The following is a 57,671-nucleotide window of genomic DNA, read 5'->3' on the forward strand; positions in this document are numbered from 1 at the left end:
ACAATAACTCTCCAACCGTTTTCATTTCCAGTCCACGCTAATCTGCGATGAACCATAAAAAAGCCAGCTGTTGGCTGGCTTTTATGCTTATCCTCGGGTTACAGGGCCACTTAGCCTTTGTAACGCTCGGCGCTTGACAGGATTTCGGCGCGGGCGGCTTCGGCATTTTCCCAGCCATCAACTTTAACCCACTTGCCGGATTCCAGATCCTTGTAGTGTTCGAAGAACTGTTTGATCTGGGCTTTCAGCAGCTCAGGCAGATCGTTCACATCCTGGATATGACCGTATTCCTTGGAGATCTTCTCGTGTGGTACGGCAACAATCTTGGCATCTTCACCTGACTCGTCGGTCATTTTCAGTACGCCAACTGGACGACAACGGATAACGCTGCCTGGCTGCAGTGGATACTGAGTAGGAACCAGTACGTCTACCGGATCACCATCCAGGCTCAGAGTTTGGTTCACATAGCCGTAGTTGCAAGGATAGAACATAGGCGCAGTCATCATGCGATCCACAAACAAGGCACCTGTGTCCTTGTCCACTTCATACTTGATAGGGTCGTGGTTTTGTGGGATTTCGATGATCACGTAGATGTCATCTGGCAGGGATTTGCCCGCAGGCACTGCATTTAAGCTCATGGAAGTATCCTTAGACTGTGTATAAATCTATTTCAGGTCCGGCCTGAAGTTCAGTGTGGCGCGTATTATAGCGCGATTTGACGGCTTGCCAATGAAAGGCCGCAGTCTTAAGACTAATTGCCAACAGTTCATCCCAGGCTATCTGTCTCAGGCCTTGAATTGTACCGTCAATTCAGGGCTGCCGACCCCGGCAGCCCCAAGCGGCGTTTAGAGTTCAGGCTCGCCGCTGTAATCCTGCTGATGGTACTCGAGGCAGGCATCGACTTCATTGGCCGAGCCCAGGATGACAGCTACCCGCTGGTGAATTTGCTCCGGTTGGATGTCGAGAATGCGCTGATAACCTGTGCTGGCCTTGCCGCCGGCCTGTTCAACCAGCAGTGCCATAGGGTTGGCTTCGTACATCAGTCTCAGCTTGTAGGGCTTATCCGGATTCTTGTTGTCAGTTGGGTAGGTAAAGATGCCGCCGCGGCTCAATACTCTGTGCACATCGCCCACCATGGCGGCAATCCAGCGCATGTTGAACGACTTCTCTCTCGGGCCTATTTTGCCGAGCAGCAGATCGGCAATATAGGTCTGCATCGGCGCTTCCCAGAATCTCTGGTTGGACATATTGATGGCGAACTCGGCGGTGTCTTTGGGAATGTTCACTGCTTCATTGGTCAACAGATACTCGCCGCTGTCCGGGTTCAGGGTAAAGAGTTGTACCCCTTGGCCTGTGGTCAGGGCCAGCATGGTCGATGGGCCATAGAGCACATAGGCAGCCGCCAGTTGCTCGCTGCCTTTTTGCAGGAAACTCTGCTCGCTGATCTCCCCCTCGGGTGCCGGCAGTACAGAAAAAATGGTGCCCACCAGTGAGTTGATGTCTATGTTGGAAGAGCCGTCCAGTGGGTCGAAACACACCAGAAATTCACCGCTGTCACCGACTTCAACAATATGATCTTCCTCTTCCGATGCCAGGGCGCGCACTGTGCTTTCGGCCTTGAGGGCATCTTTGAGCATTTCGTTGGTGATCACATCCAGTTTCTTTTGGGTTTCACCCTGAACGTTTTCCTGGGTGGTGGCGCCCAGCACACCGGCCAGTGCACCGTGTCTTACCGCCTGACTGATGGCGACTGAGCTTTGGGCCAGAGTGAGGAGCAATTGGGACAAGGCTGGGCTGACAGCCTGCTGTTTGAGGGTTTGGGCCAGAGTCTGCATCTTGTTTCCTTAAAAGAGGTCTGAGCTTTTTCTGGGACAGGATCATAACCGAGAACCGGCGATATTTCAGCGGCCAATTGCACGGGTTTGCCGATCCCTTGTCAATTGGGGCAGAATGAGGGCTGTTTTTTGGGCTGTGGCCGGATGCCAAAGCCCCTGTATCCTACAATTCCGGAAATAATAATGAAAAAAACTTGGATGGCTTCGGCGCTTATGGCAATACCTTTGACACTGGCCTCCGGCCAGTCTTTCGCTCTGGAGGGTGGCAAAACCCCTTTGACGGTTGAGCGTCTCTATTCTTCACCGGCACTGGCCGGTGCCAGTCCCCGAGGGCTGAAACTGTCTCCCGACGGCAAGCGGGTTACTTACCTGGCGGGCCGTAAAGACAATCAGTATTTCTACGATCTTTGGCAGATGGATGTCGCCACCGGCCAGGTCAGTTTGCTGCTGGACGCCTCCAGGCTCGAAGCCGGTGAACTTTCCGATGAAGAGAAGGCCCGCCGCGAGCGGCAGCGAGTGTATGGCCAGGGGATCATGGAATACTTCTGGGCCGACGACAGTCAGGCACTGCTGATCCCGGCGGCCGGCAAGCTCTACTACTTCAGCCTGGCCGATGCCAAGGTGACTCTGCTGCCGACAGGGGATGCCTTTGCTACAGATGCCAAACTGTCGCCTAAGGGCAATTTTGTCTCCTTTGTAGCCGAACAAAACCTCTATGTTCTCAAGCTGAAAGACCATAAGCTCACTGCGCTGACCCAGGATGGTGGCGGGGCCATCAAGAACGCCATGGCCGAGTTTGTGGCTCAGGAAGAGATGGACCGTATGACAGGTTACTGGTGGGCACCGGATGAATCGGCCATCGCCTATACCCGCATCGATGAGTCGGGTGTAGAGCTGGTGACCCGCAATGAGATCTATGCCGATGGCATCAAGCTGACCGAGCAGCGTTATCCCTATGCCGGCAAGCCCAATGTCGAGATTGCCCTGGGGGTAGTATCGCTGGCGTCCGGGAAGACCCAATGGATGGATCTCGGCAGTGAGAAAGATATCTATCTGCCGCGGGTGAAATGGCTGCCGGACAGCAAGCACTTGTCGTTCCAGTGGCAGAATCGCAGTCAGCAGCAGCTGGATCTGCGTCAGGTAGACAGCCGCGAGGGCAAAGGCGCCGTGACTCTGGTGTCCGAGCGCAGCGATGCCTGGGTTAACCTCAACCACGACCTCTATTTTCTCAAGCAGCAGCCCGGCTTTATCTGGGCATCCGAGCGTGATGGCTTCAACCATATCTACCTGTTTGATGATAAGGGCAAGGTCAAACGGCAACTGACCAGGGGAAAATGGGCGGTCGATGAGATAGAACACCTAGATGAAAAGCAGGGCTGGGTTTATTTCAGTGGCCGTAAAGACAGTGTGGTCGAGCGCCATCTGTATCGGGTCAGCCTCAATGGCGGTGAGATAGAGCGGATCAGCCGGCGTGGCGGCATGCACAATGCCGTGTTTGCCGACAAGGAGTCTGTTTACCTCGACTACTTCAACAGTCTGTCGCAGCCTCCCCAGGTGAGTCTGCACAACCAAAGCGGTGAGCATCTGGCTTGGGTGGAAGAGAACGCCGTCAAGGCCGGACACCCTCTGTATGACTATGCCGGGCTGTGGCAGTTGCCCGAGTTTGGCACCCTCAAGGCCAAAGATGGCAAGGCGCTGCAATACCGCCTGTTCAAGCCGGTGAATTTCGATAGTAAGGCCAAATACCCCGTGGTGGTGCGGGTTTACGGTGGGCCTCACGCCCAGTTGGTGGTCAATAGCTGGAGTGAGCAGGATTACTACACCCAATATCTGTTGCAGCAGGGCTTTGCCGTGTTCCAGCTGGATAACCGGGGCTCGGCGCATAGAGGCACGGCCTTCGAGCAGGTAATCTACCGCCATCTTGGTGAAGCCGAAGTGGAAGATCAGAAGACAGGTGTCGATTTCCTGCGTACCCTTCCCTGGGTCAAGGCCGACAGCATTGCCATCTATGGCCACAGCTATGGCGGCTATATGGCGCTGATGAGCCTGTTCAAGGCGCCCGACTACTTCAAGGCGGCCATCAGTGGCGCCCCTGTAACCGACTGGGCCCTGTACGACACCCACTACACCGAACGCTACCTCGGCCATCCTGACGACAACGCCAAGGGCTACGAGGCCAGCAGTGTCTTCCCCTATGTGAGCAAGTATCGTTCAGGCTTGCTGATGTATCACGGCATGGCCGATGACAATGTATTGTTCGAGAATAGCACCCGGGTATACAAGGCGCTGCAGGATGAAGGCAAGTTGTTCCGCATGATAGATTACCCCGGCTCCAAGCACTCGATGCGGGGGGATAAGGTGCGCACCCATTTGTACCGCTCGCTGACCGACTTCCTGGAGACAGAGTTGAAAGGTAACTGAGTCAATAAGCTGAAGTTATCTGGAAGCATAAAATGCCGCGCCTCATATGGCGCGGCTTTTTATGCTTCGCCCTCCTTGGGCAACAGGCGTCTGAGCAGCAAGGGGCCGAGCAGGGTGGTGATGGCTATTACCAACACCAATTCGGTAAATACCTTGGCCGGAATGATATCCAACTGCCGCCCCACTTCTGCAAAGACCAAACCGACTTCACCTCTGGGCACCATGGCACTGCCGACTATCAGCTTTTGCCGCCAAGTGCCGCTGACCACCAAACCGGCGGCCAGCTTGCCGATAAATGCCAGCAGTATCATCGCCAGCAAGAGTAACAGGCTGTAGGGGCTGAGGTTCAACTGGCTCAAGTCGAGGCTTATCCCCACATAGACAAAGAACACAGGCGCGAACACATCGGTCAGCGGTTGCATCGATTTTTCCAGCTTGTGGGTAAAGGGAAAGGGGTTTTGCAGATACTTCTGCCAGGGCCAGATAAACTGCCTTGATAGCGCCAAACCGGCGGCAAAACCGCCGAGCAGTGCCGGAGCGCCGAAAAGGTGTGCCAGCCAGGCAAACAGGCAGATCAGTGTCAGCATAACCACGGCTTCATAGCCGGGTGTCTGGGACTGGTAGCTGAATACCCGCAGCAGATAGACCAGCATTCTGCCAAGAGGCGGCGCCAGCAGCAGAAACAGCAGCAGTAAGCCACAGAGTTTGATAATTGCCAGCGGTGCCAGTTGGCCTTCACTGGCAAAGTTGAACAGCAAACTGAGCAGTATTACCCCGGCAATATCGTCGAATACCGCCGCTCCCAGAATCAAATGACCGGCACTGGATTGTTGCTGGCCACTGTCGCTTAGCACCCTGAGGGAGATGCCTATGCTGGTAGCCGTCAGGGTACAGCCGTAGAAGATGGCGGCAAACAGCGACAGCTCCAGCCAGTAAAAGGCGGCCAGGCCGGTGAGCAGCAGCGGCATCACTATGCCGATAATGGCCACCGCCGCCACCTGGCGCCCGGCGCTGTAGAGGCGTTTTATCGAGGTTTCGGCGCCGATGGAAAACAGCAGCAGTATCACCCCGAGCTCGGCGATATTTGCCAGCACCTGGGTCGGTTCGAGCCAGCCGAGCACTGAAGGGCCCAGCAACAAGCCTGCACCTATTTCCCCCACCACCGGCGGCCAACCGATACGGTTACAGCACTCTCCCAGCACCCGGGAGAACAGCAAGATCAGGAACAAGGCGATCAACAGGCTATCTATCGACATTGAGTATCCCCCATAGGTGCAATTGTTGATCGGGATCAGTATGGTTTATTCTGCATCAGATTAGAGTCTAAAAAATAGCCGATTACCAGAAAAATCCGGAGAAAACAAATGGGTAAGCTTTTTATCATCGAACAACATGAAGAGGCTAACACTGATGCGATTGCCAAGGGACTGGAAGTAGCGGAACTACTAGGTAAGCAACCACAGGTATTTGCTTATTGCTACGAATATTTTTCCGGTGATGATTATTATAGCCCACGGCTTGCCGGGGCCGCCCAGCAGCGGCTGATGAAGGAGAAGCAAGCCGAGGTGTCGGCTCATCTCAAGGAGTTGGATGCCGAAGATGTACCGCTGCATATCATCTGGAGCAAGTATCTCTACGAGCATGTCAGTAACCATGCCGGCCGCTATGGTTTTGATATGGTGGTCAAAACAGTTCACCAGAGCGAGCACTTTCTGCCGACCGATTGGCATCTTATTCGCAGTACCAAGGTGCCCTTGATGCTGCTCAGCGACAATCCGATCAAGAAGGCGTCAAGTATTCTGATGGCGGTGGATCTCGATGCCAGAAGCCAGCAAAAACAGCGCCTCAACCAACTGGTGTTGCAACATGGCCGCCAGTTGGCCGAGGCCAGCGGTGCCAAGTTGCATCTGGCGCATATTATCCGGGTACCCAAGGTGATCCGCGATCTTGAGGTGCTCAACCTGCATGAAATGGTCAAGTCGGCCTGGCGTAAGCATCAGGCCATGCTGGACCAGACCGGGCTTCCCAAAGAGCAGATCCATATCATTGCCGGCGATCCGGATCTTTGTCTGTATCAGTTGTCCTGCAGGCTCAAGAGCGACTATCTGGTGATAGGTGCTCGTCAGCGCCAGGGCTTGATGGGACGGGTGATAGGCAATACCGCCGAGCAGATCTTGCGGCGCGTGCGCAGCAATGTGCTGGTGATCCCAACCGATGAGGAACAGGCAAGCTGATAGCTTGCCTGCTCACAAGCCCTTTTTGCTGAGGGCAACCAAGGCCTCGGCGGCCGGGGTCAAGGGCAGGTTGTTGCGCCAAATCAGCCCCAGCTGCCAGGTGATTTCACTCGCCATGGGCCGATAGCTGAGGGTTTGCTCGCCGAGCTTGTCGCAGATGGGCTCCGGTAGCAGCGCCAGCCCCATTCCAGCCTGTACCATGGCGCCGAGAAAGTCCCATTGACCACTGCGAAAAGCGATATTCAACGTGACCCCGGCCTCGCGGCTCAGGCGGGTCAATAATTTTGCCAGTGAAAAGTCCTCGTTGTAGAGAATGAAAGGATACTCGGCCAGATCCCGCCATTCTATCGCCTGCTTGCTGGTCAGTGGGTGACCTACCGGCAGGCAGACCTTCAGCGGATAACCCTGCAGCGGCGATGAAGATAGCTGCTCTCCATGGGTGGCCGGCAGCGCCGTGAAGGCGATGTCCAGAGTGTCGGCCAGCAGTGCCTGCTCGCAACCAAAACCACCGTATTCATGCATCTGCAACTCGACCGCCGGATAGGTGCGGCGAAACTCGGTCAACAGATCTATGGTCAGACTGCTCATCATGGGGCAGACCCCGAGGCGCAGGTGGCCGGATTTGAGGCCACTCAAGTTACTCAAGTCCTGCTCCATTCTGTGCCATTGACCTATTATCTGGCAGGCGCTGGCATGGAATATCTCTCCGGCCTGAGTGAGCTCTACCTTCTGATTGCTGCGGATCAAGAGCTGTTGATCCAGGGATTCCTCCAGACGTTGGATCATCTTGCTCAATGTCGGCTGAGTCAGGTACAGCTGCTCGGCGGCGCGGGTAAAGTTGCCGGTTTCCACCAGGGTCAGAAAGCAGTGTAAGGTCTTGATAGGTACGTTCATGCTTATTTGGAATTCTCGCTATGGAATTAATTCATTTTACTAATAGTCATGGCGGCGTTAATTTGATCAGCGTCCCAAGTAAAGAGGAAAAATCGATGAAAGCCTATCAAGGTTTGTGGGTCAGCTCTCTGTGGCAAACCGCCACTGAAACTCAGGAACATAAGGCCAAGCCTGCCAAAGCCAAGTCCCAGAGTTTTTGGAAGCTGATGTTCCACAAAAAAGCCAAAGCAGTCTAAAGTTACCCGGCCCGTGCCGGGTTTCTTTTATCCCGCCAATACCCCTTCCTTTGTTTTGCCCTGTTGGCCCTTTGGGTTAGTATTTGCCTGATTAATTCAAGGGGAAGCTTGTGGATCTCAGCCAGATATGGACGGACGAATCCGAGTACCGTCGGGTTGCGCTCAAAGTCAGCGCATGGACTATTTTTTGCCTCGGGGTGCTGTTCAGTGGCTTTAACTGGTATATGGGGTTGCCATTACTGTCTTTGATGGAACTGGCCATGGCCGGTTTCTGTCTGTTGTTGCTCTACCGTTTGCCCACAACCTCCAGGCTGAAAGAGTGGTCGTTATGCTTTCTGTCTTTGCTCTTTTTCATCGTGCTGCTGGGAATTTGGCAGGCGCGCTTGAGCTCAATTCTCTACAGCTGGTTATTTATCTTTCCGCTGCTTTCTTATCTGCTGCTGGGTAAACGTTGGGGCGTGGGTTTTAACGCGGTATTTATCTTTGGTGGTATGAGTTTATTGCTGCTGCGGCTGGTTATGCTGGAGTCGGAGCTGCATTTTTCCTTATTCATCAACGTGGGTCTGTGTCTGTCTACTTTGTGGATCATGAGTCATGTGTTTGAGAGCAAGCGGGCCGAAATGGTTGAACGTTTGCAACTGATGGCGGCGCTGGATCCACTGACCTCTGTCTACAACCGCTTGCATCTGGAACCGGTATTCAATCTACTGCAGCAACAGATAACAGGGCGTTTGGCACTCTTGCTGGTGGATGTCGATCATTTCAAGCAGATTAACGACAATTTGGGCCACGATGCCGGCGACAGGGTGTTGCAGCAGTTGGCGCGGCTACTGCAGGAGTTTGTGCCGTCCCCTGAGCATGTTTTTCGCGTCGGCGGTGAAGAGTTTTGTCTCTTGCTGCCGGTGGCGGACATGGCCGAGGCGCAGAGGCTGGCAGAGTCTGTCAGAGCGGCGGCTGAGTCTCTGCCCCTGGACTTGGCCACAGCACAGGGCCTAAGCGTCAGTATTGGCATAGCCTTGTCACCAGAGCCGAGCTCCAGGCTAAAACCCGAGCTGCGCCAGGTGTATCGTCAGGCCGATGAGCGCCTGTATCAGGCCAAGCTCAATGGCCGTAACCGAATCGAACCGCCGCAGTCCTGAGTATTGCGGCTACTGTAGCAGTGGATGCTCCTTGGGCAACTTGCCGCTGATCCACATTACCAGCCTATGTTTCATATTGGGGCCATCTTCCTTGTCCGATGGCAATGGCCCTATCAGTTTATCCTGCACCAAGAGGCGATAGACGCACTCGACTTTCTCTTTCTCCGGCACCTTGTCCCCAAGCGGGGCAAAGCCACGCTTGAGCGAGTATCCCAAACCTATCTCCAACGCCAGTTTCAACAGAGCCGCTTCATTCTTGTGTTTCTTCATCTGTATCGCTCCCAGCTTGTGCCTGCTCCTAAGCTAACGCAAAGTGACTGAGATTACACTTAAAAATCCTTCGACAGCCTCAGGTGCCCTTGTACCTTATTTGAGCATACTTTAAGCTGGTCGTTGGAACGACAAGGATTAATACCATTCCCGATAGAAGGTGGATTTTCCAACAAGCTTCCCTGAGGCGTGTTGAAAAGGTGCTTGTACGGCGCAGGCCAATGTCGATTTATCCCGATGAACTTTCCATTGTCCTACTTGCCTCCATACCTTTTCACTCTCGCTCGGTGAGCCAGCTTCTGCACGGAATGGCGTACCTCAACGTAGGGAGAGAAGTGATGTCCAAAGTCAAATATCAAGCCAAGGCGCAACGCACCTTGACCGTCAAAAACACCTCATTCCAATACTACAGCCTCAATGAAGGGCCCTTGGCGGAAATTGCCGAGGTTGCCGCATTACCCAAGAGTTGCAAGGTGCTGCTGGAAAACATTCTGCGGCATCTGGATACCGACCATTGTGATATCGACGATCTGCAGGCGCTTGCCAAGGGGCGCGGCCGCGGCAGCCAGCAGGAGATCGCCTATCATCCGGCGCGGGTATTAATGCAGGACTTTACCGGCGTCCCGGCGATAGTCGACCTGGCCGCCATGCGGGCGGCGCTGGTGGCCAAAGGGCGCGATCCGCAAAAGATCAATCCTCTGTCCAAGGTGGATCTGGTGATTGACCACTCGGTCAGCATCGACAAGTTCGCCAATCCGGATGCCTATCGGGACAATGTGGCGATTGAGATGCAGCGCAACTTCGAGCGTTATCAATTTCTCAAGTGGGGCCAGGGCGCCTTCGATAACTTCTCCGTGGTGCCACCGGGTACCGGCATTTGCCATCAGGTAAACCTCGAGTATCTGGCCAAAGGTGTCTGGCAGGGGCTTGGCGAAGAAGGAGCCACTTGGGTCTATCCAGATACACTGGTGGGCACTGACAGCCACACCACTATGATCAACGCCTTGGGGGTACTTGGCTGGGGTGTCGGGGGTATCGAAGCCGAAGCGGCCATGTTGGGGCAACCCATCTCAATGCAGATCCCGGATGTGGTGGGGTTCGAGCTCAAGGGGCAGCTCAGTGAAGGCATTACAGCCACCGACCTGGTGCTCAGAGTCGTGGAGATGCTGCGCCGCCAGGGAGTAGTGGGTAAATTTGTCGAATTCTATGGTGATGGCCTGGATCAGCTGCCGCTGGCCGATCGAGCCACCATCGCCAATATGGCACCGGAATATGGTGCAACCTGTGGCTTCTTCCCGGTGGATGCGCAGACACTGGAGTATCTGCGCCTCAGTGGCCGAGATGAACAGACGGTTGCCTTGGTGGAGGCTTACACCAAGGCGCAAGGGCTGTGGCGAGAGACTGGCGATAGCGCCCCCGAGTTTGCCGATACCCTTAGCCTGGATCTTGCCAGTGTTGAACCCAGCCTGGCCGGGCCCAAGCGGCCCCAGGACAGAGTCGCCGTCAGTCAGCTCAAGCAGGCGGCCGAAGATGCCATTCGTCTCTCGGGGCGTAGCGAGCTTGAGCAGGCGTTTGTACTCGAAGGCAGCGAGCTTGCCATGCACCATGGCGATTTGGTGATTGCCGCCATTACCAGTTGTACCAATACTTCCAACCCGGCGGTGATGCTGGCAGCCGGGTTGCTGGCACAAAAGGCGGTGGAGCTGGGGTTGGAGCGCAAGCCCTGGGTCAAGACTTCGTTGGCCCCAGGCTCCAAGGTGGTGACCCAGTATCTGCAACAGGCCGGACTGCAAACGGCACTCGATAGCCTGGGCTTTAACCTGGTAGGTTATGGTTGCACTACCTGTATAGGTAACTCGGGCCCCTTGCCGGAGGCGGTCACCAAGGCGGTCAGCGAACAGAAGATCCATGTGGGTTCAGTGCTTTCCGGTAACCGTAACTTCGAAGGGCGGATCCACCCCTTGGTGGAGTCCAACTGGCTTTGCTCGCCTCCTCTGGTGGTAGCCTATGCGTTGGCGGGAACCAGCCGTATCGATCTCAGTCGCGATCCCATAGGCCAAGGCCGCGATGGTAAAGCGGTTTTCCTTAAAGACATTTGGCCCAGCAATGCCGAGATAGCCGCCGTAATGGGCAAGGTGAGTCGCAGCCTGTTCCAGCAGCAGTATGCCGATGTGTTTCATGGCGATGATGCCTGGCGCGCCATCGACTCGGGCTCGGGCAAAACCTATGCCTTCGATCCCGCCTCCACCTATATTCAGTTACCGCCCTTCTTCGAAGCCGAATATGGCGGTAATGCGGATGACATTAAGGGGGCCGCGATTCTGGCGCTACTGGGAGACTCTGTCACCACAGATCATATCTCCCCGGCCGGGGTGATCCCCAAAAACAGTCCGGCAGCCGATTACCTGCGCGGTCATGGTGTAGCCGACAAGGACTTCAACTCCTACGGTTCACGCCGCGGGAATCACGAGGTGATGATGCGCGGTACCTTCGGTAATATCCGTATCCGCAATGAGATGGTGCCCGGGCATGAAGGTGGTGTTACCCGGATGCAGGGCGAATCTGAGGTGCGTTTTATCTATGACGTTGCCATGGCCTATCGCGCCAGAAAGCAGGCGAGTGTGGTTATTGCCGGTAAAGAATATGGTACAGGTTCCAGCCGTGACTGGGCCGCCAAGGGTACGCTGCTGCTCGGGGTCAAGGCGGTCATAGTGGAGAGCTTTGAGCGTATTCACCGCTCCAACTTGGTGGGTATGGGCGTGCTGCCATTGCAGTTTCTGCCCGGGGAAACCCGTCAGACTCTGGGCCTTACTGGAGATGAGACAGTGGATATTCTCGGCCTGGATGGCGAGCTTAAGCCAAACCAGAAGCTGCAGGCGCAGATCCATTATCCCAATGGAGAGTCCAAAACCATAGCGCTGCTCAGCCGCCTGGATACCGGCATGGAGGTTGCCTACTACCGTGCCGGTGGTGTGCTGACGTATGTGCTGGAGGGTTTGGCCGCCGAATAGCCCAGCTGCTTCAGGCAAAAACCGCGCCTTTGGGGTGCGGTTTTTTATTGGGAAAAGCCAAGTGGTGCCACAGCGCTCCATGTTTTAAAATGCCGCATAATCTCAAGTGGCAGGAGCGCCCATGTACCAAAACAAACAAGCCGTAGCCCTCGGCAGCCTGGCTCTGATGACAGCCGTTGCCATACTGCTGATCTTACTGGCCTTTTGGGCCTGGCCTAAATACAAGGTCTATAAGCTGGAGCTGGACGGCATCGCCGCTTTGAAGGAAGCAGAGTGGAGCAAGCAGATCCTGATTGAGGAAGCCAAGGCTCGGGAACAGGCGGCCCTGATGCAGGCCAAGGCCAAAGTCACCCTGGCTGAAGCGGAAGGACGGGCAATGATCGCCAGAGCCAAGGCCGAAGGGCAGGCCGATATCGAGCGCGCCAAGGCGGCTGCCGAGGCCAACAAGATTATCGGCGAGTCACTCAAGGGCAATGAAGCCTATCTGCGTTACGTGTGGATCAAGGGGCTGCAGGAAGGCAAGGGCGAGCGCATCTATATTCCAACCGAGGCCGGCTTGCCCTTGCTGGAAGCGGGAAAAGCCCCCGGGAAATAGCCTGTTGCCCGGCAAGCCGGTCGTTACTCGAGTCTGAGTGCGGTTTAGTTGAACTGAGGCAAGTCAGTTGTCCCAGGTTAGCGGTACCGAGTTGGCCTCATGTGGTAACTTGTCGCCGAAGCGTTGCACCAGCCAGTCGATAAACAGCTTCAGTCTGTGGCTGGGGTGGCGTTTGCGTGGATAGATAAGCGACAGTGGCATGGCTTGCGGCGGATACTGCTGTAACACTGGCACCAGAGCGCCACTTTGCAAATGCGGCGCTATACCATAAGTGGGTACCTGGATAAGACCAAAGCCTGCCAATCCGGCGGCAATATAGGCATCTGTACCATTGGTTCTTATGCTTTGGGGCAAGGTATACTGATGGTATTTCCCCTCTTGCCTGAACTCCAGTGGCTCGATACGACCACTTGCGGGCAACAGATAGCCCACCATCTTGTGGTTACTGAGTTGCGAAGGCGTTTGCGGAACTCCGAAGCGCGCCAGATAATCCGGGCTTGCCAGCGTGACTATCTCAAAGCTTCCCAAACTTCTGGCAATAAGGTTGCTGTCCTCCAGTGTGCCGGCCCGCAGTGCCAGATCGACCCCTTCACCTATGATATCGATGCGCGGATCCGAAACGCCAAGCTCCAACTCTATGTCCGGATAACATTGATGAAATTCCGGTAAGGCCGGCAAGATAAGCAATCGGGCGAGTCTGGCGGGCATGTTGATCCTAAGCAGCCCCGCCGGGCAGCTTTCTTTGGCAAATAGGCCCTGAAGATCGTCCCAGTCTGCCAGCAGCGCCGAGGCCTTATCCAACACCTGTTCGCCCTGCTCGGTCAACCTGACCTGTCGTGTGGTGCGTACCAGCAACTGTACCTTGAGTTGCTGCTCCAACCGCTGCACCGCCTGGGTTACGGTCGAGCGTGGTAGATTGAGTAAAATGGCGGCCTTGGTGAAACTTCGCGTCTCGGCGACCCGGCGAAAGATATTCAGGGTTTGCAGTCTATCCATGATTGTTCGTGATTTTGGAATACACTGGCTGTTATAGCGTTATTTATCTCAAAGGTAAAAACAAAGATGCTGTTGGCAGTTCAATGGAGGTAACAGATGAAAACACGAAAACTGGGTAGCAAGGGACCGGAAGTATCGGCGCTGGCGCTGGGATGCATGGGCATGAGCGAGTTTTACGGTCCGGCCAGTGATGCAGAGTCCTTGGCAACGCTGGATCTGGCGCTGGAGCGCGGCGTCAACTTTTGGGATACCGCCGATGTTTACGGACCTTTTCGCAATGAAGAACTGTTGGCACAAGCGCTCAAAGGCCGTAGGCAGCAGATCTTTCTTGCCAGTAAATTTGGCATAGTCAGGGATGAAGCAGATGTGCACAAGCGCGGCGTCAATGGCCGCCCCGAGTATGTCCGCCGCTCTGTGGAAGCCAGCCTCAAGCGTTTGGGGACAGATTATATCGATCTCTATTACCAGCACAGAATGGATCCCGAGGTACCGATAGAGGAAACTGTCGGTGCCATGGCCGAGTTGGTGCAGCAGGGCAAGGTGCGCTATCTGGGTTTGAGTGAAGTGGACAGCGACAGGCTGCGCCGCGCCCACAAGGTGCATCCCATTACAGCGGTGCAGAGCGAATATTCTCTCTGGAGCCGGGATCCTGAAAGCAAGGTATTGCCGCTTTGCCAAGAGCTGGGAATAGGTTTTGTTGCCTACAGCCCTCTGGGGAGAGGTTTTCTCAGCGGTGCTATTCGCAGCATAGACGACTTTGCTGCCGATGATTTCAGGCGCTCTCATCCCAGATTTCAGGGGGAGAACTTTGAACGTAATCTGGCGCTGGTGGATGCCATCAAGGCACTGGCTGAAAGCCGAGGTTGCAGTTCGTCACAGCTGGCGCTGGCATGGCTGCTCAGCCGCAATGAGCATCTGATCCCTCTGTTTGGCACCAAACGGCGGCGTTATCTTGAGGATAATATTCAGGCTTGCACTTTGACTCTTGGCCGAGAGGAGTTGGCGGCCATTGAAGAGGCGTTTCCCATCACAGCAGTAGCTGGGAGCCGTTATGGCGCACAGATGATGCCGTTGTTACCCAATGAGTAGTGGTACTGGGGTTGGCTAATCCCCATTACTTGGGGGTGAGCTTTACACAAGTTCAATTGTGCCTAACCCCTAACCCTAACAATAGGCCATTGCAAATACCAAGGAATATGCTTTGGAGTAGTCGCAGGACGTTGATGATAATAGTGTAGCGAGGCATGGATGCCGGGGTTAGAAGGTCGAGCAAGGCGAATGTTACTAAGCAACAAGTCTATGAGTGTGACCCAAAGTGGCCGTTGTGCATGGAGGCATTTACACCATAACTTTCTGCCGCAGGCACAGCGGCTATCATAGCTTTCAGCCCCAAATTGTATCTAACTGCCAACTAAGCGGCAGCCAATCACCTGCGGTGCGGATAGGCAGGAAGCCTGAATGCCGTGAAGGACAGGACGTCCGAGAACGGCCTCTCACACAGGCGATCCTGTGACACGCTGTAAACCCATTCCTGGGCGCTCGACGAAAACATCCCTGTTTTCGACGGTCACAGTTCCGCCTGTACCTGGATAAAGGTGTACATCTTAAACTGCGAAGTTGTATTGACGGTGATTTAGCCTACGACACCTGAATCCAGGTCCTGATGGATTTGAGGCCCACTCTGGCAGGGATGCCAGAGTGGCGCCATCAGGGATGATTTTATGGCATGCCGAAAAGTCGCCAGGACGAAAGCCCGCGGCAGCTGTGGGGTGAAACTCTACGACTTTTGCCTGAATCTTGGGAACAGTGGTTGTTGCGTCTTGCCGATTAAGCTCTAGGAGCCGGGGTTGGGGTTTGTTAGAGTAGGCGCAGTTTTTGGCGTCGGCTGATGCGGACAAGCGAGAAGGCTTCAGCATGATAGCCAACCGCCGAGTCAAAGTATTGAGCCAGGCCCCGAGTTAAAGCTCTGAGTTAAAGTCTTTAGGCCAAGGCTGTAAAACCAAAGCCGTTAAACCAAAGTCGTTAAACCAAAGCCGTTAAAGTGAACCGAGTCATAGATGAATCCATGCCCCTTGTGTGCCAACACCCAACCTAAACAGACAGTTCCCGCCAGGGTTGCCAGACGTTATTTTCTCTGCCCAGAGTGTCGGCTCATCTTTCTCGACCCTGCGCATTTTCTGCCCTTGAATGAGGAGCAGCAGTTTTACGATACCCACGAGAACAGCATTGACGACCCCGGCTATGTGGGCTTTTTGCAGCGCCTGTTGACGCCGGCGATGACCTTTCTGCGCCCGGGTATGCAGGGACTGGACTTTGGCTGTGGCCCTGGGCCGACACTATCAAAACTCCTTGCCCGGGAAGGGATAGCGTGTGACGATTTCGACCCGCTGTTTTTCCCCAATCCATTGCAGGCGCAGTATGACTTTATTCTCTCCAGCGAGTGTTTCGAGCACTTGCACAGGCCTGCCGCCGAGATAAGCGCGCTGCTGGCACGTCTGGTTCCCGGGGGCTATTTAGGCATAATGACTGACCGCTGGCAGAGTGAAGCCCAGTTTTATGACTGGCACTATACCCGGGATCCTACCCATTGCAGCTTCTTCCATCGTGCAACCTTGGACTGGCTCTGTGAGACGTTTGCTTTGAACTTATGTTTTGTCGATGAGCGGCGGATTGCCATCTTTCAGAAAAACTGAGGCATCAAAGTGAGGGGCTGGAAAGGGCAGGCAAGCCCCAATCCCTTTGGGGCTGTACCTTGAAACCGGGGCGCCTCCAGGAAGCAGCGACCCGGTTTTTCTCGCTATCAGTTGGCAGCGCCAGTGCTGAAGTTATTTTCCACCAGCGGCTGTTTGTTATCGGCCTGAGGCACATGGCACTGGGTACAGAAATAGTTCTGTCCATTGAGGGTGCCCTTGTCGTCGATAACATGGGACTTGGCCACAGGCGTTGCCTTCATACGCTTGGCCTTGCTCCAGTCATGGCAGTTCATGCAGCTGTTTTTCTTCAGGCTGATGGGGTAGTCGGCCTTGTGAGGAATGAGCGGCGGCTGCTCGGCGTAGTTGCGCTCTATGGCATTGCCACGCATTGGATAGGAAGGCATGGCATCGGCCGGGCGTACAGAGCTAATCTCTGCATCGCCACCGCCAAGAGAACTGACGTTAACCGGCTGAGCCGTTTCTGCCTGCTGTCCTGAGCAGGCGCTGAGTGCCAGCAGCATCGCGGCTGCGCTGAGTGTTTTTTTCATTGCTTGTTCTCCGCCTTGGTGGCAATTCGGTTGCAATCTATTTTGTTGGATTTGTCTTTGGCTTCACCCTTGGGTGAGAGCCGGGTTAATGGCGTATCAAACTCAAAGACCTTCTTGGCACAGACATCGATACAGCGGCCGCAGAGGGTGCAATCGGTACTGGTTATCGTAGGGTTGCTTCCCTTGAGGGCGGGTTTGAGCACCTGCCGTTCGGGACACACGGTAAAACAGTCCATACAGTTGTTGCAGTCGTTGGCTCTTACCGCCTCGATATTGACCAGTCGCAGCTTGCCCAGCAGGCTGTAGAGGGCGCCACTGGGGCACAGGTGGCTGCACCAGGCGCGTTCGCTGACGAACAGATCCAGCAGCAGTATCGCCAGCAGCAGCCACAGGCCACTGAAACCACCGAACAGCAAGGCTCGGTAGGCCACGGGAACCGGGTTGAGCCACTCCCAGGCCAACAGGCCGGTCAGTGGGGGCAAGAGCAACACCAATACCAGCAGGTAGTAGCGCAGTGACCTTGGTAGCTCGGGCAATCTGGGCAGGCCCAACTTGCGTCTGAGCCAGGCGGCCGTATCTGTCACCATATTGACCGGGCAGACCCAGCTGCAGAACACCCGTCCACCCAGTAGGCCATAACCCAGGGCGACAATGGCAGCGCCGAGCAGCAGGCTCAGTTCCGGCAGATGGCCACTGGCCAGGCTCTGCAGCGTCACCAGCGGATCGGCCAGCGGCACTGTGTCCAGTAACAGACTGGCCGACAGGTTACCCTTCAGCAGCCAGAGGCCAAACAGTGGCCCTATGGCAAACAGCAGCAAAACGCTCATTTGTGACAGGCGCCTGAGCAGCAGGAACCTGTGTGCCTTCCACCAACCCAGGGTGGCAATGGCATCGGCGGCAAAGGCGTCTGAGCTTTTTTTCCGACTCATATTGCCCCTCCGTTACCCAGTCCGGGCAACCCTTGATTGAGCATCTCCAGGGTGGTCTTTTCCGTGTCTATGTAAGTGTCGTGCTCGGCTGTCTTGCCGCTGGCGAGCTTCTGCGGCAGCACCTTGATCGCCGCCTCTTCCAAAACGCAGGCATGTTCACACTTGCCGCAGCCGGTGCAGATATCGGCATGCACGGTAGGAATAAACATGGCGTGGTGGCCACTGCGCTCATTGCGGGCACGCTCAAGGGTGATGGCCTCATCGATGAGCGGGCAGACGCGGTAGCAGACATCACATCTCAGGCCTTTGAAGTTAAGGCAGTTTTTCTCATCGATCAGTATGGCTGTGCCCATTCTGGCATCCTCGATTTTCTCGAGGCCGGTATCCAGTGCCCCACTGGGACAAGCGCGGGTACAGGGTATGTCCTCGCACATCTCGCAGGGGATACTGCGGGCGCTGAAGAAGGGCGTGCCTGTGGCTGCCCCTTCAAACCAACGCGCCAGTTTCAGGGTGTCATAGGGACAGGCCTCGACACAGAGGCCACAGCGGACGCAGGCCGAGAGAAAGGCGTCCTCAACGAGGGCGCCCGGGGGACGTATCGCCTGGGGCGCCAGCGACTGGGACTTGGCCAGCGCTGATATCCCCAGCCCGGCCAACCCCATCACACAGCCGGCTTTGGCCGTGGTCGCCAGAAACTGGCGACGATTGATGTTATTGACACTATTGCGTTTGTCACCCATTACTGCTGCCTCAGGCCTTCATCACTTTGACCGGACACTTCTTGAAGTCTGTCTCTTTGGACAGAGGGTCGGTGGCGTCCAGTACCAGCTTGTTGATCAATTGACGGGCATCGAAGAAGGGCATGAACACCACGCCTTTGGGTGGCTTGTTACGGCCCTTGGTTTCAACCCGGGTCTTCACTTCGCCGCGAGGCGAAGCGACGATGACTTCATCACCACGCTTGAGACCACGGCTCTTGGCATCATCAGGGTGCATGAAGATCTGCGCATCCGGATAGGCACGGTACAACTCGGGCACCCTGGCGGTCATAGAGCCTGTGTGCCAGTGCTCCAGCACCCGGCCTGTACTCATCCACAGATCGTATTCGCTGTTGGGTTCTTCGGCGGCCGGTTCGTAGGGCAGGGCGAAGATCACCGCCTTGCCATCCGGCTTGCCGTAGAACTGATAGCCTGAACCCGGTTTAACGTAAGGGTCAGAACCTTCAACGAAGCGGCGCAGAGTTTCCTTGCCATCCACTACCGGCCAGCGCAGACCACGGGTTTCGTGGTAGCGGTCGAACTGGGCCAGGTCGTGACCATGGCCGCGACCGAAGGCGGCGTATTCTTCGAAGATCCCCTTCTGCACATAGAAGCCGAAGTGTTCAGATTCATCGTTGAGCTCGGCCTGACAGTCGCTGGCGGGGAACTTGTTGATCACGCCATTGGCGAACAGCACTTCATAGAGGTTCTTGCCGGCGTATTCTGGTTTCTTGGCAATCAGTTCGGCGGGCCAGACTTCCTCTACCTTGAAGCGCTTGGCGAACTCCATCAGCTGCCACAGATCCGACTTGGCGCCTTCGGGGGCTTTCACCTGCTGGTGCCACATATGGGTGCGGCGCTCGGCGTTACCATAGGCACCTTCTTTCTCGACCCACATGGCGGTAGGCAGGATCAGGTCGGCCGCCATGGCGGTTACTGTTGGGTATGGATCTGACACCACGATAAAGTTTTCCGGGTTACGGAAACCGGGATAGATTTCATCGTTGATATTGGGGCCGGCCTGCATATTGTTGGTACACATGGTCCAGTAACAGTTGAGCTTGCCGTCTTTCAGCATCCGGCTCTGCAACACGGCATGGAAACCGGGCTTGGGTGGAATAGTGCCTTCAGGCAGCTGCCAGGCCTTTTCTGTGATGGCGCGGTGTTTGTCGTTGTTGACCACCATATCGGCGGGCAGACGGTGGGCAAAGGTGCCGACTTCACGGGCGGTACCACAGGCAGAGGGCTGGCCTGTGAGAGAGAAGGGACTGTTACCCGGAGTGGCAATCTTGCCGGTCAACAGGTGCAGGTTATAGAGCATGTTGTTGGCCCAAACCCCACGCACGTGTTGGTTGATACCCATGGTCCACAGGCTCATTACCTTGACCTTGGGATCGGCATAGGCCTTGGCCAGCTCCAGCAGGCGCTCTTTCTCCACGCCGCTCATCTCGCTGGCGTATTCCAGAGTGTAGCGGTTGACAAACTTGGCGTACTCATCGAAGCTGATATCGCTGAACTTACCGTTACCTGGGTTCTTGGCTTTTTTCTCCAGCGGATGATCCGGACGCAGGCCATAACCTATGTCATCCACACCCAGGGCAAACTTGGTGTGCTTGTTGACGAAGTCCTTGTTGACCGCGCCGTTTTGGATGATGTAGTTGGCGATATAGTTGAGGATAACCAGGTCGGACTGAGGCTTGAACACTATCGGGTTGTCGGCCAAATCGAACGAGCGGTTCTCGAAGGTAGACAGTACATGCACCTTACCGTCGGGGTGGCTCAGACGGCGATCCGACAGGCGGGCCCAGAGGATGGGGTGCATCTCGGCCATGTTGGCGCCCCAGAGCACAAAGTGATCGGCGGCTTCCAGGTCGTCATAACAACCCATGGGTTCATCGATACCAAAGGTACGCATAAAGCCGACCACGGCCGAGGCCATACAGTGGCGGGCATTGGGGTCGATATTATTGGTGCGGAAACCTGCCTTGTGCAGCTTGGAGGCGGCGTAGCCTTCCCAAATGGTCCACTGGCCTGAGCCGAACATGCCCACAGAAGTCGGGCCCTTGGTGTTGAGCGAGTGCTTCCACTTTTCTGCCATCACATCGAAGGCCTTGTCCCAGCTCACGGGGATGAACTCACCGTCTTTGGCATACTGGCCGTCTTTCATCCGCAGCAGTGGAGTGGTCAGACGGTCTTTTCCGTACATGATTTTCGACAGGAAGTAGCCCTTGATGCAGTTCAGGCCCTTGTTGACCGGGCTCTCAGGATCGCCCTTGGTGGCGACGACCTTGCCCTCTTTTGTGCCTACCAGCACAGAGCAGCCGACACCGCAGAATCGGCAGGGGGCCTTATCCCATTTGATATTGTCTTTCTGCTCAGCGGCTTCGACGACTTTCACTGGCAGAGTGACTCCAACGGCCGTGGCGGCGGCAACGGCGGCGTTGGCTTTAAGAAACTCGCGGCGGCTTATGCTCATGGTGTTTCCTCACTCTTTATTTCTTTTGTTTGACTGACAGGCTCAGAATCGACCTGATGATAGATAAGACTGCTGGACAGTATCCCGGGCAGACGGTTGATTGCTTCGACGTTATCCAGGATCTCGCCCTGGCTTTCGCCTTCGAGGGTGACTACCAATTTGCCTTCTGGGCTGCTGGCGTGGACTTCGGCGCCTTCAAGGGCCTGGATGGCAGTGGTCACCGCCTCCAGGGTTCCCGGAGCGGCATGCACCACCAGACTGGTGACATGGTATTCCATCTCTGTTTGTTGCTTCATTGAGGCTCACCTCGACAGGTAAGGGCGACTGGCACGGCATGGGCCGAGTCACCAGAACTGAATCAAAGTCTAGACCTCATTAAAAATGTGGGTATACCTCTTGAGAGGTAATGAAAGCGATTGGCGATCCGGATCAACATTTTCAATGTGATCTGAATCCAAGTTTGAAATTTAAACAGATTAGCCGCTTGACTCCTGCAATATTAATGCAACGCCATTTTGAGAATAGTTCTTGTTTACTACCTAAAGTGGGTTATTCAATAGCCGGTCAGCTCCATATAACCCACGCCGGTTTGTGTGCCCTTGATGGTGATTGGCCCTTCCCAGTAGGGGATAGACAGGTTCATGGCGGCATTGGGATTGAGGGCTTCCAGAGTCAGTGACAGAGACTCTCCCGGCAGCTCCAGCTGCCAGGCGACAGGGTAGCGACCGCTGGCCGTTTGTTGCCAGTCCTTGACGCTGAGGCTGATATCTTCGAGCGCCAGCGGGTGGCCACTGCCGTCGGGATACATGCGCTTGCCGCTGAAAAAGGCTTTGTTTTCCTGCTCTCTGAGCTGAAACAGCATCAGGGCCGAGCCGTCATCGAGCCGCAAGGCGAACCAGTCCCAGCCCTGTTGGCCGCGACTGAGAAATTCTGAGCTCCACTCCCTATCGAGCCAGGCATTGCCGGATACCTGCAGCCATTGCTCCTTGTGGCGCACTCTGCCTTCGACCCGAATAAAGGGCTGGCTGTAGTAGTAAGAGGCCACAGTGCCGGCGGCATTTTTACGGCTGAAACCCTTGTCTCCCTGAATCTGCAGCTCGGCCTGGCTATCGAGTTGCAACTCGAAGGCAAAGTCCTCTTCGCTGACCTGTAAACTGGCGGGAAACAGCCCGCTATTGGGACCGCTTGCCGCCTGGCTTTGCCAGCGCCAGTTATCGAGCCAGACCCTGAGCGGCAAGCCCATGGCTCCGGCTTGAGTTTTGTCCTGGGCTCCCTGGGGATGGGCTGCTTTGCCTTGGGGCGCGGCAAGCGCGCCCCTAGCCCAGCGCTCGGCGCTTTGGTGACTGTTTTGAAAACTGAGTGCGCTGTGAGCCATATAAAGCTGATTCGTCGCCCAGGGAGAGCTGGATTCAGGTTCATCCGGGGAGAGGGCGATACGAAACTGAGTCCATTGCAGCCCGAGGGGCTCACCGCTTTGCGTGGTCAGATTGGCGGTCAGATACCACCACTCCTGACGAAACCTGGGGTGGGGCAGGTGATCTTTTGGAAATTGCAGTGCCGCGCCTGGCTCGACTTTCGCATAGCCTTCGCTCGCTGTCCCCATCACCCGGCTCATGGCCCGTGAGTCTTGCTGCTGAGCCTGATCTTGATGAGCCTTATCGCAGCCACTCAGCACAGCGCAGCCCAGCAGTAGACCCGCTAACAAGGGCGCTACGGCACGCCACCGCATTGTAATCAATCGCATTAGAGCACCTCCTGTTGCAGGCTGGAGACCAGAGAGCGGCGGCTCTGCCAATAGAGGGGAACTATCACCGCCAGGATGCAGCACAGCAGCGACAAAAGCACCACCCGGCCATAGGCCAGCCAGTCCCACTGCATGGCTATGGTCCAGCCGAAGGCCTGCAGCGTCACCTTATGGATAAGCAGGTAACCGAGAATCGCCCCCATGGGCAGGGCCAACAGACAGGTGAGCAGCACCACCAGCAGCATCTGCAATAGCAACATAGACAAAAGCCGGCCACGGGTAAGCCCGAGCGAGCGTAACATGGCGAGGCTCGCCTGGCGGGACTGGGTCAGCATCAGCACGGCACTGAAAAGCCCCACGGCGGCCACCAGTAAGGTCAGGGTGTTGAGTACCAGGGTAATGCTGAAGGTCTTGTTGAAGACCCGAATCGCCTCATCGCGAATTTTTTGCTGGCTGTAGACCTGTACCGGACTGAGTCCAAGCTCTTGAATGAGGGCGCGCTCTAGGGCGGCAATGCTTGTGAGTCCTGCCCTCTTGGCCCTTTCTGCACTTGTTGCTATGCCACTCACAGCCAGGCTAACGGCTTCAGTTGGCAGCTTAAGCTCTTGCCAGAGGGATTGTGCCAGCAGGACCTCCCCCTTGGGATTGCCATAGTCGTAATAGATGGCGCTGATGGGCAGGGTCAGTGGTGTCTTACAGTCCTTATCCGGGCAGAGGCTGAGCTTGTCGCCCGGCGCCAGCCCCAGCGTCAGGGCCAAGGGCTCGCTGATAGCCAGAGCCTGGCCCTGGATCACCGTCAGCAGCGCTTGCTGTTGCTTGTTTTGGGCTCCTTGCACTTGTTCCCTGGAAGCAACTTGTTCCTGGAAAGTAACTTGGGCCGGGGTCTTCAGCGCCGTGGTGCGCGCGATAGAGTCGGCGTCCCGGCTGATAAGGTTTATCTCCAGCGTATTGCCGCTCCCCTTGGCATAGAAGGGCGCCTGCCATTGGTAGAAGTGAGCCAGTCCGGGGGCTTGCTGCTCAAGAAAATGCTCCAGGTTCGCCATATTGCCGGCGCCCGGGCGGATATAAAGCTCGGCATGCAGGCGGGTGTCGAGCCAACTTCTGAGGGTCTTGTCAAAGCTGCCTACCAGGGTATTCATGGCGATATTGGCACACAGGGCCAGTAGCAGCGCCATCATGGCCAGCGCCAGCGGTGCCACCAGCTCTCGAGTATCGGCGATGGCGTACTTGCTGAGCCCGGACGGAAACAGCCGCGCCAATAGCCCGAGTAAAGACTGCAACAGTTGCGGCAACAGCAGCGGGATAGCCAGGGTCAAGAGCCCCATCAAGCCCAGGCTGTGTTGGTGGGTTTGGCTCAAGGGGTAAAGCAGCGCCGTCAGGGCAAGCAGCGCAACCCCGATGAGAAACAGGCGTTTATGCATGCTTCTGTGCCTGTGGGCATGCCATTGGCTCTGGGTATTTTGCGCCAGGCTCTGATGACACAGCTCAAGATACAGGGGCACGCAGGCCAGCAGTGCGGCGATAAGTGTCAGACCGGCGCCTTCGGCCAGCCATTGCCAGCGCCAATTCCCCGGCAGCAGAGTCGCGCCATAGAGCTGCTCCAAGGTCAGCGCCACCATGGGCTGCAGCCACTGGCTGAGCTGCAGCGCCAGAATAAAGCCGCTGGCCGAGCCAATGAACACCAGCAGCAACAACTCCAGCAGCAGCGCCAGCATCAGGGCGCGCCGTCCCAGGCCCTGCTTGAGTAACAAGAGCAACAAACGGCGGCGTTTCATCAGGCTGTAGCGTACGCCGTTGTAGGCGATAAACAGCCCCACCACGAAGGCCAACATCCCCATGGCGTTGAGGTTCAAATGAAAACTGCGGGTGAGCGCGGTCAGGGCGGCGCCCTTGTCCTGCTCGCTGATATTCAGCTTACCCAGCGGCACTCCGCTTTGCTTGAGTCGCTCTTTGAGTCTTTGCGGCTCGCCAAAGAGGGCGATATAGCTGAGCGAGCCCTCGCGCTTTAATAGCTGCTGGGCCAGCGAGATATCCAGATAGAGGCGGTTACCGAGCTGCTGTGAGTCGGCGAGCGCCAGCACTTCGAGCGTACGCCCACCGAGGGACAGGGTTGGCAGCGCCTTGAGTCCTTGATGCAGGCTGTCACTCATGACAATGATGGGCTCACCGGCGAGCAGTCTATTCAAGGGCAGATGGTTGCGGCCATTGCCCCTTTGCTCGAAGGTGCCGAGGGCGGCAATGATATCGCTGCCTTCCACTTGCCACTGGCGACCCTGAGCGTCGTCAAGGACGCCGCTGATCACCGGCAGCGCCTGGATGCCGCTTTGGCGCAGCTGAAAATAGAGCGCTTCATCGAGGCTGACCCCGCGGGCCTTGGGGGTGATAAACAGGCTGGCCTGTTGTCCCAGGGCTTCGCCCGCCTCACGGTAGCTATTGATGGCGTTGTCGTTGGTAGCCTTGACGCCAATCAGCAGAGTCACCGCCAACACTATCCCCAGCAGTATGGCGCCGGCCTGCAGCGGCGCCTTGCGATAGTGGGACAGGGTGACTTTCAGGGCCTGCCAGGCCAACTTGATTGTGGTCAGCGCCCCTGTGTCATTCATGAATGCGCCCTTGCTGCAGGTGCCAGCGGCGCTGCATATAGGCGGCGGCCGTTTCGCTGTGGGTGACCATAAGAATGGCGCTGCCGGCATCGGCGGCGAGAGAGCACAAAAGCTGCATCACCTCATCACCGGCGGCGGCATCCAGGTTGCCTGTCGGTTCATCGGCCAGCAGCAATTCAGGCCTATGGGCCAGGGCGCGGGCAATGGCTACTCTCTGCTGTTGACCACCGCTGAGGCTTTCGACTTCCCGGTTCAACAGTGGCGTCAGCCCCAGCGCCTGCACCAGGTGATCGCACCAGGTTTGCCAGCCTTCACCGAGCAGCGACAGGGGAAAAAGAATATTGTCGCGAACATTGAGCGGCGTCAGTAGGTTGAATTGCTGGAACACCACCCCCAGATGGCGGCGGCGAAAGGCGCTCCACTGTTTGTCCTGCCAGCGACTGCTGTCTTGACCTGCCAGCAGAATGCGGCCCTGATCCGGGTGCTCAAAACCGGCTATCAGATTCAGCAGTGTGCTCTTGCCGCTGCCACTGGGGCCGGTCAATGCCACCGTCTCGCCGGGGTTGATCTCCAGGCTGAGATTTTCCAGCACCCTGTGGGGGCGATCGCCGTCCAAAAATCCTTTGCTTACCCCTTCCAGCAACACCTGGCTCTGCATTTGAACTCCTGTGAACCGCAGTAATCTGCTACAGCATAACAAGTTTTTTCAATCGGTGAACTCGACTTTCAGCTGTTGTTACCGCGTAAACCGAACCGGGTTCGGTCTCTCTGGGTGTAGGCCAAGGTCAAATTTTTTGCAGCAAACAGGGCGCGAGTCGGCTTTGCCCCTTGAGCCGGGGGCCATTTAGGCGCAAACTGTGCCACCTGCCACAAATAACGTGGCAATCCGTTCGGATGAAGGTAGCAGGAGAGTGGGGAATCGCCCCCACACCGACGAGGCAATTTCCACCGGTTAACCCGGTTGGAGGTACTCTTTCAGGTGCCGGTCAGCATTGACGGCGTGGACTGTTACTGGACGAGCCTCTGGAGAGACCGGGCATGCCCCGGCGCCGAAGGCGAAAGTGCCGGCTTAGGCCAGCGCGAAACGCTCAGGCAAAAGGACAGAGGAGAGGATGATTGCACCGCCTTGCCTCTGGTGATCTTTCGCTTTTGGCCTCTGCTGCCGCGGTTTCGCAGCCATTTCTTTTCCTCCTCCGTTTATTAATTTTGATGTTTAATAACTGAGGAATCTATGGATTTTCATGCACTTCTTACCCAGATAAACGCTATTGTCTGGGGACCTGCCACCTTACTCTTGTTGGTGGGAACCGGTATTTATCTGAGCTTCAGGCTGGGATTCATTCAACTGTTGCGTCTGCCGCTGGCGCTGCAGTTACTGTTCAAACCCGCCAATGGCAAGGGGGAGCTCTCCTCTTTTGCCGCTCTTTGTACCGCGTTGTCGGCCACCATAGGCACGGGCAATATTGTCGGGGTGGCTACTGCCATCAAACTCGGTGGCCCCGGCGCCCTGTTCTGGATGTGGATTGCCGCCTTGTTTGGCATGGCCACCAAGTATGCCGAGTGTCTATTGGCGCTTAAGTTTCGCACCACAGATCGCCACGGTAACATCGCCGGTGGCCCCATGTACTACATAGAAAAAGGCCTGGGGCTCGGCTGGCTGGCCAAGCTGTTTGCGGTTTTCGGTGTCGGTGTCGCTTTTTTCGGTATCGGGACTTTTGCCCAGGTCAATGCGATTTCCGAAGCCCTGACCATCGCCTTTGATGTGCCAGCCTGGAGCACTGCCGTGGTGCTGACCTCGCTGGTGGCTGCCGTGACCTTAGGGGGTGTTAAACGGATTGCGGCTGTGGCGCAAAAGTTGGTGCCCACTATGGCCATAGGCTATGTGGTTGCCTGTCTTTGGGTGCTGCTGAGCGCCAGTGAGGCGATTCCGGATGCGATAGCGCTGGTGTTGCATTCCGCCTTCAATCCAGTGGCGGCCACCGGTGGCTTTTTGGGGGCCGGTATTGCCCTGGCGATTCAAACCGGGATTGCTCGCGGAGTGTTCTCCAACGAGTCGGGTTTGGGCAGTGCCCCGATAGCGGCGGCCGCCGCCAAAACCAAGGAGCCGGTTGAGCAGGGACTGGTGAGTATGACGGGCACCTTCTTCGATACCATCATCATCTGCACCATGACCGGCTTGGTGCTTATTCTTACCGGTGTCTGGAATGGCGATACCGCCGGGGCAGGCATGACCAGTGCTGCTTTTTCCAGTGCCACCACGCCGCTGATTGGCCAGTATTTGGTAACCGTAGCGCTGGTGTGTTTCGCCTTTACCACCATTCTTGGCTGGAACTATTATGGCGATCGCTGCTGGAGCTATCTCACCAAGGGCCGCTGGATCCCGCTCTATCGCTGGGTTTTTCTTGGGCTTATTGCCTCGGGCGCCTTTATCACGCTGGATCTCATCTGGCTGCTCGCCGACATAGTCAATGGCTTGATGGCGATACCCAATCTGATTGCCATTATAGGTCTGCGCCACCTGGTGCTGGCAGAAACCCGTAGTTATTTTCAGCGTCTGCGCGGCTGCGGTGATGAGGCCCTGCCTCAGGCCGATGCCTGAGCCTTGAGCGAAGCAATCAAGGCCAGCAACCAGTCTTCAAACCGCCTTATCCTGGCCAGTTTGGGTGAGGCAGCGTGATACAAGAGGTGATAGCGGATCCCACCCGGTAGCACCTGCGGCAGAGGCGCCGTGAGCGTACCGGCGCGGATATATTGCTGGGCCATCAGGCGGGAGCCTAAAAACACCCCGTGGCCTGACAGCGCCGTGCTCAGTGCCATATCCAGATTGGCGACCCGCACCCAATTGAGTGCCTGGGTATCCGGCGTGATACCTGCCGCCGCAAACCAGGCCAGCCAATCCTGTCCCGGCTTGTCGTCGGCATCAATAAGCCAGCATTGGCTCAGTTGCGAGGCTTGGGTGAGTGCTTGCTCCTGTGCCAGTTGGCTGGAACACAGGGGCACAGTGTCATCGTCGAACAGGTGACGACAGTAAAGCTCACCCGCGTCAATGTCACCAAAACGTATCCCGATATCCATCTCTCCGTGTTGGAGATCTTCCAGCTGACTCGAGGCCCAGACCCTGACCTTGATTTCCGGATGCAGCCGATTGAACTGCCCAAGATTCGGCAGCAGGATCAAGGAGGCAAAGGACTGAGTTGTCGTGATGTTGAGCTCTCCTGGAACCCCCTGACATTGTATCTCTTGCCAGCAGGAGCCGATGGAGCCGAATGCCGCCGTCAGGGTATCGGCCAGCTGCTGAGCACGGCTGGTGGGCTGCATGCTGCGACCGCGGCGAATAAAGAGTTTGATCCCCAGGTGAGCCTCCAGCAAGCGTAGCTGTTGGCTGACCGCCGCTTGGGTGATATGCAACTCTTCTGCAGCTTGGGTGTAGCTCTTGTGCCGCGCCGCCGCTTCCAGGCAGCGCAGTCCCTTGAAGTGATCTAAGTGTTCCATAAGCTGTACTTATTTTAATGGTAAGAAATCATCGTTGGTTTTACGGTGGGCGCCGCGGCAGAATGCATTTGGTCACCACAGGAGCTCGCCATGAATTCAGCCACTCAAAAACCTTGTTTAAACCCAGATAGTAGAGATTCTACTGCCAATAGCAAGCCGCATGGAAAGGGGCGCTTTCAGCGTTGGCTTGCAGCTATTGGCCGTTCTCTTTCCCTGCAACACAAGAGTTTATTTAAATAATTCCAGCTTATCTTTTTCTGTGTGTTTTATGTCAGTTGGCTGCAGCTGACTTTTTTGTGAAATTTGCTCCGCTTCACTTGTTTAACCGCATGGCTAATGCTTAAATAACAAGGTTAATTTTTGACCTTTAATCAGTTAGTTGACTTCAGTCGCCTGATGTACTTCGGCATTGATTGCCCAAGAGAGTGTGTCTGACAATAGGACTTTGCAGTTGCAGAGTCGCAAGGAAATCGTCAGAGAGGCAGAGCTATGCCGGATACCGCGACACTCAGAACTTTTCGCAGCCGTATTCTGTTGCAGATAGCCATTCCCTTAATCAGCATCATGACTGTGATTTCGGGGATTACCGGCTGGTATAACTATCAGGAAGAAGAGAAAGCCTTCTTTGCCGACTTGGCTGAAAAGGCTGACTTCGCCGCTAAAAGGCTCGAGTTTGAGCTGTCTTTGGCACAAAGGGATAGCCAGACACTGGCATACAGCCTGGGGAATCTGGAGTCTTTCGAACGTCTGCAACAAGCGGACAATCTCTATCAACTGCTCAGGGACAGGTTGCAGCGCAATCCCAACTTTTACGGCAGCGCCATCGCCTTTCAGCCCGGGTTTCTGCCCGGGCAAAAACGCTTTGCTCCCTATGCTTTTCGTCAGGACCTGTCGATTGTCACCATGGACATAGGCCAGGAAGCCTATGACTACACCAGTGGCGAGTGGGACTGGTGGACCGAAGCACTCCAACATGCCGAAGGCTACTGGACGGCCCCCTATTTTGATGAAGGTGCCGGCAACGCACTGATGATCACCTTCTCGCAACCCTTTGGCAGCGAAGGGGCGCCGCTGGGCGTGGTTACCACAGATCTGGCACTTTCCAGCCTGCCGATACGTTTGGGGATAGATCCCAAAAAGCTGTTGGTATTGGACAACCAGGGCCGGCTCATCTATCACCCGGACAATAATCTTACCCGCAACGCCAAATTGGAAGACTGGCTGGCCAATACCGCCGCCGGCAAGGAAGCGGCGCAGCATATCTATGCCGCCGACACCCCCGAGGTCGCCCTGAGCGATCTCAACGGCGTGCAGTACCTTGCCAGTGTCGCCAGGGTTGCACCACTGGAATGGCGGGTGTTGGTGATCACGCCGCAAAAGCAGTTGCTGCGTTCTTTCCTGCAGGATTTCAGCTCCTTGACGCTCAACCTGTTGCTGCTGGCTATGATACTGCTGGTCACCAGTTACTGGAGCGCCAAGCGTCTCACCCAGCCTCTGGAGCAGTTGGAAGCCGGGATAGTGGACTTCAGCAAGGGGTTGATCAAACGCTTGCAAAAACCCGAAGGCGTGGTGCGGGAGATTGCGACTCTCAGCAATAAATTCAATGAGATGGCTGAAATTCTCGAAGAGAGGGAACAGGCGCTGCTCGACTCCCGCGGCAACAGGTTTGCCAAGCTTATCGACGGCATGAGTGATAAGTCCTTTTACTGCTCCATGGATCCCAACGGCGCTATAGTACAGGCGAGCGAAGGGGTGAAGAAGGTCTTGGGTATCACTCCTGAAGTGCTCAGGCGTAAGTATCAGCGGCTGTTTTCCAGCAACAGTATCAATGAAGCCAACTGGCAGTATATGGAACAGGCGCTGGCCGGCGAGTCGGTGCCGCCGCATCAGGTGGAGTTGGCCGATGCCGAAGGTGGCTTGAGGCGTTTGGATCTGTTTATGCAGCCTCTGCTCGATGATGAAGGCAAGCTGATTTCGGTGGAGATGCTGTTTAATGATGTCACCGAGCAGTTTTCCGCCGCGGCCTGGTCCAACGCCGTGCTGGAGGCGGCGCCGGAGGCGATGCTTATCGTCGATGAAGGCGGCATGCTGGTGTTCTCCAACAGCCGCTGTCAGGAGCTGTTCGGTTATGCCGCCGAGGAGATGCTCAAACTCAATATCGACCAACTGTTGCCGGAAGTGGACCGGCTGGAACACGCAGCCAAGCGCCATGCCTTCGTGACCGACGGCAAGGATCGCATGATGGCCAAGGGCAAGGCGCTGCAGGCACTCAAGTGCGATGGTTCCCAGTTCCCGGTGCAGATAGGTTTGAGCCTGTTGCCGGCCGATCACAAGGGCAAACGTCAGGTGGCGGCATCGATTCGGGATCTGACCGAGCAACTGGCGGTAGAGCGTAAAATTCGCGAGAGCGAGAGCCGTTTTCGTGGGCTGGTATCCAACATCCCCGGCGCCGTTTATCGTACCCGGGTCGATGAACAGTGGACCATGGAATATGTCAGCGACAATATCACTGAGATAAGCGGCTATCCGGCCTGGCATTTCATCGACAGCAAGAAGCGCAGTTATGGTTCCCTGGTCATAGATGAAGACAAACAGCTGTGTATCGACACCATCAACTCGGCCCTGGCCGAGCAGCAAGCCTTCGATGTCGAGTACCGTATTCGCCATCGGGATGGCAGTGTGCGTTGGATCCATGAAAAGGGTAAGGCCAGCTATGATGAAGACGGTAACCCGCTGTGGTTCGATGGCAGCCTCAATGACATCACCGACAGCAAGCTGGCTCAAGAGAAGATGGAGCAGTCACGGGAGCAACTGGAAACCATCACAGAGTCTGTGCCCAGCACTGTGTATCAACTGTTTTGGCAAAGCCCGCAGCAACGCAGATTCACCTTCCTTTCCAGTGCAGCCATCGCCACTCTTGGCCACCACAAGAATGAGGTGATAGCCGATTTTGATCTGGTGGCCGAGCGGATCGTTGCCGAAGACAGGGGCAGCATTATTCGCCTGCTTTCCGGCGAGAGTGGACTGCAATGGATCAAAGAGTTCCGCTACCGGCATCCTTCCGGTGAGGTGCGTTGGCTAGAGGCTGGCGCCAAGGGCAGTAAACAGCAGGATGGCATGCTCTGGAACGGTTATCTTACCGACATCAGCGGCCGTAAGGAGATGGAAACCGAGCTGGCCCAGAGCGAAGCCCACTTCCGGGCCCTGTTTGATAACGCCGGTATAGGCATAGTCAACCTGGACGATCGCGGCACCATAATGGATTGCAATGGCCAGTTCTGCAGTGACATGGGCATGAGTGCCGAGCAGCTCAAACGTCGCTCGTTTGCCGATTTGATGGCGCCGGAAGACAGAAGCAATGCCAGCGAGCTGTACAAGCGCCTGAAGCGAAGTGACGATCACAGTGTCAGCGGCGAGTGGCGCCTGCTCAGTGCCTCCGGCGAGCCCATGTGGATGGCAATCAACGCCTCCGAGCTTGAAGAGGAAGAGGGCCGTGAACGTTCTGTGGTTATGAGTATCGCCAACATTACCCGCCTCAAGCTATTGTCCAACGAACTGATGGCTGCCAAGGAAGATGCCGATGCCGCCAACAAGGCCAAGAGTGACTTCCTTGCCAATATGTCCCATGAGATCCGCACCCCGATGAACGCCATTATCGGCATGTCTCAGCTGTGCCTGCAGACACAGTTGGATCGCAAACAGCGTAACTATGTGGAAAAAATTGAACGGGCTTCGCAATCCCTGCTGGGGATCATCAATGACATTCTCGACTTCTCCAAGATTGAGGCCGGCAAACTGGATATCGAAGTGGTGCCGTTCCAGCTCGACAGTATTTTGGAAGATCTCGGGGATATGTTCTCTGAGCGAGCCGCCGACAAACAATTGGAGCTGCTGTTTGCCGTGGCCCCCAGCGTACCCAGCCACCTGGAAGGGGACCCACTGCGTCTCGGTCAGGTGCTTATTAACCTGATGAACAACGCCATCAAATTCACCGAACGGGGTGAAGTGATGCTGTCGATAAGTGAGCTCAGCCGCGAGCAGGATGAAGTGATCCTGAGATTTGCAGTGCGCGACAGTGGCATAGGTCTGACGGCCGAGCAGCAAGCGAGATTATTCAAGTCTTTCAGCCAGGCAGATACCTCGACCACACGTAAATACGGCGGTACCGGGCTTGGGCTGGCGATTTCCAAACAACTGGTAGAACTGATGGGCGGTGAAATCGGCGTCGAGAGCCAGTTTGGCAACGGCAGTTGTTTCTTCTTCACTGTGCGGCTCAAGGTTGCGGAAAACGACAAGCTGAATGTAGAGCAGGAACTGGAGGGCATGCCCATTCTGGTGGTCGATGACAACGGTACCGCCAGAGATATATTGCGCACCACGCTCGAGAGCATGGGCTTTGCCGTCGACTGTGCCCGCAGCGGCATGGAGGCGCTGGATAAGGTGAAGCGTAAGTCCTACAAGATGGCCTTGATCGATTGGAAGATGCCTGAGATGGACGGCATGGAAACCGCGCGGCAGATACTACAGGTAAAAGAGCCGCCGCTGATCCTCATGGTGTCGGCCCACGCCAACAGTGACTTTATCGAACAGTTGGAGCAACTCGGGATCAACGGCTATATCACCAAGCCGGTCAGTGCCTCCAGGCTGCTCGATGGCATTATGCTGGCTCTTGGGCGTCAGGGCCATATTCCTGTCAGGCGCAAGGCGTTGGATCTCGAATCCCTGCAACTGGCGGCTCTTGCCGGCAAACGTGTGTTGCTGGTGGAAGACAACGAGATGAATCAGGAAGTGGCGACCGAGTTTCTTGAGCAGGTGGGCATAGACTTGTCCATTGCCGAGAATGGCCAGATAGCGCTGGAGAAGTTGGCGCAGCAGCAGTTTGATCTTGTGCTGATGGACTGCCAGATGCCTGTGATGGATGGATATCAGGCCACAGAGGCACTGCGCAAGATGCCTGGGCTTGAGCAGTTACCTGTGGTTGCCATGACGGCCAACGCTATGGCCGGTGACAAGGAGATGTGTCTGCGAGCGGGCATGAATGACCACATCGCCAAGCCGATAGAAGTCAGCCTCTTGTATCAGGTGTTGTTGCAGTATCTGGGAGGTTGGCAAGTCCCGGCCGCTGCAGGGAATAATGATGCTGGTATGGCCGATGGCGATGCTCCTGAGAATCTGGTGAGCTGGCCGGAACACGAGAGCCTGGATATCGATCGCGGACTGCAGCTGGTACAGCATTCAGAGCGCCTCTATCGGCGCATCTTCGAGCGTTTCCTCGGTAGTCAGGGCAATGTCGGCAAACGGATTCGCAAGGCGCTCAAGGAACAACAGCAGGAAGAAGCGGTCAGGGCGGCGCATACCCTTAAGGGGCTGGCAGGTAACCTCTGCTCCGAGCCTTTGGTGGAAGAGGCCAGGCAATTGGAAGCCAAGTTGGCGGCCGGTGAAGAATGTGAGCAAGAGTTACTGGCGGTGGAAACCCGGGTTGCAGCCATTGTTGAAGCCATTGCGGACTGGATAGGGGATAAGCCACAAAGCGATCCTCAGACGGAAGGTGATGCCGCCGAGGAGATTGATCCCGAGGCGCTTAAAACCGCCCTGGAGCAACTGCTGCAGAGTCTGGAAGACGCCGATGCCGAAGCCGTTGTTCAACTGGAAGCATTGAGCCGCAGGGTGAGCAAGCCTCTGTGGCAGCGCCTGAAACCTGTCAGCAGCATGGTCGGCAGCTATCAGTTTGATGATGCCGCCGATCTTATCCGCGAGCTGCAGCAGGAGCTGAACGAGACCGAGCAGGCCTGACTATACTCATTAGGGGATATTCGCGCCGCCATTAAAGCGCTGTGGCGCTGAAATAGGATGTGGAGCCCGTAACAAGAGGGAGATTGAGATGGAAAAAGCCACTGTACTGGTGGTGGACGATACACCGGAGAACATAGATATTCTGGTGGGGATCCTCGGCGACGATTATAAGCTCAAGGTGGCGATAGATGGCCCAAGAGCGCTGGCGTTGGCGCAGAAGAGCCCTCCGGATCTGATCCTCCTGGATGTGATGATGCCGGGCATGAATGGCTATGAAGTTTGTAAGCGTCTCAAGCAGGAACCCATGACCAGCCATATCCCGGTGATCTTTGTCACCGCTCTCTCTGAGGTGGCCGATGAGACCCAGGGCTTTGATTTGGGGGCTGTCGACTACATCACCAAGCCTGTCAGTGCCCCGATAGTCAGAGCCAGGGTACGTAACCACTTGGCCCTCTACGATCAGAAGCGTTTGCTGGAACAACAGGTGCGCGAACGTACCCGCGAGCTGGAACAGACCCGCTTCGAGATCATCCGTCGCCTGGGCCGTGCCGCTGAATACAAGGATAACGAGACCGGCTTACACGTTATTCGCATGAGCCACTATGCCAGGCTCCTGGCACAACAGGCCAAGCTGCCGGACAACTTCTGTGAGCTGCTTTACAATGCGGCGCCCATGCATGATATCGGTAAGATAGGTACTCCTGACGCTGTGCTGAAAAAGCCGGGGAAACTGGACGCCGAAGAGTGGCGAATCATGCAGCAACACGCCGAAATCGGTGCCGAGATTATCGGTGAGCACCCGGATCCTCTGTTGCAGATGTCCCGACGCATTGCGCTGACTCACCACGAGAAGTGGGATGGCTCAGGTTATCCCAATGGCTTGAAAGGCAATGATATTCCCATTGAGGGGCGAATCGTCGCCATTGCCGATGTCTTCGATGCCCTGACCTCAATTCGACCTTACAAGAAGGCCTGGAGCATAGAAGATACTATGGCGTTACTGGAGTCTGAGGCGGGGAAACACTTTGACCCTGAATTGGTGGAACTGTTCAAACAGATACTGCCCCAGGTGATAGAGGTGCGTGATACTCATATGGAAACTGAGTCCGGCACTGAATAGCGACAAACTGCGGATAAAAATAAAGGCGCCGACGGCGCCTTTATTGGGTCATTCATTGTTACTCCTGCTCTTCCAGAGAGTAGGGCAGAGGCAGTACCGTCAGTTCGCTGTTTTCATCATCGGCGATGCGGAATTTGGCGCCGACTTCTGTGTCATTGGCCAGCACTGCGGTCAGCAGCAACTCGCCATTTCGTTGTACGGCTTCAATAATGCTGCCGCCCTTACGAAAACCTTCATCCAGCGCCATCTCCAGTGTGGTTTCCGGTGTGACATCGACAGTGGCTTTACCCTTGAGAATATAGAGGGCTCGCTTGTTGCCGCCGCGATACTTCATTCTGGCCACGGTTTCCTGGCCCATGTAGCAACCCTTGGTGAAGCTGATGCCGTTGATGGCCTGCAGGTTGCACATTTGCGGTACAAATTGGCCCATGTGTGATGCCGGCAGGTTAGGGTAGGCGGCAAGGATTTCCAGCTCTTGCCAGGCACTGGCATCGACTGGAGACTGCTGCTGGCACAAGGCCTCGGCCCGGGCCTTGGGCAGAACCAGAATAAAGCGCTCGCCATCCTGCAGTACCACGCCGTCATCGACAGCACTCACTTGCTGCTCTGGACTGAAGCCCGGGAACTGCTCTGCCAGCCAAGTGGCAGCCTTGGCGCCGGCTACACCCAAGAGACTGTAATCGTCGCTGACATCGACCAGTTCGGCCTTACTGAACACAGCGTACTTCTTCAGTTGCGGCAAGTCGGCAGCCAGGGTATCCCTTGGCATCATCAATATCAGGGCATCACCCAGGGCAAAGGTTCTGAAACTTGAAAGCATTTTGCCTTTGGGATCGCAGTGAGCGCCCCAACGCCACTGCTCGGCCGTGAGAGAGCTGATATCCGTGGTGACCTGACCATGGATAAAGCTGCGGCCCTGTTCGCCGGTAACGGCAAGCAGACCCAAGTGAGAGAGGCGGGAAATAAGCAGATCCGGAATGCCGGCATCCAGTGGCCAATCGGGCTGAGAAACGCAAATGCTCATAACAAGATCCTGAGATTGAAGGCATTAAGAGATCTGCGATTGTAGCGGATTTGACAGAAATAAACAGGGCACCGATAGCAATATGGCGCCCTGTGAAAGCCTCAAAAAATCAGAACAGCAGTCTGGTACGGATAGTACCTTCGATAGACTTGAGCTCTGTCAGTGCTTCTTCAGCCTGGGTGGTATCTACCTCCATCACCACATAACCTATAGTAGCCGTGGTTTGCAGATACTGGGCTGAAATGTTGATGCCTTTCTCCGAGAACGCCTGGTTAATCTTGATCAGAATACCGGGGCGGTTATGGTGAATATGCAGCAGGCGGGAGGCATCTTTATGCTGCGGTAGCGATACTTCCGGGAAGTTGACTGCCGACAGGGTAGAACCGTTGTCTGAGTATTTGGCTAGCTTGCCGGCAACCTCAATACCTATGTTTTCCTGGGCTTCTTCTGTGCTGCCGCCTATGTGTGGGGTCAGTAACACATTGTCCAGACCGCGCAGCGGGCTTTGGAATTCGTCAGTATTGGACTTGGGCTCAACCGGGAACACGTCGATGGCGGCACCTGCCAACTGTTGCTCCTTGAGGGCTACCGCCAGGGCGTCGATATCCACCACAGTGCCGCGGGAAGCATTGATCAGTATGCTGCCTTTGCGCATCATCGCCAGTTCGGCCTGGGCAATCATTTCTTTGGTTTGTGGTGTTTCAGGCACATGCAGGCTGACCACATCGGCTTGAGACAGTAACTGCTCCATGGAATGTACCTGCTGGGCGTTACCCAGCGGCAGCTTATCTTCGATATCGAAGAAGATCACTTTCATCCCCAAGGTTTCGGCGAGGATCCCCAACTGGGTACCGATATGGCCATAACCTATGACCCCCAAGGTCTTGCCACGGGCTTCGAAGCTGCCATTGGCGCTCTTGAGCCAGCCACCACGATGGGCCAGGGCGTTGCGCTGCGGAATACCGCGCAGCAGCATGATGATTTCACCGAGTACCAGTTCGGCCACGCTGCGGGTATTGGAGAAGGGCGCATTGAACACAGGAATACCCAGTTGCTCGGCAGCCTTGAGGTCGACCTGGTTGGTGCCGATACAGAAACATCCTATGGCAACCAGCTTTTCCGCCTGTTGTAATACTTCTTGGGTCAGTTGGGTACGGGAGCGGATTCCGACGAAATGGGCATCTTTGATCGACTGCTGAAGCTCTGAGCCGGAGAGTGATGCCTTGTGATACTCGATATTGGTATAGCCAGCCCTTTCCAGCACATCGACGGCTGATTGGTGGACGCCTTCCAACAACAGGATTTTAATTTTATCCTTGTCCAGCGAGTGTTTCGCCATGATATAGGTACCCTCTTGATTATTAACTAATGTACGTATGCTATGATGCTTTCGCCCATGCCCAATCAAAGTAGCACTTTTTTCAGGTGAAGTGGAGGGCTAGATGGCTAAAGTATTTTTTCCTAATTGAGAACAATCACTGGCATAAGGAAAGTGGCTTGAAAAACACAATTATCTGGCTGGTCGTTTATTTTGTGGTACTTATCTGGTCGGCGGTAGCGCCTAAAGATGATTTCACTTGGTGGCTGGAGGCGCTGCCTGGGATGCTGGCACTGCCGATACTGTTTTTTACCCGCAAACGTTTTCCGCTGACTCCGCTGCTTTATGGCCTGATCTTGGTGCATTGCCTGATACTGTTTGTCGGCGCCCACTACACCTATGCCGAGGTGCCGCTGTTCGATACTTTAGCACAGTGGATGGGCTCTGAGCGTAACAACTACGATAAACTGGGTCATTTGGCCCAAGGATTTATCCCGGCAATGATTGCCAGGGAGATACTGTTGCGTAATCAAGCAGTGAAACCTGGTGCCTGGTGTGCTTTTCTAGTCAGTTGTTTTGCCTTGGCCTTGTCGGCTTTCTATGAACTGATTGAATGGTGGGTTGCCGCGGCTACAGGCACAGGTGCCGAGGCCTTTCTCGGCACCCAGGGCTATGTCTGGGATACCCAGTCGGATATGCTGATGGCTCTTATCGGTGCCATCGCCGCCCTGCTGGTTTTATCCTCATTTCATGACCGCCAGTTGCAGCGTCTTGGCGCCGATTGACAGGTCGGGACAGAGAGAGCCATATACAGTCTTTACAATATTTCATCTGGCAATGCGACTAAAGATTGTTAGAATCATACTTTATGGTGATGAAAACCGGACACTATCTGGTCAGAATCATCTGATACTTTTTGTGTAAGCTCACGGAAAGTGATTAAGGAAGCTATCCCTTTAGGGATATGAGCGAGACTTTTCAGGGAGAAGAGTAAATATGAGTAGTATCAATGAGTTGGTTTTTATAAACCAGATAGCCGCCCCTTGTCATTTGGCCATACTGGCCGAGTCCATTGGTCTTAAGACCCGTATAGTACGCCACCCGGAACAGTTGGATCCGCAGAAGAGCGATAGTACTTTCTATCTAATTTCTCAGAAGGGGTCGGCGCTGGACAATAAGGGCATTCCTCTGCTGGCCAGCCGTCTGGTCTCTCATGTTCCTGTCGCCCTCTATCAAGTTGCCAGAGGTTCACTGGATCAGGAATCGGCTATGTTGCTGGGGATCCGCGGGGTACTTTATTCAGATCAGCGCATCGATCTTATGCTTACTGGCCTGCGCAAGATGGTGGCCGATGAGCTCTGGTACGACAGAACCCTTATCAGCAAGATGTTCCGTAAGCTGGTCAAGACCTTGGACACTGGCAATGAGATGTCGGCCGATACGGTTTCCATGCTGCAGATGTTGACCCGGCGTGAACGTACCATTATTCAGCTGGTTTCCAGTGGTGCCAGGAATAAAGAGATAGCCCAACGTCTGTGTATCAGTGAGCATACGGTCAAGGCGCATATTTCATCGATTTTCCGCAAGACTCAATCTCGTAATCGAGTCGAATTGTTGCGTTGGGCCCAGACCTATCAGAGTCACTTCGATCTCATCAGTTGATTTGTCGCTAGATCCAGCCTGAACTTGGCCCCGAATGGGGCTTGTTTATGCTTTGATGGCTTTTATGTAAGCCAAGTCAGTGGAAAATTCCTGTCAGAGTGCGGCAATCGCCGCTGCTTTGTGTTTTTTTGCGCGTCGGGAATGGCTTTCAGCCAAAGCCATGATAGCCGTTGTGCCAGCGACCTGAAGTCGTGGGGCAAATGAGTCGATGCACAAGGGCCAGTTCACCATCCCTGGCTCGCGTTCGAAAGCATGTTGCTGCGCAACTCTCGCCGAGTCACAGGAGCGCCTGTGCATAAGCCTGCGGCAGGCAATGGGAGACCGTCCGTCGCTGGAAGCCCTGCCAATACTAATTAGTAACTTATAGTTAGAAGCCATGATAGCCGCTGTGCCAGCGGCCTAAAGTCGTGGTGTTCCACACCACACTGGACAAGGGGCTTTGCTTGTCCAAAGCCCCTTGCATCCCCAAGGACACCCCGACGTAGCCGAAATCCCCGCTGGCTTATGAAGCAAATTGGCTACGCTCAGGACTCGCATCCCTGCTCGACCTTCGAGCCTCGACCTCCCTGTCTCGGCTACGCCAATTTACAACAACGCCGGCGGCGGCTCCGAAGGGGGAATTGGTGTAATTCTGTTAGCACTGAGTAGCTTGAAACATCTGAAGTGTCTGCAGACATACACCTCATTTTCAGGCACAGGCGGAACTGTGACCGTCGAAAACAAGGATGTTTTCGTCGAGGCTACAGGGACGTATTCACGCCGTGTCACAGGATCGCCTGTGCGAGAGCGCACCGCAGGTGATGGGCTGCAACTTAGCTGGCAGCTAAAACCAGGTTTATTAGTGAGATTTGGTTCAAAGCCATGATAGACGCTGTGCCAGCGGCCTAAAGTCGTGGTGTAAATGCCTCCATGCACAAGGGTCAGTTCGCCATTCCTGGCTCTCGCTCGCAGCCAGTCGCTGCGCGACACTCGTCAAACCACACCGGACAAGGGGCTTTGCTTGTCCAAAGCCCCTTGCATCCCCAAGGGCACCCCGACGTAGCCGAAATCCCCGCTGGCTTATGAAGCAAATTGGCTACACTCAGGACTCGCCAAATGCATCCATGCATAAGGGCCAGCTCGCCTTCCTTGGCTCGCGCTCATGAACTTGTCGCTTCGCAACATTCGCCCTGCTCGACCTTCGAGCCTCGACCTCCCTGTCTCGGCTACGCCAATTTACAACAACGCCAGCGGCGGCTCCGAAGGGGGAATTGGTGTAATTCTGTTAGCACTGAGTAGCTTGAAACATCTGAAGTGTCTGCAGACATACACCTCATTTTCAGGCACAGGCGGAACTGTGACCGTCGAAAACAGGGCCGAATTTTGTTCCTGACAAATTCGGCATTTCCTACGTCCATGTAGGTCAGATGTTTTCGTCGAGGCGACAGGGACGTATTAATGCCGTCTCACAGGATCGCCTGTGCGAGAGCGCACCGCAGGTGATGGGCTGTAACTTAGCTGGCAGCTAAAACCAGGTTTATTAGTGATATTTGGTTCAAAGCCATGATAGCCGCTGTGCCAGCGGCCTAAAGTCGTGGTGTAAATGCCTCCATGCACAACGGCCAGTTCGCCATCCAAGGCTCGCACTCGAAAGCATGTTGCTGGCGCAACTCTCGCCATGTCACAGGGTCGCCTGTGCATAAGCCTGCGGCAGGCAATGGGAGACGTCCGTCGCTGGAAGCCCTATCAATGTTATTTGGCTATATTGAACTGAAAGCCATGTTAGCCGTTGTTCCAGCGGCGAATACTCGCCTTGTTATTCGATGCTTATGGTATGGGGTTTCCAGGAAACCGCTGGAACCATAAGTTTTCAAGCCACAATGACTCACGCTCAGTTGGCAATTGGGCAAACAAAAAGGGAGCCAAGAGGCTCCCTTTCGCATCAAGCACCAGAGTGATTAGTTCTGGATAACAGTGGCAACGTTGTAGTCGCCGCTTTGGGTTACGCTGATAGCGTTGCTGGTACCGGCCTGAGAACCGACAACCAGGTTTTCGTTACCGCTTTGGGTGATCATCAGGCTGTTACCTGTACCAACCACGGCGAAGGCGCCGCCATCAACACCGCTCACCCAGTTGTTGTCGCCGCTTTGAACGATTTGAGCCAGGTTGTCATCACCCAGGATCAGCAGGTCTACCAGGTTGAGGTCACCGCTTTGAGTGGTTTCGATGTCGGTATTGTTGTAGCCAACAACAGTGACCAGAGCTTCGTTGGCGCTGCCATCTTGCTCCATGTCAACTTCGTTGTTCTCACCTTCCAGCTCGGCATAGGCAAAGTTTTCAGTGCCTTCCTGATGGATTTCGATCTGGTTGTCTTCACCTGTGGCGAATGCAACCAGCTCGTTGTAATCGCCCTGTGAAGTCAGGTCCATGCTGTTGTCAGTGCCATAGGCGGCGGCAGTAGCGAAGTTGGTGCTGCCATCCTGCTCCAGGTCGATGTTGTTGTCGTCACCCCAGATTTGGAATTCAACGCCGTTGGTGTCGCCTTCCTGCTGGATATCGACTACGTTGTCGCTACCTTGAATATCGGCAACCAGCAGATCGCCTACCGCGTTGCCATCACCTTTCTGGTAGATTTCAACGTCGTTGTCATCACCTGTGGTGAATTCGAGTACTGCGGTGTTGGCAGTGCCGGTTTGCATCATTTCGATGTTGTTTTCAGAGCCGGACAGGGCGTAAACAAAACCAGTGTTCAGATCGCCTGCCTGATCGATTTCGATGCTGTTGTTATCACCGGCAACGCCACGCACGCCACCTATGTTGCTGTTGCCTTCCTGCAGCACGGTCACAGAGTTACCGTTACCTACGTTGGGGCTGAAATCAACGGCTATCATGCCGGCTTCGTTGTTGTTACCGTTTTGGCTGATATAGCCAGAGTTGTCGTTGCCGTTGACACGGAATACTGCGAAGTTGGTGTCACCGTTTTGGTTTACTTCGGCGCTGTTGTTGTCACCGATCAGCTCAACATTGGCTTCGTTGAAGAAACCGGATTGAGCGACAGTTGCAGTGTTGACGTTACCGTCTACATCGACGCTGGCCACGTGCCAGTCTTCATTCTGAGTCACTATAACTTTGTTTTCGTCGCCCTTGGAATCAACATAGGCTTCGTGCCAAACGCCGTCTTGAACCACGGTGGCTTCCTGGGCAGAACCTTCCTGATTGATGACTGCCAGGTTCAGTATGCCGGTTTGCTCGGCATAGACTTCCTGACCTACAGTGCTGCGGCTCTGCTGGTTAACTGAGATTTCGTTGACACTGCCGGCGAAGGCTTGGGCACTCATACCCAGACCTGTTGTGATAGCCAGTGCAATCAGTGACTTTTTAGCTTGAGATTTCATTAAACGCTCCCTGTGTTTTTAATACTGCGTGATGCTGATAGTGGCAGCATCGGCAATTTGTTGTATCGAAAAATTGGCGCTGCCAAGCTGGTTGAGTTGCACCAGATTGTCATTGCCTATTTGAGTGATGTTTGCCTTATTGGCGTCACCCACCTGCATCATTTCAACCTGGTTATTGACCCCGAGTTGTACTACTTGTGCCTGATTTCCAAACCCGGCCTGGGTGAGGATGGCGCTGTTGTCAATTCCGGCTTGAACTATGATGGCTTGGTTGAAACTGCCTTGTTGCATCAGGTCGACCAAGTTGTCGCGTCCCTGAGTTTCCAGCAGTGTCTGGAGGGTGACTGGCAACTCCTGTAGTGCATTTACCTGGCGCTCTGTCGCTGCTGTACCAAGACTGGTCAACAAAACGGCTGAACCAAACAGGATTTTTGCGAGTACCGACACCTAAGACTCCTTTTCGTACATATCCTTGATTGAACCAGAGTGGAACAAATCAGCAACAAAAGTTACGCGCATGGGACGGGTGCCGCAATCGGAGTTAAAGGCTATTTAGGCTTTAGTCGATATTGTCTGGGTTTTAAGGTTTGATTCTATTTAGTGTATTGAAAAATAAGTTTTTATTTTTATCTTTCAGATGTTTTTAAGATTCAAAATACCTAACCCGTCTAGTAGCAAAGTCGTATTTTTCAGTTTGCTACTTTCTCTCTTGTTTTCATTGCGGTAACAATCTATTTGCAATAAGTAAACGCCGGATTTCACTCGCTGGCCATTGTTTGCCTGTCGTTTCAAGGAAGTGCCGCAGATGCAAGCCGTTCCGGATACCAAGGGATTATAAGGACTATAGGAAGCCCGAATATGTTGAAAAAATTCTCGCCATTGGCGGTGGCTGTCGCTGGTGTTATGGCGCTTGGCGCCGCTCCTGCAATGGCTAAAAACGAGATCCGTTACGCCAAGGACTCTATCCTGGTGGTTTACAAGGATAATGCCACCAAAGAGGAGCGCATCGCGGCTCAGCGCCTGGTACGTGGCACTCTGCGTGATGCCAATGCCGATGGTATAGATGACAAATTTGCCCGCTTGCTCGATGGCCGTCTGGCCAAGCTGAATCTGCGTCAAGGCGCCGATATTGAGCAGGCGATCAAGATGATCTCCAGCCACCCAGCGGTTAAATATGCTGAACCCAACTACATTCTGCGGGCCATAGGCATGCCGGATGATCCCCGTTTCCCTGAGCTCTGGGGCATGCACAACACTGGGCAAACCGGTGGTGTGGCTGACGCCGATATTGATGCTCCCGAAGCCTGGGATGTCACCACAGGCAGCTCGGATGTGATCATTGGGGTTATCGACACCGGGGTTGACTATAACCATCCGGACTTACAGGCCAATATGTGGGTTAACCCGGGTGAAATTCCCGGTAACGGCATAGATGATGACGGCAACGGCGTGATTGATGATGTTCACGGTTTCAGCTCGGCCAACAATAATGGCGATCCCATGGACGGCAACGGCCATGGTACCCATGTATCCGGCACCATTGGCGCCAAGGGCAACAATGGTCTGGGTGTGGTCGGGGTTAACTGGGATGTGAAGATCATTGGTTGTCAGTTCCTGACTCCTGCCGGTACAGGTTCTACCGCGGATGCCATCGCCTGTATCGACTATATGACTGATCTCAAGGTGAATCATGGCGTTGATATCAAAGCAACGAACAACTCCTGGGGCGGCGGTGGTTTCAGCCAGGCGCTGAAGGACTCCATCGAAGCCGCCGGTGAAGCCGGTATTCTGTTCCTGGCTGCGGCCGGTAATGACACCAGTGACAATGATGTCAGCCCTCATTATCCGTCCAACTATGAATCGGACGTAGTGATGTCTATCGCCAGTACCGATAGCTCGGATGGTATCTCCTGGTTCTCCAACTGGGGTGCTACCAGCGTAGACATGGCGGCGCCTGGCAGTGCCATTCTGTCAACGGTTCCAGGTGGTGGTTACGAGAGTTATTCGGGTACTTCCATGGCTACGCCTATGGTGACCGGGGTGGCGGCTCTGGTGTGGTCCATCAACCCGGATCTGACACCGCTTGAGATGAAAGAACTGTTGATGAATTCGGGTGATGCCAATGCGGCCATGACTGGCAAGAGTGTTGCCGGTACCCGTCTGAACGCGGCCAACGCGCTCGATCAAGCCAACCCAAGCCCAAGTTATCGCTTCAGCGTGACTCCGGCTGCCCGCACTATCGAAGCCGGTGAAAGCACCAGCTATGACTTCAGTGTCGGTAGTGTGGCCGGTTGGGATGGTAGTGTTGAGCTGAGTGTCAGTGTGGAGCCTGCTCTGGAAGGGGTATCTTTGTCTGCCACCAGCGTTGGTGCCGGTGACAGCTTTACCCTGAACGTAGCCAGTACCGCCGAGACTCAGTGGGGCGATTACGCCATCACGGTATCGGGTAATGACGGCAGTATTGAAAAGAGCAGTGTGGTGAGCCTGGAAATCATCCCTCAAGGGCTGAATGACTTCCCATACAGCAATGATACCCCAGTGGCTATTGCCGATAACACCACAGTGACCAGCACCATTGAGATCGCCGATCCGCTGCAGATCTTTGGTGTCAATACCAACGTCAACATCAGCCACACCTGGATTGGTGATTTGACAGTGACCCTGACTTCACCATCCGGCACCGAAGTGGTGCTGCATAATCGCGAAGGCAGCAGCAATGACGATATCGTCAAGAGCTGGGATCTGGGCGACTTCAACGGTGAAATTGCCCAAGGTACCTGGACTCTCAGCGTGACTGACCATGCCGGTGGTGATACAGGCACCCTGAACAACTGGGGTATGGTGATCACGGCGCTGGGTGAAGCCGGTCCTTCAGCACCTAATGCCGGCTTTGACTATCAAGCCGAAGGTTTGAGCGTCAGTTTCAGCAATAGCAGCTCTGATATCAATGATGATATCGCCGGCTACCACTGGGATTTCGGTGACGGCTCTGTCTCCAGCGAGGCAAACCCTCAACATGTGTATGCTGAGGCCGGTACCTACACAGTGACCCTGACAGCGACCGATGCCACCGAGCTCAGCGACAGTGTCAGCATGGAAGTGCAGGTATTTGCCCACAGCATCTCTGCCGATATCGGCCGCGCCCTCAAGTCCCGTCGTGGCAGCGCCATGGTCGATGTTAACTGGAATGGTGCCCTGGGTGATGAAGTGGCGATTTTCCGCGACGGTGAACAGGTTGCGACCACCGCCAACGATGGCCAGTTCCGTGACCGCTTCAATACCGAAGCCAATAGCGTGACTTATCAGGTTTGTGAACTGGGAGCCGAGCTTTGCTCTGATCCCGTTGTTGCTCAATTCTGATAACCCAAATAGATGAAAGCGGCCATCCGGCCGCTTTTTTTATGGTCATATCGCGCAAAAATTAATTTTTGATGACGGGGAGAGATAATTAGTTTCGAGGTTTACTGATTATTTGATGTAAAAATATTTGTCTATTTTATCGACCATATCATACGGCTTATTATATTTTATAGAAGACAGGCTTTATTTGTTGTCTAACTATTTATTTATTAAATAACAGCTTGGGTTGAAACAGGGTTTTCTGCTTTGTTCTCAGTTGAGAACATGGTGGTTAATTAATGATTTATATAGAATTTGCGTTCGGTATAACTGTTGCCTAAATGTGATTAAACCACTTCAATTGACCGTTCTTCTCTGGGACAATCCCGCGGCACGTTAATAGAAATTAACGGCATTATTACAATTAAAGGGGTTGATAATATGGATAATGTTAACAAGCTGACAGCCATTGCGATTGCCGTGGCTGCCACCATTCCAGTGATGGCCAATGCCGATGTTTTAATCAGCGAATACGTTGAGGGCAGCGCCAATAATAAAGCCATAGAGCTATATAACTCTGGTGATAGTCAAGTCGATTTAAACGGCTATAAATTGGTGCGGTATAAAGATGGCGCTACTGATGCCTCCGATATGCTGGTATTGGATGGCCAAAGCATGGCGGCCAAGGGGATTAAAGTGATTCTGCATCCCAATGCTGAAATAAGCTTGCCTGCTGGAGTCGACAGCCTCAAGGGCAATCTCTATTTCAATGGCGGTGATGCGGTAGCCCTGATGAAAGATGGCGTCGTCGTCGATATTGTCGGCGCCGTGCCTACCCCAACCGACTGGGGCCTGAATATCACTTTGGCCCGCAGCAAGTCGGCGCTCACTGCCTCGACGCAATTCAATGCCGCCGATTGGCAACCTATGGGCACTGATAACTTCAAAGGACTCGGCAGCCTGGATGAGGCTGCAGCCCCTGAAGTTACGGCATTCAGCTGTGATGGCGCCACGCTGACACCCATCTATGAAGTGCAGGGGAGCGGAGATCGCAGTCCGTTGGTCCCTGAGGGTAAGTTCGAATCCGACAGCGAATATACCCTCAAGGGTGTGGTCAGTGCCCGTGGCGACAGCCTGTTCAAAGGCTTTTATCTGCAAGATCCCAAGGGAGACAACTCGCCTTTCACCTCCGACGGCATCTTTGTATTCCTAGGTGAAGCGGCGCCGGAAACAGTGCAGCCCGGTGTCGAGGTTTGCGTACAGGGTAAGGTCAAGGAGTACTATGGCCTGACTCAGTTGGATATCAAGGCTGACAAAAAATTTGCCGTGGGTGAGTTTACCCAACTGCCGGTGGCTGCGCCTTTTTATGTGGCAGAGGGTGAAACCCTGCAGCAAGCGCTGGAGCGCTTTGAAGGCATGAAGGTAGTACTGGATGCCGGCAGTGATCTCAAGGTCAGCCGTAACTTCAGCTTTGACTACGATGCCCGTCGCAACAATCTTATGTTGTCTCACAAGGTGCCGTTGCTGAAGCCGACCCAGGTACACCTGCCGCTGTCGCCAGAGGCGATGGCACTGGAGCAAGCCAACCGTGCCAACCAATTGTTTGTTGAGTCAGACTTCAAGGCCAAAGACGGCGAGCTGCCCTGGATGCCGGACTTCAACCCAGAGATAGGTTATCTGCGGGTTGGCGACCAGTTAACCGGTCTTGAGGGGGTTATAGGATACAGCTATAACCAGTATCGTCTGGTGGCAACCAACAGTATTACTCCTGGGGATATATTGCGCGGCGACGATCGCAGCCAAGCACCGGCTATTGCCGAGAAGGGGGATATCCGGGTCGCCAGCTTCAATGTGCTTAATTTCTTCAACGATGCCGTTGGTGGTGACGCCAATCCAACAGGTGATAACCGCGGCGCCCTCAGCGAAGAAGAGATGCTGTTGCAACGCACTAAAATAGTCAATGCCATTACCGCCATGAACGCTGACATAGTGGGTTTGATGGAGATTGCCAACAACGGCTTTGGCGAGAAAAGCGCCATCCGTAATCTGGTCGAGGCGCTCAATGAGCAACAAGCCGATGAGGATATCTATGCCTTCGTAGAGATAGCCGATGCCGACAAAAAAGATGGCAAGTATCTCGGCGGCGATGCCATTACCGTGGGCATGCTTTATCGCCCCGCCAGGGTGACTCCGGCAGCCGAGGCTTTTGTGATTGCGACTCCAGAGCAGCATGCCGCTGAAGCGGTTGCCAGCCGGGAAGTCGATGGTAAACAGGAAGCCAGCCCCGCCTTTGATAAGTATCAGCGCTACAGTCTGGGACAGAAGTTCAACATAGCAGATCAGAGCCTGACTCTGGTGGTGAATCATCTCAAGTCCAAGGGCTCGGGTTGTCTTGAGGATTGGCTGAACTTTGATGAGAACCGGGATCCTCAGGATCTGCAGGGTAAATGCAACGCCTTCAGGGTGTCAGCTGCCAAAGTTCTGGGAGAAGCCTTGCAAAAGATCGACGGCGATCTCCTGGTGATCGGCGATCTCAATGCCTATGGTCTGGAAGATCCTGTGCGGGTGCTGACCGACTATGATGCCGCCCAATCGGAGCGGGTTCTGCGTACCGCCTCCTGGACCACTCTGAACGGTAAGGTCTATGAGCATCAGGGAACTGAAATCAGCAAGGGGTATGGGCTTATCAACCTCAACACCTTGGCCCATGGTGTCGATACTTTCTCCTATAGCTATAACGGTGAGTTGGGAAATCTCGACCATGCACTGGCCAACGCCAGTCTGGCGGAGCGTTTGGTTGCCATTGAAGACTGGCATATCAACTCGGTCGAATCCAACATGTTCGAGTATGGCAAGAAGTACACAGGTGAATTGCCCAAGTCTGACAATGCCTTCTCGGCTTCGGATCATGACCCTGTGATAGTGGCACTCAGCTATCCTGCCAAGGTTGAGCCTTCCAAGCATGATGGTGGTGCCTTGGGGTATCTGTCACTGCTGTTTCTCGCAGCATTGGGGCTGCGCCGCCGCGGCTAAAGCTCTCAAGTCTTGATTGACACCCACCCGGCCAGAGGATTGCGCTGGCCGGGTTTACTTGGATACAGGCGGCCAAGTACACTGATTTTTCTATTGGAGTACTAAGGATAACAATAAGATGAGTATTTGGTTTCGACCCATCACCCTGGAAGATTGCGCCAAACTGGATGCCGGTATGGGGGGCAAAGGCACTTTGATGCAGACCCTGGGGATCCGCATCACTGAAATAGGTGATGACTATATGGTAGCCAGCATGCCGGCGTCTCCGGCTATCCACAACCCACTTGGGATAGTACATGGTGGTGCCAATGTGGCGCTGGCAGAGACGGTGGCCAGCTATGCCGCCAATTTTGCGGTGGACTTTGAAAACTACTATTGTGTAGGTCAGGAGATCAACGCCAATCACCTGCGGGCAGCCCGCAATGGTGAACTCAAGGCAACAGCCAGAGCCGTACATTTGGGCAAACGCAGCTCTGTCTGGGAAGTGCTTATTCATAACAGCGCCGGTGAGCTGACCTGTATTTCCCGTATGACCGCGGCCGTGGTCAAGCGCTGACAGCTTCACTCAAGGGCGCTCTGACTCAGGGGACAGAGATGAATGCCAGGGAGTTTCTGCTGAAAGCCAGTGAGATAGACGCCATGAAAGGGGAGGAGCGGACGCATTTCCTCAACCCCAATGCGGTGCGACTTAGAAAATCTCTCGGTGATGTCATCGGCCTTGCTCATCTTGGAGTGCACCTGATTGAGCTGGCGCCCGGGCGTGACAGCACCGAATACCACCTTCATTATTTTGAAGAAGAGTGTATTTATGTGCTCGAAGGTGAAGGCGAGGTGTGTATCGATCAACAAGTCTTCGCCATCGGGGTCGGGGACTTTATCGCTTTCCCGGCCGGCAGTGTGGCTCATGGCATGAACAACACTTCCGAGAGGCCGCTCAAATATTTAGTCATGGGACAACGCCTCAGCCATGATGTGGCCGACTATCCTTATAAGGGTAAACGCCTTTATCGTAATCAGGGGTGTTGGGATCTGGTGGATCTCGACACCATTAGCCATCCCAAATAGGGGAGCTTGAATGGATACAATCAATATATGGGAGTGGGTCGGTTATCTGGCATCGGTAGTGGTGGCCATCTCTCTGATGATGTCCAATATCAAACGACTGCGCTGGTGGAACCTGCTTGGAGCGGCGCTGTTTGTTGCCTATGGGATCGCCATTGCTGCATATCCTGTGGCTTTGGTGAACTTCTTCATAGTGCTTATCGATGCCTATTACCTGGTTAAACTCTATCGTAGCCCTGAGCCTGATTTGCCGGCCGCCCCTCAGGCAAGCCCGGAAAAATCTGAGGATCAGCAAGGCTGACAACCCGGTGTCAGGGGGCCCCAGACGCCAGTTTCTAGAAGGTTTGTTGCTTTTGTGGCAATGTACGTTTGCTCTGCTTCAGCCGTTTTTCATCTCGACTGGCAGTCACTGCTATCTCGGTTATGCATTTCTTTTCCCCGCTTCTCAATCCCAAACTCGACTTAATCTATAAATGGAATTGTGATAATCAGTTTTAATCGTTTTTAAAAATGTCGTCGCCTGACTAAGATGACCACATCGCCAATACGACTGCTCAAGGGAGCACCTATGGCCACCATATTCGATGTGATTGAAAACTGGTTAAACGAGACAAAGGATTAAGGAGCACGAGATGAGTCAGAAGCAATATATCACCAGCCAGAGCGGCGCCCCCATCGCAGACGATCAGAATTCCCTCTCAGCCGGAGAGCGTGGTCCCCTGTTGCTGCAGGACTGGCACCTGATTGAAAAGTTGGCCCACTTCAACCGCGAGCGGATCCCTGAGCGGGTAGTGCATGCCAAAGGCACGGGGGTTTACGGCACCTTCACAGTGACCAATGATATGAGCCAATACACCATAGCCGAACATTTCCAGGGGGTTGGCACCCAGACCGAGGCCTTTGTTCGCTTCTCGACCGTAGGCGGTGAGATGGGCAGCGCCGATGCCGAGCGCGATCCCCGTGGCTTTGGGGTTCGTTTCTACACCAAGCGCGGTAATCACGACATTGTGGGCAACAATACCCCCACCTTCTTCCTGCGTGATGGCATCAAGTTTCCTGACTTTATCCACACCCAGAAGCGGAATCCGCACACCAATTTGAAGGATCCTCAGGCGATGTGGGACTTCTGGTCGCTCAACCCAGAGTCCTTGCATCAGGTGACTGTATTGATGTCTGACCGGGGCATTCCGGCCAACTATCGGCAGATGCATGGCTTTGGTTCGCACACCTTCTCATTTTGGAATGCCAAGGGTGAGCGCTTCTGGGTCAAATTCCACTTCAAGACAGAGCAGGGCATAGCCAACCTGACTGAAGAGCAGGCCGCCAAGGTGAAGGGAATCGATCCGGATCATGCCCAGCGTGACATGGTGGCGGCAATCCAAGATGGCAACTTCCCCAGTTGGAAGCTCAAGGTACAGATAATGCCGGAAGCCGATGCCAATACTTACCATATCAACCCGTTTGATTTGACCAAGGTATGGCCACATAAGGACTACCCGCTGATTGAGGTTGGGGTACTGGAGCTCAATCGTCTGCCTCAGAACTACTTCGCCGAAGTAGAGCAGGTGGCACTGGCGCCGAGTAACCTGGTTCCCGGTGTCGGCGCGTCACCGGACAAGATGTTGCAGGCTCGCCTGTTTGCCTACGCCGATGCCCAGCGCTATCGGATAGGAGCCAACTATAACCAGTTGCCGGTGAACTGCCCTCATGCGACTCAGGCCAATCATCATCAACGTGCCGGTGCCATGGCCGGGGCTCAATGCCCTTACCATGGTAGCCAGACAGGTGGCGATGCGTCGGCAAACTATGGCCCCAACTCGCAGCCTAGCAGCCTGCAGGATGCGACCGAGTTCAAAGAGCCGCCGCTGCGCCTGGATGGTGAAGCCGACAGATACAGCCGTTATGGCCAGGATGACTACACCCAGGCTGGCAACCTTTACCGCTTGTTGCCGGAAGAGGAAAAAGCCAGGCTTATCAGCAATATCTGCGGTACTCTGAGTCAAGCGACTCAGGATGTGCAGCAGCGAATGATTGGCCACTTTAGCCAGGCCGATGCCGACTACGGTCGCCGGGTGCAAGAGATGCTGGCCAGCTGATAGCGGCACGCCGGAAATAACAGGGGCAGCTTGAGCTGCCCCTTTTGCGCTGTCAGCGGTTTCCCTATTCCCACAGCAGGGTGGCTATCCCCAATAGGGCAAACAGCAGGGCGCAACCTCTGTGGATCCAGGTCATGGGCAGCTTGTCGGCACTGAAATGGCCAGCCAGCACCACAGGAACATTCGCCAGCAGCATGCCGACAGTGGTGCCTGTTACTACCATCAGCAGGCTATCGTATTTGGCCGACAGCACCACGGTTGCGACCTGGGTCTTGTCACCCATTTCGGCGATAAAGAACAGTAAACAGGTGGCCACAAAGGGGCCATAACGGTAGAAGCGGCTCTCTTCGGCATCGACCTTATCGGGCACCAGCACCCAGAGGGCGATGGCAAAGAAACTGCCGGCAACAAGGTAACGGCCGATATCGGCGCTGAGCCAACCCATGGCCCATTGGCCCAGCCAGGCGGCGGCAAAATGGTTGAGCAGGGTGGCGACAAGGATCCCTGAGATAATCGCGGTCTTGTTTTTGAAACGGGCGGCCAACAACAGGGCCAACAGCTGAGTCTTGTCACCGATTTCGGCTACGGCGACAGTGAGAGTTGAGGCGATGAGTGCTTCCAAAATGGGCGTTCCTTCGGGGTGGCAAAATTCCAAGCACAGTCCACCGCCCACCCCTTTATATTTGTGCGGTATACCGTGCTCAGGTCTTGCCTGGCAAGCCTAAACTTGCTGTAAGCACCATGGCATGAGGCCAAGTGTGTTGATGCTTACCCCTGGGCGGGACCCAGGTTAGCTACTCCCCTAAGACAGAGGCGGCCATTATAACCATAAAGCTCGTCATGGCAACACTGGTCGGCTCAGTGACAGGGGGATTTTACGGTATTTCGTTTATCCGATATGAATCAAGCAGATGTTGTGATGCTCAGTATGCTGTACGCATTGTCTGTTTTTAACTTTTTGGTTTTTAAAGAAATTCCTCTTTGACATCGTTGTCATTTTTGCCTTTACTCATAGAACTCTCAGCCGCAGGAAACTGAGGTGAGAGCTTCTGGGTATTTGGCAAACTGAGCGAAAGCTCAGGACGCAAAGCTTCCGGTCTAAGGCCCTCGGGTTAAGATAGCGGGGCTGCCACAGTCGCTGACTGTGTCTGCAACAGAGTCATTCTCTTGTGTGCCCAAATACCGCTTGTTCAAGGAACTGTCGTTAAGGCAGCAAAATGGAGTATTGCAAAGTGGTTAAATCATCATTTAAAACAACAGCTTTGTCCTTGGCATTGGCAGCCGCTGGGGTAGGGTTATCTACCCAGGCGTTGGCTCATGGCTATGTGAAAAGCCCAGAGTCCAGAGCCTACGCCTGTAATCAACACAACAACACTAGCTGTGGTGCGATTCAGTGGGAACCCCAAAGCGTCGAAGGGCCTTCAGGATTTCCGGCGTCCGGCCCGGCCGATGGTCAGATAGCCAGTGCCGGAAATGCCAGTTTCAGAGAGCTGGATCAGCAGTCATCCAGTCGCTGGACCAAACAACCTGTGAGTGCCGGCCCCATCAACTTTACCTGGCAGCTGACCGCCAATCATGTTACCCGAGATTGGCGTTACTATCTGACCAAGCAAAACTGGGACTCCAACGCACCTTTGAGCCGGGCGGCCTTTGAGTCCGAACCATTTTGCAGTGTCGATGGCGGCATGGTGCAGCCTCCCAAGACGCTGACACATCAGTGTCAGTTGCCACAGCGTAGCGGTTATCAGCTTGTGCTGGCGGTTTGGGAAGTGGGGGATACCAGCAACAGTTTCTACAATGTCATAGATGTGAACTTTGACGGCACAGCCCCTACTCCTTCCGAATGGCAGGACGTGGGGAATATCAACCCGTCCCAGGATCTTAAGGCTGGCGATCAGGTGTTCACTCGGGTGTTTGGTGACAACGGAGAACAACCTTCGTTGTCTACCCGGCTCACCATAGCCGATGCCGGGCAGGGTAATCATAATACCTGGCCCAGTTTGTTGGCTGAGGCGATCAATGCCGGTGGCACCGGCCTTAAGGCGGGGCAATTGAATGCCGATGGTGAGATAGTGCCCGTCTATGGCAAGAATGATGTCTTCGCCCAGAATGATTCCGGGATTACCCGGGTCGAAACTGGTTTTGAGTTGGCGCCTCTGCCCGGCGGCGATTTCAGTGTCAGCGGCCTGAGCGACAATTATGAGATAGTCGATGGCAAGGCCAGCGTTGGCTTTACTGTAACCACAGATGCCAGAATGCAGGTCAGTGCCTTTATCAGTACTCATGACGGCAAGGCATCCGGTTCTGCCGTGCAGCAGATTGACAATAACAGCGCCGACTTCAACATCGAAGTGCTGGAGCCCGCTGCCGGACATTACCACATGCAGTTGAAGGCTCAGACCCAAGAGGGCAAGGAGCTGACCCAGGAGTTTGGTTTCTTCCTGCGTCAAGCCGGTGATGCGGCGCCGGCGGATTTCCATTTCCCTGATGGTTTGGGGTCATACACAGAGGGAACCAGGGTACTGCAGCCCAAAGATGGCAAGATATACCGTTGCAAGCCCTTCCCGGAAAGTGGTTATTGCCGCCAATGGTCGGCCAGTGCGACCCAGTTTGAACCCGGTGTCGGCAGTCATTGGCAACTGGCCTGGATAGCCGAGTGATAAGTGCTTTCCAAAGCTGACTCGATAGCCGCAGCGACTGCTGCGGCTACTGTTTCATGCCTGGTGGTCTTTTCAAGCGCAACAATGCCGTGAAGTAACTCACTAAATTAGTTGGATAAATAAAGTTTCATCTTCAGTTAATCTGGTTTTCTTTTTAAAAGTTTCCATCTTAATAGTTAGTGTCGAAACATTTTTAATAATTTGAAATTTATATAGAATTGGACACTGACTCGCCTTATCCCGCCAATCGAGCCTGTAGTGCAAGCGCCATTTTTAGCCGTCAGAGATGACGGTGACGACTTGCCCACCCAGTCTTAAGGCTTCCCTTCCGGGACGATACGTTTCAAGATGCTGACGCTCATCGGCTTACTCCAGTGGCAATCTCACCGTCTTCCAGGACTGCTTAATGCCAGTTTTTGCCTCCATAGGATATGCATGTAAGTCATGAGCGTTATTGAAGACATTCTGTCTGGATCTGAGCTGGCTTTTTTATGCATTTCTCTGGCCTTATGGCCTTATGGCCTTTTGCACCCCTGCGTTGGCGGCGGATCCATCTCCCAGGCATTCACTGGAGCACGACACATGATAATGAAAATGAACAAGTTGACCCTGTCGATTATTCTCGCCATGTTGCTGGGTATTGCGACAGGCCAGATTTTGCGCTGGTATTACCCCGAACAAGCCCAGACCTTTGCAGACAGCATTACCATACTCACAGATATATTCCTTAATCTGATCAAGATGATCATCGCTCCCTTGGTGTTTACCACTCTGACCGTGGGTATCGCCAAGATGGGAGACAGCCGCACTGTTGGCCGGGTCGGCTTGAAGACACTTTCCTGGTTTATGATGGCCTCGGTTATCTCGCTGCTGTTGGGACTCTTGATGGTCAGCTTGCTGGAGCCGGGAGTGGGGCTCGACCTGGCGCTGCCGGACAGCCATGCCGTGACAGGCCTGGAGGCCGGTGGTTTGAGCCTGAGAGAGTTTGTCTCCCATGCGATCCCCAAGAGTGTTATCGGTGCCATGGCCGACAACGAAATTCTGCAGATAGTGGTGTTCTCACTCTTCTTTGGTTTGGCGGCTGCGGCTTGCGGTGAACATGCCAAGCCGGTGATTTCAGTGCTCAGCAGTGGCGCAGATATCATGCTCAAGGTGACAGCTTATGTGATGAACTTTGCTCCTTTTGCCGTATTTGCCGCTATAGGTGCCATGGTGGCCAAGGAGGGCAGTGGCATATTGCTCACCTATGGCAGCTTTATGGGACAGTTTTATCTTTCCATGGGGCTGTTGTGGTTGGTGTTGATTGCTGCGGGTTCCTTGTTCCTCGGCGGCCGTATCCGTCGTTTACTGAGCTTGATGCGTGAGCCTTTGCTGCTGGCATTTTCCACCGCCAGCTCTGAGTCGGCCTATCCGAAAATGTTGCAGCGGCTTGAAGAGTTCGGCTGCAGCAAACGTATCTCCAGCTTTGTACTGCCAATGGGTTATTCCTTCAACCTGGATGGCTCCATGATGTATTGCACCTTTGCTACCATGTTTATTGCCCAGGCCTATGGCTTTGAGCTGAGTCTGGGGCAGCAGTTGACCATGTTATTGCTGTTGATGGTCACCTCCAAAGGGATGGCCGGTGTGCCCAGAGCTTCGTTAGTGGTGATTGCTGCAACCCTTGGGCAATTCAACATTCCCGAGGCGGGGATCCTACTCTTGCTCGGGGTCGACCACTTCCTCGATATGGGACGCTCGGCCACCAATGTGCTGGGTAACAGTATTGCCGCCAGCGTGGTGGCCAAGAGCGAGAATGCCCTCAGTGACACAGCTGACATAGTTCCACAGCCACAAGCTGAGGTCGCGTGAGTCGAACTCAATAAGTGAGTCATGAGCGACTGGGCTTAAATTCACTGCGATATTGTCCTGATAGGCTATCGCAGTGAATAGGCTCTGCCTGGATGCCTTGAACGCCAATTGCTGTGCAAGCCAATCCCTACAAAAGAGAACGCCACGAGGACTTGTTCGCACTTTCCCTAATATCAGCAGCGGCGCATTTACCGATAATGATATTCTGCCCTGTTTTTGATGGAACCGGCCTGCTTTTCGCCTCAGGGCCGATAGTCGCGCTTCCCTGCTTGCCCAAGGGCTGTGGCTCTGTTAATGTCCCGGTTAAGTCAATTTTTTGAGAAAGAGCCTCCGTGTTGAGTTTGCATCTCTGCAGTCCCAAATTCCGCTGTCCACGATTTAGTTAGCCCCAGTGGCTTGGTGGCATACCTCTTCTGTTTGCTGAGCTGTTGGGGCCAATGAAACTCCGTAAGGCGGAATTTCATC

Annotated in this window: 42 protein-coding genes and 3 riboswitches; of the genes, 22 read left to right on the forward strand and 20 right to left on the reverse strand. The window is 54.7% G+C overall.

Features of this window, described 5'->3' with window-relative positions:
• Positions 1–110: 110 nt before the first annotated feature.
• Positions 111–638 carry an inorganic diphosphatase gene (gene ppa / locus ON072_RS12040; RefSeq protein WP_044735135.1) on the reverse strand — a complete coding sequence of 176 codons (528 nt, stop codon included), beginning with the start codon at positions 636–638 and terminating at the stop codon, positions 111–113.
• 207 nt (positions 639–845) lie between these two features.
• Complete coding sequence (locus ON072_RS12045; protein ID WP_025008963.1) at positions 846–1,835, reverse strand: class 1 fructose-bisphosphatase; 990 nt, start codon at positions 1,833–1,835, stop codon at positions 846–848.
• A 183-nt stretch (positions 1,836–2,018) separates the two neighbouring features.
• Here ON072_RS12045 and ON072_RS12050 point away from each other — a divergent pair, with 183 nt between their 5' ends.
• Complete coding sequence (locus ON072_RS12050) at positions 2,019–4,256, forward strand: S9 family peptidase (RefSeq protein WP_261752767.1); 2,238 nt, start codon at positions 2,019–2,021, stop codon at positions 4,254–4,256.
• A 59-nt stretch (positions 4,257–4,315) separates the two neighbouring features.
• Here ON072_RS12050 and ON072_RS12055 read toward each other — a convergent pair whose 3' ends face one another.
• Positions 4,316–5,512, reverse strand: coding sequence for a cation:proton antiporter (locus ON072_RS12055; protein ID WP_261752768.1), 1,197 nt, complete (start codon positions 5,510–5,512; stop codon positions 4,316–4,318).
• A gap of 108 nt (positions 5,513–5,620) precedes the next feature.
• Between ON072_RS12055 and ON072_RS12060 the strand changes: the two genes are divergently transcribed.
• Positions 5,621–6,490, forward strand: a complete 870-nt coding sequence (locus ON072_RS12060; protein ID WP_144166229.1) for a universal stress protein — start codon at positions 5,621–5,623, stop codon at positions 6,488–6,490.
• A gap of 12 nt (positions 6,491–6,502) precedes the next feature.
• On the opposite strand, the gene ON072_RS12065 is transcribed toward ON072_RS12060, so the two are convergent.
• Positions 6,503–7,384 (reverse strand): LysR family transcriptional regulator, encoded by an 882-nt coding sequence (locus ON072_RS12065; RefSeq protein ID WP_144379971.1) that lies wholly within the window; start codon positions 7,382–7,384, stop codon positions 6,503–6,505.
• Positions 7,385–7,479: 95 nt separating this feature from the next.
• On the opposite strand from ON072_RS12065, the gene ON072_RS12070 reads away from it, so the two are divergent.
• On the forward strand, positions 7,480–7,620 hold the full coding sequence (locus tag ON072_RS12070) for a hypothetical protein (RefSeq protein WP_156018842.1): 141 nt from the start codon (positions 7,480–7,482) through the stop codon (positions 7,618–7,620).
• A 110-nt stretch (positions 7,621–7,730) separates the two neighbouring features.
• The gene (locus ON072_RS12075; protein ID WP_101060036.1) at positions 7,731–8,759 is read left to right on the forward strand and encodes a GGDEF domain-containing protein; all 1,029 of its coding nucleotides are present in this window, start codon (positions 7,731–7,733) and stop codon (positions 8,757–8,759) included.
• Between the two features lie 9 nt (positions 8,760–8,768).
• On the opposite strand, the gene ON072_RS12080 is transcribed toward ON072_RS12075, so the two are convergent.
• The gene (locus ON072_RS12080; protein WP_025008966.1) at positions 8,769–9,029 is read right to left on the reverse strand and encodes a DUF5062 family protein; all 261 of its coding nucleotides are present in this window, start codon (positions 9,027–9,029) and stop codon (positions 8,769–8,771) included.
• A 338-nt stretch (positions 9,030–9,367) separates the two neighbouring features.
• Here ON072_RS12080 and acnA point away from each other — a divergent pair, with 338 nt between their 5' ends.
• Complete coding sequence (acnA, locus tag ON072_RS12085; protein WP_144379970.1) at positions 9,368–12,040, forward strand: aconitate hydratase AcnA; 2,673 nt, start codon at positions 9,368–9,370, stop codon at positions 12,038–12,040.
• Between the two features lie 121 nt (positions 12,041–12,161).
• Positions 12,162–12,635, forward strand: coding sequence for a hypothetical protein (locus ON072_RS12090; protein WP_025889971.1), 474 nt, complete (start codon positions 12,162–12,164; stop codon positions 12,633–12,635).
• Positions 12,636–12,698: 63 nt separating this feature from the next.
• On the opposite strand, the gene ON072_RS12095 is transcribed toward ON072_RS12090, so the two are convergent.
• Positions 12,699–13,631 (reverse strand): LysR family transcriptional regulator, encoded by a 933-nt coding sequence (locus ON072_RS12095; protein ID WP_144379969.1) that lies wholly within the window; start codon positions 13,629–13,631, stop codon positions 12,699–12,701.
• 96 nt (positions 13,632–13,727) lie between these two features.
• On the opposite strand from ON072_RS12095, the gene ON072_RS12100 reads away from it, so the two are divergent.
• Together ON072_RS12100 and ON072_RS12105 are read left to right on the forward strand one after the other, a co-directional pair.
• Complete coding sequence (locus tag ON072_RS12100; RefSeq protein WP_025889972.1) at positions 13,728–14,720, forward strand: aldo/keto reductase; 993 nt, start codon at positions 13,728–13,730, stop codon at positions 14,718–14,720.
• 968 nt (positions 14,721–15,688) lie between these two features.
• Entirely contained in the window at positions 15,689–16,324 is a 636-nt protein-coding gene (locus ON072_RS12105) for a class I SAM-dependent methyltransferase (protein WP_144379968.1), read from the forward strand.
• A gap of 107 nt (positions 16,325–16,431) precedes the next feature.
• Here the strand turns inward: ON072_RS12105 and ON072_RS12110 are convergent, their stop codons facing one another.
• The 8 genes from ON072_RS12110 to ON072_RS12145 form a co-directional block, all read right to left on the reverse strand.
• Positions 16,432–16,872 carry a nitrate reductase cytochrome c-type subunit gene (locus tag ON072_RS12110; RefSeq protein ID WP_025889974.1) on the reverse strand — a complete coding sequence of 147 codons (441 nt, stop codon included), beginning with the start codon at positions 16,870–16,872 and terminating at the stop codon, positions 16,432–16,434.
• Positions 16,869–17,801, reverse strand: coding sequence for a quinol dehydrogenase ferredoxin subunit NapH (gene napH, locus ON072_RS12115; protein ID WP_144379967.1), 933 nt, complete (start codon positions 17,799–17,801; stop codon positions 16,869–16,871). The genes ON072_RS12110 and napH overlap by 4 nt, the downstream gene beginning before the upstream one ends.
• Positions 17,798–18,541: a ferredoxin-type protein NapG gene (gene napG, locus ON072_RS12120; protein WP_144379966.1), complete on the reverse strand. Its 744-nt coding sequence runs from the start codon at positions 18,539–18,541 to the stop codon at positions 17,798–17,800. Before napG ends, napH begins: the two co-directional genes overlap by 4 nt.
• Before the next feature lie 10 nt (positions 18,542–18,551).
• Positions 18,552–21,035, reverse strand: a complete 2,484-nt coding sequence (napA, locus tag ON072_RS12125; RefSeq protein ID WP_144379965.1) for a nitrate reductase catalytic subunit NapA — start codon at positions 21,033–21,035, stop codon at positions 18,552–18,554.
• Positions 21,032–21,331, reverse strand: coding sequence for a chaperone NapD (locus ON072_RS12130; protein WP_025889977.1), 300 nt, complete (start codon positions 21,329–21,331; stop codon positions 21,032–21,034). The genes napA and ON072_RS12130 overlap by 4 nt, the downstream gene beginning before the upstream one ends.
• Before the next feature lie 257 nt (positions 21,332–21,588).
• Positions 21,589–22,779 (reverse strand): lipocalin-like domain-containing protein, encoded by a 1,191-nt coding sequence (locus ON072_RS12135; protein ID WP_144379964.1) that lies wholly within the window; start codon positions 22,777–22,779, stop codon positions 21,589–21,591.
• Positions 22,779–25,382: an ABC transporter permease gene (locus tag ON072_RS12140; RefSeq protein WP_144379963.1), complete on the reverse strand. Its 2,604-nt coding sequence runs from the start codon at positions 25,380–25,382 to the stop codon at positions 22,779–22,781. The genes ON072_RS12135 and ON072_RS12140 overlap by 1 nt, the downstream gene beginning before the upstream one ends.
• Complete coding sequence (locus tag ON072_RS12145; RefSeq protein ID WP_261752769.1) at positions 25,375–26,040, reverse strand: ABC transporter ATP-binding protein; 666 nt, start codon at positions 26,038–26,040, stop codon at positions 25,375–25,377. Before ON072_RS12145 ends, ON072_RS12140 begins: the two co-directional genes overlap by 8 nt.
• A 355-nt stretch (positions 26,041–26,395) precedes the next feature.
• Positions 26,396–26,496: riboswitch (glycine riboswitch) on the forward strand.
• Between the two features lie 117 nt (positions 26,497–26,613).
• Here ON072_RS12145 and ON072_RS12150 point away from each other — a divergent pair.
• On the forward strand, positions 26,614–27,981 hold the full coding sequence (locus ON072_RS12150; RefSeq protein WP_028779413.1) for an alanine/glycine:cation symporter family protein: 1,368 nt from the start codon (positions 26,614–26,616) through the stop codon (positions 27,979–27,981).
• Here the strand turns inward: ON072_RS12150 and ON072_RS12155 are convergent.
• Positions 27,966–28,874 carry a LysR substrate-binding domain-containing protein gene (locus tag ON072_RS12155; RefSeq protein WP_261752770.1) on the reverse strand — a complete coding sequence of 303 codons (909 nt, stop codon included), beginning with the start codon at positions 28,872–28,874 and terminating at the stop codon, positions 27,966–27,968. The genes ON072_RS12150 and ON072_RS12155 overlap by 16 nt on opposite strands.
• A gap of 90 nt (positions 28,875–28,964) precedes the next feature.
• On the opposite strand from ON072_RS12155, the gene ON072_RS12160 reads away from it, so the two are divergent.
• From ON072_RS12160 to ON072_RS12170, 3 genes are all read left to right on the forward strand, one after another.
• Positions 28,965–29,114: a hypothetical protein gene (locus ON072_RS12160; protein WP_157823005.1), complete on the forward strand. Its 150-nt coding sequence runs from the start codon at positions 28,965–28,967 to the stop codon at positions 29,112–29,114.
• 249 nt (positions 29,115–29,363) lie between these two features.
• The gene (locus ON072_RS12165) at positions 29,364–34,667 is read left to right on the forward strand and encodes a PAS domain S-box protein (protein ID WP_261752771.1); all 5,304 of its coding nucleotides are present in this window, start codon (positions 29,364–29,366) and stop codon (positions 34,665–34,667) included.
• 88 nt (positions 34,668–34,755) lie between these two features.
• Positions 34,756–35,787: a response regulator gene (locus ON072_RS12170; RefSeq protein WP_044735116.1), complete on the forward strand. Its 1,032-nt coding sequence runs from the start codon at positions 34,756–34,758 to the stop codon at positions 35,785–35,787.
• 58 nt (positions 35,788–35,845) lie between these two features.
• Here ON072_RS12170 and ygfZ read toward each other — a convergent pair whose 3' ends face one another.
• Positions 35,846–36,811, reverse strand: a complete 966-nt coding sequence (gene ygfZ / locus ON072_RS12175) for a tRNA-modifying protein YgfZ (protein WP_101060025.1) — start codon at positions 36,809–36,811, stop codon at positions 35,846–35,848.
• A gap of 109 nt (positions 36,812–36,920) precedes the next feature.
• Complete coding sequence (gene serA, locus ON072_RS12180) at positions 36,921–38,150, reverse strand: phosphoglycerate dehydrogenase (RefSeq protein ID WP_028779409.1); 1,230 nt, start codon at positions 38,148–38,150, stop codon at positions 36,921–36,923.
• Between the two features lie 158 nt (positions 38,151–38,308).
• Here serA and ON072_RS12185 point away from each other — a divergent pair, with 158 nt between their 5' ends.
• Positions 38,309–38,914 (forward strand): DUF2238 domain-containing protein, encoded by a 606-nt coding sequence (locus ON072_RS12185; protein ID WP_144128647.1) that lies wholly within the window; start codon positions 38,309–38,311, stop codon positions 38,912–38,914.
• Between the two features lie 211 nt (positions 38,915–39,125).
• A complete protein-coding gene (locus tag ON072_RS12190; RefSeq protein ID WP_025008979.1) occupies positions 39,126–39,791 on the forward strand; it encodes a helix-turn-helix transcriptional regulator in 666 nt (221 codons plus the stop codon).
• A gap of 1,937 nt (positions 39,792–41,728) precedes the next feature.
• Here the strand turns inward: ON072_RS12190 and ON072_RS12195 are convergent.
• Positions 41,729–43,165 carry a curlin gene (locus ON072_RS12195; RefSeq protein ID WP_123116873.1) on the reverse strand — a complete coding sequence of 479 codons (1,437 nt, stop codon included), beginning with the start codon at positions 43,163–43,165 and terminating at the stop codon, positions 41,729–41,731.
• A gap of 18 nt (positions 43,166–43,183) precedes the next feature.
• On the reverse strand, positions 43,184–43,612 hold the full coding sequence (locus ON072_RS12200) for a curlin (RefSeq protein WP_025008981.1): 429 nt from the start codon (positions 43,610–43,612) through the stop codon (positions 43,184–43,186).
• A gap of 411 nt (positions 43,613–44,023) precedes the next feature.
• On the opposite strand from ON072_RS12200, the gene ON072_RS12205 reads away from it, so the two are divergent.
• From ON072_RS12205 to katB, 6 genes are all read left to right on the forward strand, one after another.
• Positions 44,024–46,525, forward strand: a complete 2,502-nt coding sequence (locus tag ON072_RS12205; RefSeq protein WP_261752772.1) for a S8 family serine peptidase — start codon at positions 44,024–44,026, stop codon at positions 46,523–46,525.
• A gap of 420 nt (positions 46,526–46,945) precedes the next feature.
• Positions 46,946–49,537, forward strand: coding sequence for an extracellular exonuclease ExeM (gene exeM, locus ON072_RS12210; protein WP_261752773.1), 2,592 nt, complete (start codon positions 46,946–46,948; stop codon positions 49,535–49,537).
• A gap of 118 nt (positions 49,538–49,655) precedes the next feature.
• Complete coding sequence (locus ON072_RS12215; protein ID WP_025008982.1) at positions 49,656–50,093, forward strand: PaaI family thioesterase; 438 nt, start codon at positions 49,656–49,658, stop codon at positions 50,091–50,093.
• A 38-nt stretch (positions 50,094–50,131) separates the two neighbouring features.
• Positions 50,132–50,602, forward strand: coding sequence for a cupin domain-containing protein (locus ON072_RS12220; RefSeq protein WP_025889350.1), 471 nt, complete (start codon positions 50,132–50,134; stop codon positions 50,600–50,602).
• Between the two features lie 10 nt (positions 50,603–50,612).
• Positions 50,613–50,900: a YgjV family protein gene (locus ON072_RS12225; protein WP_025008984.1), complete on the forward strand. Its 288-nt coding sequence runs from the start codon at positions 50,613–50,615 to the stop codon at positions 50,898–50,900.
• Positions 50,901–51,231: 331 nt separating this feature from the next.
• Entirely contained in the window at positions 51,232–52,695 is a 1,464-nt protein-coding gene (katB, locus tag ON072_RS12230; RefSeq protein WP_109247851.1) for a catalase KatB, read from the forward strand.
• 64 nt (positions 52,696–52,759) lie between these two features.
• On the opposite strand, the gene ON072_RS12235 is transcribed toward katB, so the two are convergent.
• On the reverse strand, positions 52,760–53,317 hold the full coding sequence (locus ON072_RS12235; protein WP_044735108.1) for a TMEM165/GDT1 family protein: 558 nt from the start codon (positions 53,315–53,317) through the stop codon (positions 52,760–52,762).
• Positions 53,318–53,409: 92 nt separating this feature from the next.
• Positions 53,410–53,512: riboswitch (yybP-ykoY riboswitch) on the reverse strand.
• Between the two features lie 232 nt (positions 53,513–53,744).
• Positions 53,745–53,829, forward strand: a riboswitch (cyclic di-GMP riboswitch).
• Positions 53,830–53,912: 83 nt separating this feature from the next.
• Between ON072_RS12235 and gbpA the strand changes: the two genes are divergently transcribed.
• Positions 53,913–55,355, forward strand: coding sequence for an N-acetylglucosamine-binding protein GbpA (gene gbpA, locus ON072_RS12240; protein WP_261752774.1), 1,443 nt, complete (start codon positions 53,913–53,915; stop codon positions 55,353–55,355).
• Positions 55,356–55,937: 582 nt separating this feature from the next.
• Complete coding sequence (locus ON072_RS12245; RefSeq protein ID WP_208137417.1) at positions 55,938–57,206, forward strand: dicarboxylate/amino acid:cation symporter; 1,269 nt, start codon at positions 55,938–55,940, stop codon at positions 57,204–57,206.
• The last annotated feature ends 465 nt before the right edge of the window (positions 57,207–57,671 follow it).

The organism is Shewanella sp. K8 (assembly GCF_028823715.1).
GTDB classification, from domain to species: Bacteria; Pseudomonadota; Gammaproteobacteria; order Enterobacterales; family Shewanellaceae; genus Shewanella; species Shewanella algae.

What these genes read in the sequence shown, in the direction of transcription:
- napA (WP_144379965.1), bottom strand. Translation starts at nt 21,035, where the DNA reads ATGAGCATAAGCCGCCGCGAGTTTCTTAAAGCCAACGCCGCCGTTGCC.
- gbpA (WP_261752774.1), top strand. Translation starts at nt 53,913, where the DNA reads ATGGAGTATTGCAAAGTGGTTAAATCATCATTTAAAACAACAGCTTTG.
- napG (WP_144379966.1), bottom strand. Translation starts at nt 18,541, where the DNA reads ATGGGTGACAAACGCAATAGTGTCAATAACATCAATCGTCGCCAGTTT.
- acnA (WP_144379970.1), top strand. Translation starts at nt 9,368, where the DNA reads ATGTCCAAAGTCAAATATCAAGCCAAGGCGCAACGCACCTTGACCGTC.
- ON072_RS12245 (WP_208137417.1), top strand. Translation starts at nt 55,938, where the DNA reads ATGATAATGAAAATGAACAAGTTGACCCTGTCGATTATTCTCGCCATG.
- napH (WP_144379967.1), bottom strand. Translation starts at nt 17,801, where the DNA reads ATGAGTCGGAAAAAAAGCTCAGACGCCTTTGCCGCCGATGCCATTGCC.
- ON072_RS12155 (WP_261752770.1), bottom strand. Translation starts at nt 28,874, where the DNA reads ATGGAACACTTAGATCACTTCAAGGGACTGCGCTGCCTGGAAGCGGCG.
- ON072_RS12045 (WP_025008963.1), bottom strand. Translation starts at nt 1,835, where the DNA reads ATGCAGACTCTGGCCCAAACCCTCAAACAGCAGGCTGTCAGCCCAGCC.
- ON072_RS12190 (WP_025008979.1), top strand. Translation starts at nt 39,126, where the DNA reads ATGAGTAGTATCAATGAGTTGGTTTTTATAAACCAGATAGCCGCCCCT.
- katB (WP_109247851.1), top strand. Translation starts at nt 51,232, where the DNA reads ATGAGTCAGAAGCAATATATCACCAGCCAGAGCGGCGCCCCCATCGCA.
- ON072_RS12150 (WP_028779413.1), top strand. Translation starts at nt 26,614, where the DNA reads ATGGATTTTCATGCACTTCTTACCCAGATAAACGCTATTGTCTGGGGA.
- ON072_RS12165 (WP_261752771.1), top strand. Translation starts at nt 29,364, where the DNA reads ATGCCGGATACCGCGACACTCAGAACTTTTCGCAGCCGTATTCTGTTG.
- ON072_RS12090 (WP_025889971.1), top strand. Translation starts at nt 12,162, where the DNA reads ATGTACCAAAACAAACAAGCCGTAGCCCTCGGCAGCCTGGCTCTGATG.
- ON072_RS12220 (WP_025889350.1), top strand. Translation starts at nt 50,132, where the DNA reads ATGAATGCCAGGGAGTTTCTGCTGAAAGCCAGTGAGATAGACGCCATG.
- ON072_RS12135 (WP_144379964.1), bottom strand. Translation starts at nt 22,779, where the DNA reads ATGCGATTGATTACAATGCGGTGGCGTGCCGTAGCGCCCTTGTTAGCG.
- ON072_RS12095 (WP_144379969.1), bottom strand. Translation starts at nt 13,631, where the DNA reads ATGGATAGACTGCAAACCCTGAATATCTTTCGCCGGGTCGCCGAGACG.
- ON072_RS12060 (WP_144166229.1), top strand. Translation starts at nt 5,621, where the DNA reads ATGGGTAAGCTTTTTATCATCGAACAACATGAAGAGGCTAACACTGAT.
- ON072_RS12105 (WP_144379968.1), top strand. Translation starts at nt 15,689, where the DNA reads ATGAATCCATGCCCCTTGTGTGCCAACACCCAACCTAAACAGACAGTT.
- ON072_RS12070 (WP_156018842.1), top strand. Translation starts at nt 7,480, where the DNA reads ATGAAAGCCTATCAAGGTTTGTGGGTCAGCTCTCTGTGGCAAACCGCC.
- ygfZ (WP_101060025.1), bottom strand. Translation starts at nt 36,811, where the DNA reads ATGAGCATTTGCGTTTCTCAGCCCGATTGGCCACTGGATGCCGGCATT.
- exeM (WP_261752773.1), top strand. Translation starts at nt 46,946, where the DNA reads ATGGATAATGTTAACAAGCTGACAGCCATTGCGATTGCCGTGGCTGCC.
- ON072_RS12215 (WP_025008982.1), top strand. Translation starts at nt 49,656, where the DNA reads ATGAGTATTTGGTTTCGACCCATCACCCTGGAAGATTGCGCCAAACTG.
- ON072_RS12225 (WP_025008984.1), top strand. Translation starts at nt 50,613, where the DNA reads ATGGATACAATCAATATATGGGAGTGGGTCGGTTATCTGGCATCGGTA.
- ON072_RS12160 (WP_157823005.1), top strand. Translation starts at nt 28,965, where the DNA reads ATGAATTCAGCCACTCAAAAACCTTGTTTAAACCCAGATAGTAGAGAT.
- ON072_RS12080 (WP_025008966.1), bottom strand. Translation starts at nt 9,029, where the DNA reads ATGAAGAAACACAAGAATGAAGCGGCTCTGTTGAAACTGGCGTTGGAG.
- ON072_RS12100 (WP_025889972.1), top strand. Translation starts at nt 13,728, where the DNA reads ATGAAAACACGAAAACTGGGTAGCAAGGGACCGGAAGTATCGGCGCTG.
- ON072_RS12050 (WP_261752767.1), top strand. Translation starts at nt 2,019, where the DNA reads ATGAAAAAAACTTGGATGGCTTCGGCGCTTATGGCAATACCTTTGACA.
- ON072_RS12065 (WP_144379971.1), bottom strand. Translation starts at nt 7,384, where the DNA reads ATGAACGTACCTATCAAGACCTTACACTGCTTTCTGACCCTGGTGGAA.
- ON072_RS12140 (WP_144379963.1), bottom strand. Translation starts at nt 25,382, where the DNA reads ATGAATGACACAGGGGCGCTGACCACAATCAAGTTGGCCTGGCAGGCC.
- ON072_RS12130 (WP_025889977.1), bottom strand. Translation starts at nt 21,331, where the DNA reads ATGAAGCAACAAACAGAGATGGAATACCATGTCACCAGTCTGGTGGTG.
- ppa (WP_044735135.1), bottom strand. Translation starts at nt 638, where the DNA reads ATGAGCTTAAATGCAGTGCCTGCGGGCAAATCCCTGCCAGATGACATC.
- ON072_RS12170 (WP_044735116.1), top strand. Translation starts at nt 34,756, where the DNA reads ATGGAAAAAGCCACTGTACTGGTGGTGGACGATACACCGGAGAACATA.
- ON072_RS12110 (WP_025889974.1), bottom strand. Translation starts at nt 16,872, where the DNA reads ATGAAAAAAACACTCAGCGCAGCCGCGATGCTGCTGGCACTCAGCGCC.
- serA (WP_028779409.1), bottom strand. Translation starts at nt 38,150, where the DNA reads ATGGCGAAACACTCGCTGGACAAGGATAAAATTAAAATCCTGTTGTTG.
- ON072_RS12205 (WP_261752772.1), top strand. Translation starts at nt 44,024, where the DNA reads ATGTTGAAAAAATTCTCGCCATTGGCGGTGGCTGTCGCTGGTGTTATG.
- ON072_RS12055 (WP_261752768.1), bottom strand. Translation starts at nt 5,512, where the DNA reads ATGTCGATAGATAGCCTGTTGATCGCCTTGTTCCTGATCTTGCTGTTC.
- ON072_RS12145 (WP_261752769.1), bottom strand. Translation starts at nt 26,040, where the DNA reads ATGCAGAGCCAGGTGTTGCTGGAAGGGGTAAGCAAAGGATTTTTGGAC.
- ON072_RS12195 (WP_123116873.1), bottom strand. Translation starts at nt 43,165, where the DNA reads ATGAAATCTCAAGCTAAAAAGTCACTGATTGCACTGGCTATCACAACA.